This is a genomic window from Polaromonas sp. (assembly GCF_010365105.1).
Classification (GTDB): domain Bacteria; phylum Pseudomonadota; class Gammaproteobacteria; order Burkholderiales; family Burkholderiaceae_C; genus Polaromonas.
The window spans coordinates 1-48276 of sequence record NZ_JAAFGZ010000024.1 but is presented as its reverse complement, the minus strand read 5'-3'; the positions used below and the strand labels follow the sequence as shown (position 1 = coordinate 48276).

Genomic DNA, 48276 nt, shown 5'->3' with positions numbered 1-48276 from the left:
CCCGCCGCAAACAGCGCCGGCACCGAAGCGCCGGGCACCAGCACCGAATAAATGATGAAGGCCACCGACGGCGGAATTAAAATGTCTGTTGCCGCCGCCGCACCCACCACGCTGGCCGAGAACGCTGCCGGGTAGCCGGCGCGGTTCATCGCCGCAATCATCACGCCGCCCACAGCCGCCGCACAGGCCGGGCCGGAGCCCGAAATACCGCCCAAAAACATCGCCACGGCAATCGCCACCAGCGGCAGCATGCCGGGGCCACGCCCGACGATGGCGACGGCGAAATTCACCAGCCGCAATGCCACGCCCGAGCGGTCAAAAATCGAGCCGACCAGCACGAACATCGGAATCGCCAGCAGCGGGTATTTGCCCAGGCCGGCGTAGAAGTTTTGCGGCACGGCCAGCAGGCCGAACCATTGCGAGTCGCCATTGGCCAGCGCAATCGCCGTGGCACCGGCCAGGCCGAGCGCGGCGCCAATCGGCACGCCGACCAGCATCATGGCGATGAACGCCAGAAACAGCAGCGTGACGATCATGCGCGTCGCCCCCGGCGGATGAACAGGCCGACAGCGCGCAGCGCGATGCCCAGCGAAATGATGGGCAGCCAGATCGAATACCACCACTGCGGAATCCCGATGCCCGGCGAGGTTTCGCCAAAGCGGTAGTCGTCCCACACCAGACGAATGCTGAGCACGCCGATGAGCGCAAACAGCAGCGCGACCAGCACCGCGCCCAGACGTGAAAGCTTCTTGCGCCGCGCCATCGAGCCGTTTTCCGAGAAGTATTCGATGCGGATATGCCGGTCCCGCGCGACAGCGGCCGAACTGCCGACCAGCGCCAGCACGATCATCAGGAACACCGAGAACTCCTCGGTCCAGGCAAACGACTGGTTGGTGAAATAGCGGGTGATGACATTGGCAAAGGTGATCAGCGCCAGCGCGCCCATGACGAGGACGGTCAGCCAGTCCTCGATCTTGAGTGGCACCCGGGTCGGCTCGTCGATGTCATCAAGGGGTGGAATGGCTTCAGGCGCAGGGCCAGCGTGGGGAGGGGAAGACATGAAAGGGAGGCCTGGATTGCAAGAGTTGAAACAGCCGGGATTATCCTGCAGCCGGTCTGCATCGTAACGGTGCGGCGGCGCTTGGCGCATCGGGAGTTTCCTTGAGCCGGTGCGACAATTCGGCGCATGACTTCAGCCACCCTCACTCCTGCCACCCAGCTCACGATTACCCGGCCCGACGACTGGCACCTGCATGTGCGCGACGGCGAAGCCCTGCACACCGTGGTGCCGCACACGGCCGCGCAGTTCGGCCGCGCCATCATCATGCCCAACCTGCGCCCGCCGGTGACCACCGCCGTGCAGGCGCTGGCCTACAAGGCGCGCATCCAGGCCGCCGTGCCGCCAGGCGTGGCTTTCGAGCCGCTGATGACGCTGTACCTGACCGACAACCTGCCGCCCGACGAGATCAAGCGCGCCAAGGAGGCCGGCGTGGTCGCCGCCAAGCTTTATCCCGCCGGCGCCACGACCAACAGCGACGCCGGCGTGACCGACCTGCGCAAGACCTACCAGACGCTCGAAGCGATGCAGCGCGAAGGCCTGCTGCTGCTGGTGCATGGCGAAGTGACCTCGCCCGACATCGACCTGTTCGACCGCGAGGCGGTGTTCATCGACACGCAATTGATCCCGCTGCGGCGCGATTTCCCCGAACTGAAGATCGTGTTCGAGCACATCACGACGAAGGAAGCTGCGCAGTATGTGGCGCAGGCCGACCGTTTTCTGGGCGCCACGCTGACAGCGCACCACCTGCTGTACAACCGCAACGCGATCTTCACCGGCGGCATCCGCCCGCATTACTACTGCCTGCCGGTGCTGAAGCGCGAAACGCACCGCGTTGCGCTGGTCGAGGCGGCCACGTCGGGCAATGCGCGCTTTTTCCTCGGCACCGACAGCGCGCCGCATCCGGCGCACCTGAAAGAGCATGCAACGGGTTGTGCCGGCTGCTACACCGCGCATGCCGCGATGGAGTTGTACGCCGAGGCGTTTGATGCCGCCGGTGCGCTGGACCAGCTTGAAGCCTTCGCCAGCTTCAACGGCGCCGACTTTTACGGACTGCCGCGCAACGTGGGCACCATCACCTTGACCAGGGAAAGCTGGACGCCGCCCGAGAGCTTTGCCTTTGGCGAAGCGGAACTCAAGCCGCTGCGCTCAGGGGAAAGCCTGCCCTGGAAACTGCTTGCGGCATGAGCGACTCGTCCGGAGCGAACAGTGTCCGGCAAGCGGCGCTGCTGATTGACGCGGACAATTTTTCCGACCCTCAAGCCATCGACGCGGCCTGGGCTGAGTTCAAGGCCTATGCGGGCCGGGTCAGCGTGTGCCGCGCTTATGGTGCCGGGCCGCGTCTGGAGTGGCTGCGGTCGGTGTGGCGTTATCTGGGTACGCGCACCTTTCCCAATTTGCCACTGGAGAAAAACACCACCGATACCGCACTGATTGCCGATGCTGTCGCGCTGCATTTTCAGCAAGGCGTGCGGCTCTTTGCCATTGCCTCGGGCGACGCCGACTTTGCCCCACTGGCCGTGCGCCTGCGCGAATGGGGCTGCGAGGTATGGTGCTTTTCGATGGAAGGCATCGTGTTTCGGGATGCCGAAACTTATTACGACCGCGTGAGGTGCTTTCCGGCCCCGGTGTTTGCCCCAGCGCACATTACGCCGGCGCCACTGCAGCCCATGATGCCTTCGGCGTTGGATAGCAACGCTGATGCCGCCGTCGGTGCGAGCATTCCTATCGCAGCACCGACAGAGTACCGGGCCGCTACCGCGTCCTTGAGCACGCCCCCGATGTTCGATGCCGAGCTGCCTGATGAGGTGCAGCGCATCCTGAAGGTGTTGCCCGGCCTGCGCGAGGGCCCGCAGCACTTGTGCCATGTCGTGCCGGTGCTGCAGCAGCACGGTTTTTTCGACAAAAGAATCACCAGGTCGACGGTGTTTCTTGCCCGGCATGCGGCTTATTTCGAGCTGCGCCCTGCGCACAAGCCGACGCTGCTGATCTTTCAGCAACCATCCGCTTCGCCAGCGCCAGCGCCAGCGCCAGCGCCAACGCCAACGCCAACGCCAAAATGCGTTCCGCTGCCAGCACAACACCTGCTGTCGGTGTCCTTGCCGGTCTACCAGCCGCGTGTTATTCAGACCGTCATCACGCGACGCGAGGTGCATGCATTGCGCGCTGTGCTGGCTGCCGTGGCGCAACTAAAGGTATCGGTGGCCGACATCCTGCTGGCTGTTCCAGAACTGCTTCAGCGCCAGTCCTGCGCTGTCTCCATCGTGTCTGCGCGCCTGCGGCAAACCGGGCTGATCCGGCCTAGCGCTTCCGGCTTGTGGCTGCTGCAGCGCTATCCGCAATCGTTCCGAATCCGCAAAGGCTCGCCGGCCGATGCGGTGCAATATCTTGGCTGAGTCCGGTGGGTTTGCGCTGGCGCCCAAGTCAGTAGCGGAACTGGCTGCCATTGACTGGCAGCCCGCCTGGCTCGACGGCTGGCGCGACAGCGGGCTGTTTGTCCAGCAACAAGTGCTGTCGGGCGTATCCGTGGCGCTGGCCCTTAATACGGAGGGTCAGGCGCCGGTTCGCTTTGTCTGTCAATCCGACTTGCCGCCCGGCATGGCTTACGAGCAGTTTATTTTTGAGCGCGGCATGGTGCCCACCCGCGATAACCTGCACGATTTTTTCAACGGCTTGTGCTGGATGCGCTTTCCCGAAACCAAGAAACGGCTGAACCAGTTGCAGGCCGCTGAAATTGCCGTTGCCGGCGTGAATCCATTACGCGGCCCGGTACGCGATGCGCTGACCGTGTTCGATGAAAACGCCGCCTTCCTGCTGGCGCCGCCGCTGCTCTGGCAGGCGCTGGAGGCGCGCGACTGGCAGCGGCTGTTCGTCACGCTGCGCCCGCTCTGGAAAGAGGCGCAACTGGTGCTGTTCGGCCATGCGCTGCTGGAAAAGCTGGTTTATGCACGAAAACCGATCACTGCGCACGTCTACCAAGCACAACCAGCTATTGATTCGATAGCGAAACTCGATGCCTGGGTTGCCGGGGATTTGAGCGCCGCCAGGCTTGCCGTCAAGCCGTTCACGCCTTTGCCGGTGCTCGGCGTGCCCGGCTGGTGGCCCGGCAACGAGGATTTTTCCTTTTATGATGACGCGTCGGTTTTTCGCCCGCCCAGCCAGCAAAAAGAATCAGAAAAAGCCGGGTCTCTGGCCCGCCATATTCCATACGAAAAAGCTTGATTTGGGCTGAAGCTCCCCCATTTCCTGCCGAGATATGCACAATCCGGGCGTGTGCCCGTGGTGCTTTTTTACCCCTGTTTTTATTCAACGCCTCCCGGAGAATCCATGAAACGCATCCTTCTGTTTATCCTGACCAATGTCGCCGTCGTGGCGGTGCTGGGCATCGTGGCGAGCCTGCTGGGCGTGAACCGCTTCCTGACGCCCAATGGCCTGAACCTGCCGATGCTGCTCGGCTTTGCGCTGGTCATCGGCTTTGGCGGCGCGATCATCTCGCTTTTGATCAGCAAGCCCGTCGCCAAGTGGAGCGCCGGTGTGCGCGTGATCAACGGCGCCGAAGGCCCCCAGAATGCTGATGAAGCCTGGATTGTCGAGACGGTGCGCAAGCTGGCTGAAAAAGCCCAGATCGGCATGCCCGAGGTCGGCATTTTTGAAGGCGCGCCCAATGCCTTTGCCACCGGCGCGTTCAAGAACTCGTCGCTGGTGGCCGTGACCACCGGGCTGCTGCAGGGCATGACGAAGGAAGAAATCGAGGCAGTGATCGCCCACGAAGTCGCCCACATCGCCAATGGCGACATGGTCACCATGACCTTGATCCAGGGCGTGATGAACACCTTCGTGGTGTTTTTGTCGCGCGTGATCGGCTACGCGGTGGACAGCTTTTTGCGCAAGGGCAGTGACAGCAACTCCGGCCCCGGCATTGGTTACTACGTCAGCACCATCGTGCTCGACATCGTGCTGGGCTTTGCCGCCGCCATCGTCGTGGCCTGGTTCTCGCGCCACCGCGAGTTCCGCGCCGATGCGGGCGCTGCGCAATTGATGGGCAGCAAGCAGCCGATGATGAATGCGCTGGCCCGCCTGGGCGGCATGCAGCCGGGCGAGTTGCCCAAGGCGGTCGAAGCCATGGGCATCACCGGCGGCATGGGCCAATTGTTTGCCACCCACCCACCGATTGAAGAGCGCATTGCCGCGCTGCAGAACGCGCAGGGCTGAGCGGGGTTTGTTCTGTCTTGAAGGCCGGCTGGATGCCGGCCTTTTTCATGGTGCCGTGCCGGCCTTCGCTGTCGATTCCCCGGGGGATGCTTCCGGCATGGTTTCGGCCTTGGCTTCGCCCTCAGTCTCAGTCTCAGTGTCAGTGTCAGTGTCAGCTTCTGCTTCTGCTTCTGCTGCCACAGGGACTTCCTGTGCCTTGGCAAGCGCCGCTGCCTGCGCCGCCTGATCGGCACGTGCCCATTCCACCGTGCGGCTCACCTCGTCCGGGTTCATGCCGTACATGTCTGAAAACTCGGCCACCGTCTTGCCGCTGGCTTCAAACATCCTGAGCAGCGCATCGCGCCTGGCGGCGTGTTCGGCCAGTTCGGCAAAGACATCGTCGAGCAATGACGTGGACACCTCGTCCTGCTGGCGAATGCACAGCAGGTACTCTTCCCGGCTCAGGCCGGACGCGTCAATCGCCTCGATCAGCTGCGCGCGCGCATAAGGCCGCAAGTCCTGGTTCGAGCGCGCCTGGCGCCTGCGGAATACTTCCATGATGGCGTGATGGACATGCTCGGGCGCCACGGGCTCGACCGGCTCGCCGTTCAGGTCATGGCGCGGCAAGCCGGAAGCCACGCTTTCCAGGTAGCGGGTGGAGCGCGCATGCAGGCCGAGCGCGACCTTCAGCTCGTCGCGCTTGAACTCGTCAGGGTGCAGCGCCAGCAGGTCCTGGAACACGCCGAGCTTGAGCGGCAGGAACTGCGCGCCAAACATCTTCGGGTACAGCGTGAACAGCTGCCGCAGCGCCGGATGCACTTCGCGCGGTGCGCGTGCCTGGGCTTGCGGCGGCTTGGCCTGCGGCCGGCCACGGCCGCCTTGACGGCCTTGGCCCTGGCCCTGGCCTTGGCCCTGGCGTGGTGGGGTGGCGGTTGTCGTTTCAGCGGGTGCAGGCGCTGAATCGGTTGCGACGGGTGTGAGTGGGGTTTCGGTCATGGATCGCTTGTGTCAGGTTGAGGTTTGAACGGCGCCTTGGCGTCGCTTTGGAAAAAGGTGCGCCGGGTATTTTTGGGCGTTGCGGTGTGAAACCGTGAGGGCGAAGTATCCCCTATCCGGTCCCTCAGGGGGTTCAGGCGAGGGCCAGCCGCGCACTTTCGGCGCTTTCCAGCATGCTGCGCGCCACGGCTTCGGCCACCTTGATGCCATCGACGCCGGCCGACAAAATGCCGCCGGCGTAGCTGGCGCCTTCCCCGGCCGGGTACAGGCCGCGAACGTTCAGGCTCTGCATGTCGTCGCCCCGGCTCATCTTGATGGGCGACGAGGTGCGCGTTTCCACGCCGGTCAGCACCGCGTCATGCAGGTCGAAGCCCTTGATCTTGCGGCCAAAGGCGGGGAAAGCCTCGCGCATGGCATCAATCGCATAGCCGGGCAGGGCAGACGACAGGTCGCCAATGGCCACGCCAGGCGTGTACGACGGCATGACGCTGCCCAGGCCGGTGGACGGCCGCCCGGCCACGAAGTCGCCGACCAGCTGGCCGGGCGCCTCGTAGTTGCTGCCACCCAGCACGTAGGCATGGGATTCGAGCTGGCGCTGCAGTTCGATGCCGGCCAGCGGGTTGCCGGGATAGTCGCGCGGGTCAATGCCCACGACGATGCCGGCGTTGGCATTGCGCTCGTTGCGCGAATACTGGCTCATGCCGTTGGTCACGACGCGTCCGGCTTCCGACGTGGCGGCCACCACGGTCCCGCCCGGGCACATGCAAAAGCTGTACACCGAGCGGCCGTTGCTGGCGTGGTGTACCAGTTTGTATTCGGCCGCGCCCAGCGAGGGGTCACCCGCATGGCGGCCCCAGCGGGCGCGGTCGATCAGGCCCTGCGGGTGCTCGACGCGAAAACCGATAGAAAAAGGCTTGGCCTCGACATACACGCCGCGCGCATGCAGCATCGCAAAGGTGTCGCGCGAACTGTGGCCCAGCGCCAGCACGACCTGGTCGGCGCGCAATTCGTGCGTCTTGCCGGTTGCCTGGTCGAGCACCGTGAGGCCGCGAATGTGCTGGTTGTCAGGGCCGCCCTCGATCAGCACGTCGGTCACGCGCTGCTGGAAGCGAATCTCGCCGCCCAGCGCAATGATCTGCTCACGCATGTTTTCCACCACCTTGACCAGCTTGAAGGTGCCGATGTGCGGATGCGCTTCGTAAAGAATGTCGGCGGGCGCGCCAGCCTTGACGAACTCGTTCATCACCTTGCGGCCCAGGTGGCGCGGGTCCTTGATCTGGCTGTAGAGCTTGCCGTCCGAGAAGGTGCCGGCGCCGCCTTCGCCGAACTGCACGTTGGATTCGGGGTTGAGCACATTCTTGCGCCACAGCCCCCAGGTGTCCTTGGTGCGCTCGCGCACGGTCTTGCCGCGCTCCAGCACGATGGGTTTGAAACCCATTTGCGCCAGCACCAGACCAGCGAACATGCCGCAGGGGCCGAAACCGACGACGACCGGGCGCAGTGGCAGGCTGGCGGGTGCGCTGCCCACCGGGTGGTAGGCCATGTCGGGCGTGGCAAAGATGTGCGGATTACCGGCATGTCGTGCCAGCAGCTCGGCTTCCAGCGCGGCATCGGCGAGTTCCACATCGACGATATAGACCTGCATGATCACGGCCTTGCGGGCGTCGAAGCTGCGCTTGAACACCGTGAAGCTCGCCAGGTTGGCGGGCGTGATCTGCAGGGTCTGGAGGAGGGCCTCTTGCAGCGCGTTGTCGGCGTGCGTGAGCGGGAGTTTGATTTCAGTCAGTCGCAGCATGGTTCGTCCGGTTCGTGGCTTGTGGTTATCAAGCAGAAGGGCGTGATGATAAAACGCTCCGGGTTCACCCCCTGATGCGGGACGCACCCGGCGCCAGGCGTTGGATCGTCTTCAGAAGGGGCGGTTTACCTATTTTTTAAAAAAAAGGCTGCTAGCGCACTATGCATGGGCACTAGCAGCTATGCTATTTATAGCAAATAGAGGATAGGTGTTGCCCGCAGCGGCTGCGCTTCAGACCGGGAAAAATCCTTCGACCGACAAATAGCGCTCGCCGGTGTCATAGTTGAAGCCCAGCACGCGCGAGCCGGCCGGCATTTCTGCCAGTTTCTGCGCAATCGCCGCCAGCGTCGCACCCGATGAAATGCCGACCAGCATGCCTTCCTCGCTGGCCGAGCGGCGCGCCATTTCGCGGGCCGGTTCGGCATCGACCTGGATCACGCCGTCAAGCAGGCTGACATCGAGGTTTTTCGGAATGAAGCCGGCGCCTATGCCCTGGATCGGATGCGGGGCGGGTGCGCCGCCCGAGATGACCGGCGAGGCGCTGGGCTCGACCGCAAACACTTTCAACTGCGGCCAGGCGGCTTTCAGCACCTGGGCGCAGCCGGTCAGGTGGCCGCCGGTGCCGACGCCGGTGATCAGCGCGTCGAGCCCGTCGGGAAAGTCGGCCAGGATTTCCTGCGCCGTGGTGCGCGCGTGAACCTCGATGTTGGCCGGATTTTCAAACTGCTGGGGCATCCAGCTGTTCGGCGTGGCCGCGATCAGCTCCTGGGCGCGGGCAATCGCCGCTTTCATGCCGCCAGCGCGTGGCGTCAGGTCAAAGCTGGCGCCATAGGCCAGCATCAGCCGGCGGCGCTCGACGCTCATGCTGTCGGGCATCACCAAAACCAGCTTGTAGCCCTTGACCGCTGCGACCATCGCCAGGCCAATGCCGGTGTTGCCCGAGGTCGGCTCGATGATCGTGCCGCCCGGCTGCAGGGCGCCGGACTTTTCAGCGGCCTCGACCATGGACAGCGCGATGCGGTCCTTGATGGAGCCGCCGGGGTTTGAGCGTTCGGACTTGATCCATACATTCGCATCCGGGCCAAACAGGCGGTTGATGCGGACGTGGGGTGTGTTGCCAATGGTGGCGAGGATGCTGTCGGCTTTCATGGAGGCTCCCTTTCGTTTTCGATGAACAAAAGCACATTGTGGCGCACTGCCATAATGCAGGGGTGAAGCCTGCCAGACCGCCGCTGGTGCAATTTCCGAAAGGAAGCACTGGAGGAACGTCCGGACTGCACAGGACAGCGTAGGAGGTAATACCTCTCCACCGTGAGGTGAGGATCAGAGCAACAGAGACGAGCCGATTCAGTTCGGGTGAAACGGGCAATCTCTACGCGCAGCAACACCAAATAGGCCAGCGTTGACGTGGTTCCGCGGAGCTGGCGGGTAGGTGGCACCGAGCCGGGCAGGTGACTCCCGGCCCAGATTAATGGCGGTCACACCGGGCAACCGAAAGGAAGCCCGGCGCACAGAATCCGGCTTATCGGCGGGCTTCACACTTTATTTTCAGCAGCAAAGCGCCGCCTTGCGCTCAGCGGCTGCCCAGCAGCGAGCGGCCCAGCGCGAACACCGAGTTGGGCGCCGTGGTGTAAACCGGCTTGGGCTTGGGCGCGCTAAACACGCCGCGCTTGGCCGGACGGGCTTCGATTTTTACACCCTTCGCGCGCTGCTCGCTGGCCAGGTGGCGCAGGCTGATCGACTGCATGTGCTCGACCATCTTGGCATTCAGTGCCGCCCACAATGCCTGCGTCATTCCCTCGCCCGAGCCTTGCTGCATTGCCAGGTCTGCATCTGCCTTGCCCGGCTTGTCGGCATGCGTTTCGACGGCGCCAATGATGTCGGCCACCGAAATGCTCTCGCTCGCGCGGCTCAGCGAGTAGCCGCCGCCCGGGCCACGGGTGCTTTCGACCAGTCCGCTGTGGCGCAGTTTGCTGAACAACTGCTCCAGATAAGACACTGAAATTCTGTGCCGCATGCCGATGTCGGCCAGCGAAACCGGACCGGCGTTGCCCTGAAGGGCAATGTCAATCATGGCGGTAACCGCGAAACGGCTTTTGGTGCTCAGGCGCATGGAAGTCTCCTTTAAACATCAAAAAAATGACGTGATGGCTTGCACTATAAAAAGCTTTTCACTTCGTGTAAATTCGTATTTAAAACGATTTCATTTCGAAAAATACGATCTATTCAATAGATTCGGCAACCAGCATTCCATTTTTCAGGGAAACCAGCGCATGAACTTCAAGCACCTTCATTACTTTTGGGTCACTGCCAAGGCCGGCGGCATCGTTCGTGCCGGCGAGCAGTTGCACACCACGCCGCAGACGCTGTCCGGGCAAATCAAGCTGCTGGAGGCCTGGCTGGGGCGCCAGCTGTTCCGCAAGAGCGGGCGCCAGCTGGAGTTGACCGACGAGGGACGGCTGGCGCTGGGCTATGCCGACCAGATATTTGCCCTGGGCGCTGAAATGGAAACCGCCCTGCGACAGGCCAGCGGCGGCCAGAAAACGCTGGACTTCCGGGTTGGCGTGGCCGACTCGGTGGCCAAGTCGGTGGTTTATCATTTGCTGGAGCCCGCGCTGGCCATGAAGCAGCCGGTGCGGCTGATCTGCAGTGAAGGCAAGTTTCCGGATTTGCTGGCCCAGCTGGCGCTGCATCGGCTGGACCTGGTGATGGCCGACGAGCCCATGTCGGGCCGCGTCAGCATCAAGGCCTTCAACCACCCGCTGGGCAGCACGCCCATGAGTTTTTTCTGCACGCCGGCGCTTAAAGGCACGCTCAAGGGTGATTTTCCGCAGTGCCTTAACAATGCGCCGATGCTGATCCTTGGCGTGTCTTCATCGGTCCGCAAGCAGTTCGACAGCTGGTGTACCAAGCACCAGATTCACCCCCGCATCATTGGCGAGTTTGACGACGGTGCGCTGATGAAGGCCTTTGGACGCGAGGGGCGCGGCATCTTCTTGTCGGCCAGCGTGCTCGAAGCCGAAACGCTGACGGAATATGGCGTGGAAGTGATCGGCCGCACCGACGAGATGGTGGAAGACTTTTTTGCCGTCACGGTTGACCGGCGCATCACCCATCCGTGCGTGGCCGCCATCACCGAGGCGGCACGCGGGCAGTTGCTGCGTGGCCTGGGGCGGCGTGACGCTTGAAGTCGTCACGTCGCGCGCCCTTGCTGAAAACCTGAAAGCGCCTCCGACCACAAGGGGCAAAGGCGCTTTCAGGCCAACCGGTGAAGGGCTATTTCGATGCGGCTGCAGCCGGTGCGGGCGAAGCGCCTGCAGGGGCGGCGCCGAAGTACTGGGCATAAATCTTGTTGTAGGTGCCGTCTTCCCGGATACCGGCCAGGCCCTTGTTGATTTTTTCCAGCAATTCGGCATTGCCTTTCTTGACCGCGATGCCGTACTGCTCGGAGGCAAAGCTGCTGTCGGCGATGGTCTTGAATTTTGAATCGGGATTGTTGTTCACATAGTGGACCACCACGCCGTTGTCGGCCACCACGGCATCGACGCCGCCGCTTTCCATTTCCTTCAGCGCCAGCGGCGTGGACTCGAAGCGCTTGATGTTCGCGCTGTCCTTGCCTTGCAGCTTGGTGATGACCTCGTCGCCGGTGGTGCCGTTCTGCACGCCGACCTTCAGTTTTTTCAGGTCATCGAACTTGGCGATTTTTGAATCGCTTTTGACGGCAATCAGTTGCTGCGCGTCGAAATAAGGCTCGGAAAAATCCAGCGTCTGTTTGCGCTCGGGCGTGATGGTGATGGCCGACACCAGAAAGTCGCGGTCGCCCTGGGCCACCGAATTGAAAATGCCCTCCCACGGCGTGTTCAGGAATTTGACTTCGATGCCGGCTTTTTGCGCAGCGGCTTTCACCACGTCGATGTCAAAACCGACGATCTCGCCCTTGTCGTTCTGCGACTCGAAAGGCGCGTAGGCGGCATCGGTGCCGACGACATAGACCTTGGCGGCAGCGGCCGGGGGCATTGCCGCAGGCGCGCTCGCAGACGGTGCTGCCGGTTCCTGCTTGCTGCAGGCTGCCAGTACCAGCCCGGCCAGCAGGACGCTGGAGGTTTTGAGAAAGTGTCGCGTCGTGATCGTTGGCATGGAGCATTCCGTAAAAGTTAATTGGCAGTCGCCCGGTCAGCCCGAACCCTCAAGCGGCAGAACGACTAAAGAAAAGTATAAGGCTCTGGCAGTAAGTAATTGTTGCGCCTGCGCTGGCTTCATGCCTTAAGCAACACGCTGCAGCGCCTCGATCCGCTCCACGTGCGCCTGCAGCGAGCGCAGCGCGATGGGCCACAGACGCGGGTTGGTGTCGTCGTAAGCCAGCGCCACCCAGTCATGCATGGTGCCTTCAGGCATGGCTTTCATGGCCGCCTCTACCTTGGCTTCGCGCTTCAGTCGATGCGCCCTGAGCTGGGCAATCGCCTGCGGTGCCTCGCCCAGCACATGACCGTGCGCTGGCAGGATGAAGTCGATCTCGTGCGCGTTGCAGGCGCGGGTGAGCTGGTCCAGCGAGTCGAGGTAGGCACTCATTTCGCCATCGGGCGGGTTGATGATGGTGGTGCTGCCGTTGAGGATGTGGTCGCCTGAGAACAGCAGGCCGTCTTCCACCAGCACCAGGCACACATGGTTGGCCGCATGGCCGGGGGTAAAAATGACCTTGAAAGTGTGGCTTTCCGCTTGATGAGTAAGCCTTAGCAGCTCCTGATTTAATAGCGGTCGGTCGGGTGCGAAATGGGAGTCAGCGCGTGCCGTGTCGGCTGAAGGCAGCCCCAGCACCGGCGGGCGATGGGCGCACAGCGCCTGCAGTGGCCGGGCGCCCGGTGAATGGTCGGGGTGCGAGTGCGTGCAGACGATGGCCTCGATGCGCCCGCCCGTCGCCGCGTACAGGCGGGCGATGTGCGCCGCATCGTCCGGCCCCGGATCGATCACCATGTAGCCGGTGTCGGCCGTGCCGACGATGTAGCTGTTGGTGCCCGGGCCGGTCATCATGCCGGGGTTGGGCGCGGTCAGGCGCATGACGTTTTTCAGCAGCGGCACCGGGCGCTCGCATTGCCAGTCGAGCGAATGCACGATCTGGCCGTCGGGCGATGTCAGCGCCAGCTCGCCATAGGGCGAGTCGTGCTCCATGTAGCGCGCATCCTGGCCGCCCAGCAGGCCGGCGCGCGGACACGAAATCCACAGCGGCTTTTCATGCGCGCAGGCGCTCAGCACCGACTCGACGCTGGCGTACTTCGCCAGGCGCTCCAGCGTGCGCAAGGTCGGAAAAATCATGAAGAAGGTGCCGGCCTCGTGCCGCGCAAGTGCATCGGCCGGGCGCACCCAGCTGGGCTCGAACTGCTCGGCCTCGTCGGCCACGGGCGTCTGGCCTGGCGGCATGCGGGCGACCAGGAAGGGCACGTCGAAGCGGCGCGGCAAATCGCGGTCGGTGACCCAGTGCGCCAGGGTAAAGACATCCTTGCCCGCCAGCATGAGGCTCAGCTTCCGGCACTGCGCGGCGAACGGCGCCTTGCGGTCCATGGCGGCAATGTCTTCGGTGGTGGCATGGCTGCCGTCGGCATGGCGCGCCAGCAGCACGCCGAGTTCCTCGAAACTTTCGCGGATGGCGGCGATGGCCTGGGTCAGCTGCAGGTCGGACTGGCCGGCCCGGCGCGTGGACTGTGCATGCGCTGCCGCGTCGGCCGCATCGATGCCGCCGCCGGGAAAAACGTAGGCCCCGGGCGCAAAGCTGGCCGTCATGGAGCGCCGCGTCATCAGCACTTCAATGCCTTGCGGCGTGTCGCGCAGCAGCAGCACGGTCGCGGCCGGGCGGGTGGGCGCTGGATCGCGCTGGGGGTAAAGGAGTTGTGTGGGTCGGACCATGGCGGATTATGGCTTTGGGGGCGCATTCCTGCTGCACGCCGATAGCCCCTTGCTGTCCTGGTCCGGCAATGAATCGGTTCATTGCCGGCTTGATCCGGGCAATCGCCTGCAAAAACCAGGCGTCTAGAGAGTTCTTGACGTCACGCAAACGTTGCAGGCGATTGCCTCATTTCTTCAGGGCGATGAACGACTTGGGTAAACCGAAAAATCTTTCCGTCACGATACGGGCGTCCTTGAACAGACATTGGAACATGTCACTGGTCACCAGATCGGCATGTTCCACCAGCATCACCGCATCTCCAACGGATTGCGCTGTTTCAAAATGCCCCAGCTTGAAATGTCTTACCAGCCATACCCGAAAGGGTGCTGGAAACCAGTGAAAAAACGGCGTCATGAAATGCGGCTCGATAGGGAACCAGTAGTTCGGGGTTTGCACAAAGTAAGCCTGCGAGACGCGCTCGAGTTCCTTGGTAAATTGAACCTTTCGTCGCCAGTCGCCGACATGTTCCAAAACGGAATTTGAATGGGCGATGTGAAATGCCCGGTCACCGAAACGTGCCAGATCACAGCCATCCGATTCCACAAACACAAAAGGCCCATGGTCCGGCGGTAACCGGCTTCCCGGAAGATTGACCACGGTAATCTTGACATTGTGTTCCGTCAGATAGCGCAATGGCACGATGCCCCAATACTGTTCCGATCCCCCGATATCTATGACGGATACCGCGCCATGCGCATTGAAAAATTCTTCAATCATCTCCAGCAAGGGGGCAATGCGTTTGGTCCTTAACTTTGATCCTACGGACTCCTGGCTGTCGTAGTTTGAAATCCGCTTGGCTAAAACGCTTGTAATGGACACGATGGATCCTTCGCGATTGCTTTTCCGACAGGAAGATAAAGGTTTTTATCTGGCCTGTGGAGCACTACTTCAGCGGCTGGATGCTAATAGGGTTTCATGGATGAATTGTTATAAATTTTGAATATTCCTGTAATCCACGTGTCAAAGAAAAAACCCGTGCCAGATACAGGTGACGTTGGTTAATAAGATGTAACTTTTTCAATTGCCTGCATGGACAGTGCGTTTATATAAATATTTATTTATTACATTTTTCAAGGCACTTCAAATAAAGGTACTCGGTAAAAATCCCGTCATTGATTTACCGAGTATTTGCCAGTTGTATAGCGTCGAAACCTGGGCTGGTTTCCTGGTTCATGTGCAAAAAAGCGTGTCAATGGCGCCTTCAACCATGAGAATAAAACTGAATTTTTCATGTCGTCTGGACCCGATGACCACGGCGGCTGCAAGTCCTGTTCCTCAACCCGACCTTTCGTCTTGATGCTGTCGGGGTGTTGCCAACCTGTTGGCGCGATGCCACGAAGCGCGTCTTGACGCTGCTGCCATGGACAGGGCGCACGGATAATCGCCTCCATGCGAATCCGATTTACCAAAATGCAGGGCGCGGGCAACGATTTCGTGATGCTCGACGAAACCCGTGGCCCACTGGGCTTGACCGCCGCCCACTACCGCTTCCTGGCCGACCGCCACTTTGGTGTCGGCGCCGACCAGATCCTGACGGTGCGGCCTTCGCCAGGCGAAGGCATCGACTTTGAATACGTGATCCACAACGCCGACGGCGGTGAGGTCGAGCAGTGTGGCAACGGCGCGCGCTGCTTCGTGCGCTTCGTTCGCGAGCAGGGCCTTACCACCCAGGACGCGGTGAAGGTCAAGACGCTGGGCGGCATCATCGAGCCGCGCATGCAGCCCGACGGCCGCGTCACGGTCAACATGGGGGCGCCGGTGTTTGAACTCGACCGCATCCCGTTCAACCCCGCCGGTTTGACGCCCGAAGCCGCCGGTTCATGGCAAAAATGGCCGCTTGCGCTTGATGGGCGAGCGCAGGCAGCTCCTGTTTTAGTAGCGGTTGTGTCAATGGGCAATCCGCACGCGGTGCAACTGGTGGACGACGTGGACAGCGCCCCGGTCGCGCAAACCGGCCCACTGGTCGAGCACCACGCGGCTTTCCCCAAGCGCGTGAACGCCGGCTTCATGCAGGTCGTACATCGCGCCCAGATTCGCCTGCGCGTTTACGAGCGCGGCGCCGGCGAGACGCTGGCTTGCGGCACCGGCGCCTGCGCGGCGGTGGTGGCCGGCATCCGGCTGGGGCTGCTCGACAGGCGCGTCGATGTGCTGACGCGCGGCGGCGCGCTGACGATTGAATGGACGGGCGCGCTTGATGCGCCTGTGATGATGACCGGTCCGGCGACGACCGTGTTTGAAGCCGAGATTGAGGTTCCCGATATGCTGTGACCTGCCGGCATCCTGCGTAAGGGTGACACTGCTTTTAAAAAAATGGAGACAACGCCGCCATGAATCCTGCCCTGAACACTGCCCTGCAGCCGCTTACCGAAGACGACATTGCCGACTTCCTGGCCAACCGGCCCGACTTTTTTGAGCGCCATGCCGAACTGCTGGCATCGGTGCAACTGTCCAGCGGCTACGGCAGCCGCGCCATCAGCCTGCCAGAACGCCAGGCCAGCTTGTTGCGGGAAAAGATCAAGGCGCTGGAAATGCGCGCGGCCGAGATGATCCGCCACAGCCAGGACAACCTGGTGATTGCCGGCAAGATGCAGTCCTGGACGCGCCTGCTGCTGCAGACTGCACAGGCGCGCGACCTGCCGGATGCCATCGTCGAGGGGCTGGTCGGCGAGTTCCAGATTCCGCAGGCTGCCATCAGGCTATGGGGCGTGGACGATGTCCATGCCGGCGAAGGCTTTGCGCTGCTTGTCAGCGACGATGTGAAATGTTTCGCGGCTTCGCTGAGCGCGCCGTATTGCGGCGTCAGCGCAGGTTTTGAGGCTGCCCGCTGGCTGCCGCACCCCGCACAGGCGCAGTCGCTGGCGCTGATTGCGCTGCGGTCCAGCCTTGAAGCCCCGGTGTCCGGTTTGCTGGTGCTGGCCTCGCCCGATGCCCAGCGTTTTCACAGCGGCATGGGTACCGAATTCCTCGAACGTCTCGGCGAACTGGCGGGCGCCGCGCTATCGCGCCTGCAGGCGCCGGTCGCCTTGCCATTCCCTGAACCCGCCGAAAACCTCGGGTGACGCGCTTGCCGCCCGCGCCGTGCGCCGTGCCTGAAGCGCCGGACCCGCTGGTCAGCCGCTACCTTGCTTACGTCCGGGTGGAAAAGCGGCTCGCCAGCCGCACCGTGGAGTTGTACACCGCCGACCTGCAAAAGTTGCAGGCCCAGGCGCACAAGGCCGGTGTGGCGCTGCTGGACGTGAAGCACACGCATTTGCGGCGCTGGGTGGCGCAAATGCATTCCGCCGGACGCAGCGGGCGCGGCATTGCGCTGATCCTGTCGGGCTGGCGCGGCTTTTACGCCTGGCTGGGCCGTGAAGGCCTGGTGCCCGGCAACCCGGTGCAGGACGTGCGCTCGCCCAAGGTCGCCAAGCCGCTGCCCAAGGCGCTGAGCGTCGATGAAGCGGTGCAGCTGGCCCGTTTTGAAGCCGACGCTGCTGGCGTTGACGCCTTCATGGAAGCGCGCGACCGCTGCATCACCGAACTGCTCTACGGCTGCGGCCTGCGCATTGGCGAGCTGGTGGGGCTCGATGCCCAGGCCAGCGGCCAGGCGCGCGGCTGGATCGACCGCGATGCCGGCGAGGCGCATGTGCTGGGCAAGGGCGAAAAGCGGCGCAGCGTGCCGGTGGGCAGCGCGGCGCTTGCGGCGCTGGCGGCCTGGCTGGCCATTCGTCAAGCCTCGGCAGTTTCTGGGGGGGAAGGCCGCGAGGCGCTGTTCATCAGCCAGCGCGGCACCCGCCTGACGCCCCAGCACATCCGCGTGCGCCTGAAGCAGCGCTCGCATCAGGCCGGTCTGGCCACACCGGTGCATCCGCACATGCTGCGCCATTCCTTTGCCAGTCATGTGCTGCAGTCCAGCGGCGATTTGCGCGCGGTGCAGGAACTGCTGGGGCACGCCAACATCACCACCACCCAGGTTTACACGCGGCTTGACTTCCAGCATCTGGCGAAAATCTACGACGCGGCGCACCCAAGGGCGATGTCGAACGGCGCGGGCGCAAAAGCAGACGCGCCGCCGGGTGAGGGCGCACACCGCAAAGCGCCCGGGCCGCCGCCCGAAAACGGCTGAAAACTCCCGCGCTCACGCTGCCGTCACCGGTTGCCCCGGCACAGCGGGCGGCGGGCGTTTTTCAGACGCGACAATACCGCCATGAACATTATTCGATTGAAAGACGGCAAGGAACGCTCCCTGCTGCGCCGCCATCCCTGGGTTTTTTCGGGTGCAATCGCCAGCGGCGACGGCGATTCCGGTGAAACCGTGCGCATTGAAAGCCACGCCGGCCAGTTCCTCGGCTGGGCTGCGTTCAGCCCGACGTCGAAGATTCGCGCCCGGGTCTGGAGCTTCAACGAAGCGCAGTCCATCGATGCTTCGTTTTTCATAGCGCGTATTGCCCAGGCCATCAGCGCAAGAGGCCTTTTTGACATCAAAAGCGACGGCCTGAGGCTGATTCATGGCGAATCCGACGGCCTGCCTGGGCTGGTGGTGGACCGTTACGGTGACACGCTGGTCGCGCAATTTTCCAGTTGCGGCACCGAGAAGTGGAAAAACGTGATCGTTGATGCGCTGCTGGCGCAAACCGGATTGACGCGACTGTATGAACGTTCGGATGCCAGCGTGCGCACGCTTGAAGGCCTGCCCGAAGCCACTGGTTGGCTCACCGGTTCCGGCGACACCGGTATCACCATCACCGAACACGACTGGAAACTGAGCCTGGACGTCGCCGAAGGCCACAAGACCGGTTTTTACCTCGACCAGCGCGACAGCCGCCAGAAGTTTGCCGCCTACGCGCGCCGGCTCGGGTTCAAGGATGTGCTGAACTGCTACTGCTACACCGGCGGCTTCACCGTGGCGGCGCTGGCCGGCGGTGCGCAGCATGTCACGTCGATCGACTCGTCCGGCCCGGCCATCGAGCGCGCCAAGGCCAATGTCGCGCTGAACGGCTTTGACGACAGCCGCACCACGATGCTGGATGCCGACGTGAACGCCATGCTGCGTCAGTACCTGAAAGACGGCCGGACCTTTGACGCCATCGTTCTTGACCCGCCCAAGTTCGCGCCAACCATCACGCATGCCGAGCGTGCCGCACGCGCTTACAAGGACATCAACCGGCTGGCGCTGTCGATCCTGGCGCCCGGCGGCGTGCTGTTCACCTACTCGTGTTCGGGCGGCATCAGCGCCGACCTGTTCCACAAGATCGTCGCGTCGGCTGGAACCGACGCGGGCGTCGACGCCTTCATCTGCGAGCGCATGGGCGGCGCGCCCGATCACCCGATGACGGTGGCCTTTCCGGAAGGCGAATACCTCAAGGGGCTGGTGCTGGTCAAACGGCCTTCAAACTAGCTTTTTGAGAGATAAATCAGCCTCTTGCGCATGATGGACGGGCATAGATAGCTATATAAATCATAGTGATTGCTCTTGCCTTTCCCTGCTTGCACTACCAGCCTGGCATACACCAGGGCCCTTCGGGGTCTTGAAGGCGGGGCTAAAGTCCTCACCTTGCTTGTTTCGCCTGACTTCCCTGGCTTTCAGGCCCTTGCGTATTTCTCACGTTCCCCGTTTTTTAGGTCACCACCATGAGCTTGATTCCCGTCACCATCCTCACCGGCTTTCTCGGCTCGGGCAAAACCACGCTCCTCAAGCGCATCCTGACCGAAGCCCACGGCCAGAAGATCGCCGTCATCGAGAACGAATTTGGCGAGGAAAACATCGACAACGAAATTCTGGTCAATGACACGCAGGAAAACATCATCCAGATGAACAACGGCTGCATCTGCTGCTCGATCCGCGAAGATTTGCGCGAAACGCTGCAACTGCTGGCCGCCAAGAAACGCAAGGGCCAGCTGGACTTTGACCGCGTGGTGATCGAGACCACCGGCCTGGCCGACCCCGGCCCGGTGGCGCAGACCTTTTTCATGGACGAGGAAATCGCCGAGCAGTATTTGCTCGACTCCATCCTGACGCTGGTCGATGCCAAGCACGCGCAAACCCAGCTCGACGACCGCCAGGAAGCGCGCCGCCAGATTGGTTTTGCCGACCAGATTTTCATCAGCAAGACCGACCTGGTGGCCGAGGATGAAGTCCAGGCGCTGATGCACCGCCTGACGCACATGAACCCGCGCGCGCCGCAAAAAGCCGTGCATTTTGGCGAGGTGGCGATTGCCGATGTGTTCGACCTGCGCGGCTTCAACCTCAACGCCAAGCTCGACATCGACCCGGATTTCCTCAAGGCCGAAGAGCCGCATGACCACGCCCATCACGACCATGAGCACGGCGAACATTGCGACCATCCGTCCCATGCGGCAGAGCAGGGCAGCCACCATCGCCATGACGACGACGTGAAAAGCTTCGTGTTCCGCTCCGACAAGCCTTTCAGCCCGGCCAAGCTGGAAGACTTTTTGGGCGCAGTGGTCAACATCTACGGACCGCGCATGCTGCGCTACAAGGGCGTGCTGAACATGGAAGGCACCGAGCGCAAGGTGATTTTCCAGGGCGTACACCAGCTCATGGGCAGCGACCTGGGGCCAGCCTGGCTTGAAGGCGAGAAGAAAACCAGCAAGATGGTGTTTATCGGCATCGACCTGCCGAAAGATATTTTCGTTCAGGGCCTGGAGCAGTGCCTGGTTTGAGGCAGACTGGCGGTTTGCAGACTCAACCTTGTCTTCAACCATGAAAACGCCCATGCCGCCCGTATTTTCCAGCCGTTTGCTGTCGAGTTTTCGGCGTCGTGCCGGCAAGCCGCTACAATCGCGCGCCGACCAAAATACCCCGGAATTCGAATCGGGAAGCCAGCCCCGGGAGAACCCGCTTACTTCAAGGGCTGAACGCCGCCTCAAGGCGGTTTCAGGGGGTGGATTGGCGCAGACACACCAGATTATCTGGCACAAGGTAGGGCTTGGCGGCCCCAGGGCGGCCAGGCAAAGAATCGTTCCGGGACATCACCCCGGACCGCTTCCCAGAGGAGAGACTCAGTGAATATCCCAGAAAAGAAAATCAAGACGCCTGCGCAGACCCCTGTCAAGCCGGTAGCCAAGGATGGCAAGACGAGCAAGACATCGCCTGTCGCGCCCGTGCGCATGGACTCCGCGCCGCTCAAGCCCGGGCGCAGAAGCTCGGCCCGCACCGCGATACAGACCCCCGCGCCGTCGCCGATGCTGCCCACACATGCGCCCGACGCCGCCAAGGCCAGCTATTCCACGATGACCGAACGCGTCATCGCGCCGCCGGTTCATGCGGCCGCTCCCAAGGATCCGCAATTGGCCAACAACTGGAAGACCAAGCCTGCCAACCAGCTGACGGACCCGGAAATCAAGGCCATGCCTGATTCCGAATACATGAACGAAACCCAGCTGGCCTTTTTCCGCCACCGGTTGTCGGTGCTCAAGCAGGAAATCCACAACAGCGCCGGCCAGACAACCGAACACCTGCGTGAAGATGCCGCCATCGTTCCCGACCCGGCAGACCGCGCGACGATTGAAGAAGAGCATGCGCTCGAACTGCGCACCCGAGACCGGGAGCGCAAGCTGCTCAAGAAAATCGAGCAATCGATTGCCCGCATCGATTCGGGCGACTATGGCTACTGCGACGAAACCGGCGAAGCCATCGGTGTTGGACGGCTGATTGCCCGCCCGACGGCCAACCTGTCGCTTGAGGCCCAACAGCGACGCGAGCTCAAGCAAAAAATGTTCGGCGACTGAACCTTCATTCCAACGCAACGCCCTGACTGAACAGCATGTCCAAAGACGATACCGCTTCCGGCTTGTTGTCCAAGCTGGTCAAGTTTGTCCGCAACCCTGGTACCAACTGGACCGAGCTGGACTCCATTGACGGCGACAAGGATGACGCAGTCACCAAGCAGCTGCTCAATGAAATGATCGAACGCAAGCGGCGTAACGACTTTGTGCGCAAGCGTGAGTTCGACATGCTGCGCAAATTGCAAAAGCTTGAGGTACTGGCGGGAAGTGCAGCCGATGCGGGCAGCCGGCCCTCATTTTTTCAGAGCAGCATCACGTCCAATGTTGATGACCGCGCCACAACCCTGAAAAAGATCGACGAAATCGAAGCGCAGATGTCCATGCAATGGTGGAAAACCAAGAACCAGACCGCTTCCGGCGCAGCTACCCAACCCGCATCCCTGTCGCTTCGGCATGACGAACCGGAGTCGCCCCCGGTACAGGACCCGCTGCCTGCTGCCTACCAGCCGACGATGCCTGCAATGGACTCGGTCCATCACGCCGATGAGCCCGTCCCAGGCTTCCTGCTCGACGATCTTCTGGGCGGGCTCCCCAAAACCCCCGCCGGGGTCGGGTTTCCAGACATTGACAAGTCCAATAACAGCAGCGCGTTGGGACTGCTGCCGTCGATAGGTTCGGCGTTGGCTTCAGACCTGGAGCGCGAATCCATCGTGCATGATGCCGAACTGGAAGAAGCCGCCATTTTGTTTGCCAATGGCGATGATGCGGGCGCTGAAGCCGGCCTGCTCGAGATTCTGCGGCCAGGCGCTTCGCACGCCGACCATGTCCATGCTTGGCTGGCATTGTTCGATTTGTACCGCGCCACCGGGGAACAGCGCAAGTTCGAAGCGGCCGCCCTTGAGTTTGCCGGGCATTTCAACCGCTCTGCGCCACAGTGGTTTTCGCTGCCGGAGATGGTCAAGGCGTTGGCCCAGCCCGGGGAAACGCCAAGCCACGAGCGCATGGTTGCAGACTGGATCTGTCCTTCGGTCTTGAGCGCGCAGTCCATGAGCGTACTCAACACCGCGCTTGCCCGGTCCCCGATGCCGTGGCGCCTTGACTGGAGCTACCTCAAGACCATCGAAGCTGCCGCGCTTGAGCCTTTGTACAAGGTTTTCAGCAACTGGGCGGGCCAACCTGTTCAGTTGCGCTTCCTTGGCGATGCGCAACTGCAAAAAGTGCTGCATGACGCCACACCTTCGGGTGAACGGGCTACCGAGTCCAAATGGTGGCTGCTGCGAATGGAAATGCTGAGGGTCATTCACCGTCCCGATGATTTCGAACTCACAGCGCTTGATTTTTGCGTGACTTACGAGGTGTCACCACCTTCATGGGAAGTCGCCCGGTGTGATTACAAGTCGCTCGACGACGAGGGCGATGCCATGGGTCGGGCAACGATCATCGGCGAGCCAACCACCGAAACCGTCTATTCAACCCTGATGGAATTTGACGCTGATTCCGAAGCCGATTTATTGTCCAGCATGTCCATTCGCTTCCTGACGGTAGATCTGTCAGGCCAGATTCAGGGCGATGCCGTGGGGGTTCTGGAAAGGCTGGACGCCAGTCTCACCGGGGCCAACAGAATGCAGATTTCCTGTGCAAAACTCATTCGGGTCGACTTTTCAGCAGCAGGCATGCTGCTCAACTGGGTGTCTGCCATGCGCGCTGAAAATCGCTTTGTCGAGTTTTCCGAGGTCAACCGGCTGATTGCAGCTTTTTTCAACGTCATCGGGATCGTAGAGTATGCCAAGGTCAGCCCCCGTAACGACTGATTCGATGGTGAATGCCCAGTCCGGACAACACGGCCCGCCAAGCTGTTCCGGTAGCAGGCTACCCCTGCAAATGCGGCCTTGATTTGACGGCAAGCTAAAATCAGCGTTTGACTGCTGGCCGGCTTTATTCCATTCAATAAAACTGTCCGGTCTCGACGCGCAATAGTCCTTCATGGGACTTGCCGAATTTTTATTTCATTTTCTGATCAATCCGGTAGGCCCTTGCCTGGGTTTGCTGTACTCAAGCAGTGTTTGCGGTTTCGTGCCTCATCCTGGACTGTTTGAGAAACGAGATTAACGCTTCGCACCCAAACCTGAATCCCGCCGGTTTTGCAGTTTTGTTGAAAACAAGATGCGTAAATTGTTTTTTATTTATTGCAAAATAAACATTTTGTGGTGATTTCAGGCGGTTTAAAAGTCTTTCTTTGAACCTGAATTCGGTCTTTTGCAGGCTGAAAGAAATCTGCCTGATTTTGCATCCCTGGATTAGCCTGCAAGCCTGTGCAGACTGGAAAAGAAATTTGTATGCTACGTTTTTGCTAGCTTTCTAACTTGAAGGCTCAAGGCTGACAGCCAGTTTTTACCAAAAAGCTGGTGATGCAGTCATCACTTCCTTGGCGTTGGACGGCCTGAAAAGGGCGAGTACGCAAACCATTCCCCTTTTGACGCTTCGTGAGCAGTTTCCTTACCTGCCCGCGGCTCTTAATGTTTAACCTTCAGTATCTGCTCCAAGTGGTTAATACAAAACATATTTAAATCGTTTGGAAACTTTCATTTAACCCTCTAAGTTATTGATTTCATTGAAATAATTTGTGTCAAATTCGGGGTTGGCGAGGTGATCCCTGATACAGTGGGAAAATGTGCAATTTGGTGGTGATAAGTGTCCTTAGAGGGTTTTAAAGGTGTTACAAGGTGCGTCATTTCTAGCTCTCGATGCCAAAGGACGGTTATCCGTGCCTGCGCGCCATCGGGAGTCGCTGGGCGCAGATTATTCCGGCCGCTTCACCCTTACCAAGCACCCTCATGGATGCCTCATGATTTTTCCCTTGAATGAGTGGGAAAATTTTCGCGAGCGCATCGCTTCGCTGCCCATGCAGGCGCAATGGTGGAAACGTATTTTTCTGGGCAATGCGATGGACGTCGACATGGATTCAACTGGCCGCATCCTGGTTTCGCCTGAACTGCGCAAGGCCGCTGGAATCAGCAAGGACACGGTACTGCTGGGCATGGGCAACTATTTCGAACTCTGGGACGCTACGACATATGCAGCCCAGGAAGCCGAGCAGATGAAGGGCGAGATGCCCGATGTATTTAAAGATTTTTCTTTCTGAAAGTAGATGGTGAAGGGCACATGGACACACCGCACCGTCCTGTTGAACGAAGCCATCACGGCGCTTCAGGTCAACCCGGACGGTCATTACATCGACGCGACGTTTGGTCGCGGCGGACATTCGCGCCTGCTGCTGTCGCAACTGTCACCACTCGGCCGCCTGACGGCGTTTGACAAGGACCTTGACGCGGTTGCCGAAGCGCAGTCCATCAATGACCCGCGTTTTTCCATCCGCCACCAGGGTTTCATGCACCTGGATCAGATGCCCGAGGCCAGCATCGCGGGCGTGTTGATGGACCTGGGCGTGAGCTCCCCCCAGATCGACAATCCGGAACGCGGTTTTTCCTTTCGCAATGAAGGTCCGCTGGACATGCGCATGGACACCACACGCGGTCAGAGCGTGGCCGAGTGGCTGCAGGACGCTTCGATTGAGTCCATGACCGAGGTCATCCGCGACTACGGCGAAGAGCGTTTTGCCGGACTGGTTGCCAGAGCAATTGATCGCTACAGGCAGGCATCCGGCCCGCTTTCCACAACTGCCGAACTGGCGGATGTGGTGGCCAGTGCTGTCAAGACCCGCGAACCGGGCAAGGATCCGGCAACGCGGACTTTCCAGGCGCTGCGGATTTTCATCAATGCCGAACTGGAAGAACTGGAGCAGGCGCTGAAGGCGTCGCTCAAGGTGCTGCAGCCCGGCGGGCGCCTGGTGGTGATCAGTTTTCATTCGCTTGAGGATCGCATCGTCAAGCAATTCATGGCGGCACACTCGCGCGAGGTCTATGACCGGCGCGCGCCGTTTGCTGCACCCAAGGTTATGCAACTCAAGGCGCTGGGGCGTACCAAACCCAGCGACGAGGAAGTCGCCGGCAATCCGCGCTCGCGCAGCGCCGTGATGCGCGTCGCCGAGCGCACCGGAGAAGCCGCATGACCCTTGTGTTCGCCGTCGGCATGGGGGACAGGTCATGGGCCGTCTGAATTTCCTGCTGTTGCTGGCTGTACTGGCCAGCGCGCTCTACCTGGTGCAAACCCAGTATGAATCGCGGCGTCTTTATGTGGAACTTGAGAAAGCGGCCGCACAGAGCCGCAAGATTGAAACCGAAAGCGAGCGGCTGCAGGTGGAAAAACGCGCGGAAGCCACACCGCTGAAAATCGAAAAGCTGGCCAGGGATCGGCTGCAGATGCGCACCACCACGCCGGCGATTACCGAGTACGTCAAGTACAAGTCTGCAGCCGATGTGGCGGCCGCTGCCAGCCAGAGGGCGCAGCATGAGTAGGAAAAGCGTTCTTTACACTTCCAGCCCCCTGCTGGCCAGCAAGACCCCGGTCTGGCGCAGCAAGCTCATCGTGGCGCTGATTGCGCTGTCGTTTGCCGGCCTTGCGGTCAGGGCAGCCTATATCCAGGTGTACGCCAACGCATTTTTTCAGCGCCAGGGCCAGGTGCGGTTTGCACGCACGCTGGAACTGCCCGCCAACCGCGGCCGCATCCTGGACCGCAACGGCCTGATCCTGGCGTCCAGTGTGCCGGCCTCCAGCATCTGGGCCATTCCTGAGGACGTCAAGGCCAGTCCCGCCCAGCTGGCCGAGCTGGCCCGGTTGCTGGAAATGCCGCTGGCCGAGCTGAACAAGAAGTTCAGCGACGAGGACAAGACCTTTGTCTGGGTCAAGCGCCAGCTCGATGAGCCGGTCGCGCAGAAGGTCCATTCGCTGGGCATTCCCGGTATTTACCAGCGCAAGGAATACAAGCGAAAATACCCCGAAGGCGAAACCATCGCCCACATCGTCGGTTTTACCAACGTGGAAGACAAGGGGCAGGAAGGCATCGAGCTGACCTTCAACCAGGCGCTGTCGGGCAAGGCGGGTTCGCGGCGCGTCATCAAGGACCGGCTGGGCCGGGTGGTCGAAGGTGTTGGCGAGCAGGTTCCGCCCGTGGACGGCAAGGACATTCAGCTCAGCGTTGACAGCAAGGTCCAGTTCTTCGCTTATCAGAAGCTGCGCGATGCGGTGATTGCGCGCAAGGCGAAGGCCGGCAGTGTGGTGGTGATCGATTCAATCACCGGCGAGGTGCTGGCGCTGGCAAATTACCCCAGCTATGTTCCCGACAAGCGCCAGAACCTGACCGGTGAGCAACTGCGCAACCGGGCCGTGACCGACACCTTCGAGCCCGGTTCGACAATGAAGCCTATCACTGTGGCCATGGCTCTGGAGGCCGGGCGCGTCAAGCCGCAGACGCTGATTGAAACTGGTCCCGGCCGCTTCAGTATTGGCGGCTTCACCATCAGTGATACCCACAACTACGGCACATTGACCGTCGAGGGCGTGATCCAGAAGTCCAGCAACGTGGGCGCACTGAAAATCGCCCAGAAAATGACACCCCACGAAATGTGGGACACCTATGTCGCCCTGGGCTACGGACAAAAGCCGCAGATCGAGTTTCCCGGTGCCGTGTCGGGCCGCCTGCGTCCCTGGAAAACCTGGCGGCCGGTCGAGCAGGCCACCATGGCTTATGGCTACGGGCTGTCGGCATCGCTGTTCCAGATGGCGCATTCCTATACCGCTTTTGCCCACGACGGCCAGATCATTCCAGTCACCATGCTCAAGAAAAATGAGCCAGCGGTCGGCGTCCGGGTGTTTTCTCCCGAGAATGCGCACGCCGTTCGCCGCATGCTCCAGATGGCTGCGGCACCGGGTGGCACCGGCCAGCTGGCGCAGACCGTGGGCTATTCGGTGGGCGGCAAGTCGGGCACGGCGCACAAGCAGGTCGGCAAAGGCTATGCCAGCAACAAATACCGCGCCTGGTTTACCGGCATGGCGCCCATCGAATCGCCACGCATCATCGTCGCGGTCATGATCGACGAGCCCAGTGACGGCAAATACTTTGGCGGCATTGCCGCTGCTCCGGTGTTCAGTGAAGTGGTTCAGCAAACGCTCCGCATGATGGGCGTGCAGCCCGACATGAGCGTGAAGCCGCAAATCATCATGCAAACCGTGGAGGAGTCGTTTTGACCACCGTCCAGCTTCACACCCCTGAACAGGCTGCGCGCTGGCTGCACGAGCGCGTGGCCGGCACGCTGTGGGCCGACAGCCGCAAGGCGGGCAAGGGTGACGGCTTCATCGCATGGCCGGGGGCTGCCACTGACGCACGCCTGTATGTCAAGGCCGCTTTGGCAGCCGGCTCGGCCGCCTGCCTGGTCGAGCACGCGGGCGCTCAGGCTTATGGGTTCAATGATGACCGGGTGGCGACCTATGAAGGTCTGAAGGCCGCCACCGGACTGATCGCTGCCGCTTATTTTGGCGCCCCCAGCAAGCAGCTTGAAATCGTGGCCATCACCGGAACCAATGGCAAAACCTCCACCGCCTGGTGGCTGGCACAGGCACTTGGCCGGCTGGAGCGTCCCTGCGGCCTGGTTGGTACGCTGGGGATCGGCACGCCCGGTGCAATGGTTTCCACTGGAATGACGACGCCAGACCCGGTGCTGCTTCAGCAGCAGTTGCGCCTTTTTGCGGACCACGGTTTTTCAGCCTGCGTGCTGGAAGCGTCTTCGATAGGCATTGAGGAACGGCGGCTGGACGGAACGAAAATTCAGGTTGCGGTGTTCACCAATTTCACCCAGGACCATCTTGATTACCACGCGTCGATGGACGCCTACTGGACCTCCAAGAAAGCGTTGTTCAACTGGCCGGGACTGCGGGCAGCGGTCATCAATATCGACGACCACAAGGGTCTGGAGTTGGCTGATGTGCTGGCATCAACGCCGCTCGACTGCTGGACCGTGTCATGCGTTGGTCCTGCGCGGCTTGAGGCGCAGGCGATCCGGCAGGGCGCGCAGGGTCTGCGCTTCGACGTGGTGGAAGGCGCCGAGCGTCACACAATTTCAACCGTCATGGTGGGCCTGTACAACGTGTCGAATCTGCTGGGTGTCGTGGCCAGCCTGCGGGCGATGGCAATTCCGCTGGCCGATGCGGTCGCTGCCTGCGTGGACCTGCTGCCGGTGCCCGGCCGAACTGAAACCTTGGCGGTGGCCGGCCTGCCGCTGGTTGTCATTGACTATGCGCACACGCCCGATGCGCTGGAAAAAGTGCTGCTGGCGCTCAGGCCGGTGGCGCAGGGCCGAGGCGGCAGACTGTGGTGCGTTTTTGGCTGCGGCGGCGACCGTGACGTCAGCAAGCGGTCCCTGATGGCGACGGCGGCAGAAAAAAATGCAGATCAGCTGGTGTTGACCAGCGACAACCCCAGAAGCGAAAACCCGCTGGTCATCATTGAACAGATGCAACAGGGCCTGGGCCAGCCGCAGGCTGTGCATGCAGAGCCGGACCGGCGTGCCGCCATCGCCCATGCGCTGGCGCTGGCACAAGCACAGGACGTTGTGCTGCTGGCGGGCAAAGGGCATGAAAACTACCAGGAGATCAAGGGTGTAAAGATGGAATTTTCCGACCGCGACCAGGCGCAGGCTGCCCTGAATGCGATAGCGGCAGTGCGCCGGGCAAAGGAGGCCGCATGATGCGCCTGGATCAGATCGCGGCCTGGCTGCCATCGTCCCGGCTGGTGGGCGACGGCCGCGTGGTCCCCTTGCGGATTCATACCGATACGCGGAGCCTGCGGCCGGGCGACCTGTTTGTCGCGCTCAAGGGCGAGCACTTCGATGCGCACGACTTTTTGCCGAAAGCCAGGGCCGAAGGCGCTGTGGCCGCCATTGCACAGCACGGTCTGGCGCAGGCTGGCCTGCCCGGCATCGAAGTCGCCGATACCCGCCAGGCGCTGGGCCAGATCGGCGCCGCCTGGCGTTCGCAGTTCAGCCTGCCGCTGATTGCCGTGACCGGCAGCAATGGGAAAACCACGGTCACGCAGATGATCGCGGCGATTCTGCGGGCCTGGAAACCCGAAGCGGCGTTCGCGACTGAAGGCAACCTCAACAACGACATCGGTGTGCCCCTTACACTGCTGCGCCTGCGGGCTGTGCATGAGGCCGGCGTGGTCGAACTCGGGATGAACCACCCCGGCGAAATTGCCTACCTGGCCGATTTGGTGCGGCCCACGGTGGCGCTGGTCAACAACGCCCAGCGTGAACATCTTGAATTCATGGCTACGGTAGAAGCCGTGGCATTGGAAAACGGCTCGGTGCTGGCGTCGCTGGACGCGTCCGGCACGGCGGTTTTTCCGGCGGACGATGCCTATGTCAATGTCTGGCGGCGTCTGGCGGGCGCACGCCCGGTCATGACGTTTGCGCTGGAGGGGCCGGCAGATGTGACGGGCAGCGCGAAATGGAATGGCGATGGTTGGCAAGTTGATGCCCGCACGCCGTCGGGTCCGCTGGCGTTTGCGCTGCATGTTGCAGGCCGGCACAACGTCAAGAACGCACTGGCGGCCACGGCGTGTGCATTGGCCGCCCGCGTTCCTCCGGTTTTCATCAGTGCCGGCCTTTCAGCGTTCAGGCCGGTCAAGGGGCGTTCGCGCGCCCTGTCGGTCCCGCTGCCAGGACGCACGGTGACGCTGGTGGACGACACCTACAACGCCAATCCCGACTCGATGCAGGCAGCCCTCCAGGTGCTGGCCGAACTGCCCGCCCCGCGCCTGTTGGTCATGGGTGATATGGGCGAAGTTGGCAGTCAGGGGCCGCAGTTCCATGGCGAAGCCGGCCGAAATGCCCGTGCGCTGGGAATCGAAACGCTTTTCACGCTGGGCGAACAATCGCAGGGTGCAGGCGCCGCTTTTGGCGACAGCCGTCATTTCAGCTGCATGGCTGAACTGAGCGCCGCCGTGGTGGAGGAACTGCCGCACGTCGCCAGCGTGCTGGTGAAGGGTTCGCGGTTCATGAAGATGGAGCGCGTGGTCCAGGCGGTCATGGCCGCTGGGAACGATGTTCAAAAAGAAGACAAGAAAGCGCCTCATGCTGCTTAGCCTGGCCCAGTGGCTCCAGACCCTCTCGCCTGACCTGGGATTCCTGCGGGTGTTCCAGTACCTGACCCTGCGCGCCGTGATGGCCGCGCTCACGGCGCTCCTGATTGGCCTGCTGGCCGGCCCGTTCGTGATTCGCCGGCTGATCGCGCTCAAGATCGGACAGCCGATCCGTGAGTACGCGATGCAGACGCACCTGAGCAAAAGCGGCACGCCCACCATGGGCGGTGTGTTGATCCTGATGTCGATCGGCATTTCCACGCTGCTGTGGTTCGACCTGGCCAACCGCTTTGTCTGGATCGTGATGCTCGTCACTCTGGGCTTTGGTGCCATCGGCTGGGTTGATGACTGGCGCAAGGTGGTGCTCAAGGACCCGGAAGGCATGCGGTCGCGCGAAAAATACTTCTGGCAATCCGTCGTCGGCCTGGTGGCCGCGCTCTACCTTGTGTTCAGCATTTCCGAAAGTTCCAACATGCGCGTGCTGGAGCTTTTTGTCAGCTGGGTGCAGTCGGGCTTCGATGTCAACCTGCCACCCAAGGCCGGCCTGCTGGTGCCTTTTGTGAAGGAAGTCAGCTATCCGCTGGGCGTTTTCGGTTTTGTGATCCTGACCTACCTGGTGATTGTCGGCTCCAGCAATGCCGTGAACCTGACCGACGGGCTCGATGGGCTGGCCATCATGCCGGTCGTGATGGTCGGCTCGTCACTGGGCGTGTTCGCGTACGTGACGGGCAGCTCGGTCTATTCCAAATACCTGCTTTTTCCCCACATCCCCGGATCGGGCGAATTACTGATCTTTTGTGCCGCCATGGCGGGCGCGGGGCTGGCCTTCCTGTGGTTCAACACCCATCCGGCGCAGGTCTTCATGGGCGATGTCGGCGCACTGGCGCTGGGCGCGGCGCTGGGCACCATCGCCGTCATCGTGCGCCAGGAAATCGTGCTGGCGATCATGGGCGGGATCTTCGTGGTCGAGGCCCTGTCGGTGATGCTCCAGGTCACCTGGTTCAAGTACACCAAGCGGCGTTACGGCCAGGGGCGGCGACTGCTGCAAATGGCGCCGCTGCACCATCATTTTGAAAAATGCGGCTGGAAGGAAACCCAGGTCGTCGTGCGCTTCTGGATCATCACCATGCTGCTGTGTCTGGTCGGGCTGTCAACGCTGAAACTGAGATGAAAAACCTGGCGCATCAAAACATTTTGATTCTGGGGCTGGGCGCTTCCGGCCTGGCGCTGGCGCGCTGGTGCGCCCGCTGCGGTGCCCGCGTCACCGTGGCCGATACACGTCCTGCACCGCCGCAACTCGCTGCCCTGCAGGCCAGCGTGCCCAACGCCAGGTTCGTCAATGCCGCCATGGACGGCGAACTGCTGGGCGGTGAAAACTTCAACCTGCTGCTGAAAAGCCCGGGCCTGTCGCCCGTCTCCATCAGCGGGGTCGTGGCGGCAGCCCGTGCCCAAGGCATTCCTTGTGGCAACGAACTGAGCCTGTTCGCGCAGGCGCTGGCCGACCTGCAAGAGGACCGGGGCTATACGCCCAGACTCATCGGCATTACCGGCACCAACGGCAAGACCACCGTGACCGCCATGACCGGGCAACTCGTCGAGCGCGCCGGTAAATCGGTAGCGGTCGCAGGCAATATCGGGCCGACGCTGCTCGACACCCTGGCCGAAAAGCTGGATGCCCAGGCAAACGACGAAGCCCTTGCGCTGCCTGAGGTCTGGGTGCTCGAATTGTCCAGTTTCCAGCTCGACGGCGTCACGAATTTCCAGCCTGATGTGGCAACCGTCCTGAACATTTCTCAGGACCACCTCGACTGGCATGAAACCCTGCCCGCCTATATCGCCGCCAAGGCGAATATTTATGGCAGCGCCGGCCTCATGCTGCTGAACCGAGATGACCCGCAGGTGATGGCGGCATTGCCCGCACCCGTCAAGGGCAGGCAAACCCGCAATTACCTGACATTCGGCGGCGACGAGCCGCGGAGGCCGGGCGATTACGGCATCCAGACGGTCAATGGCATGGCGTGGCTGGTACGCGCCGCCGAGGCCGACGAGACCATCAAGCGCCGCAAGGCCGAGGAGCTGGTGCTGCACATCCAGCGCCTGATGCCGCTCGAAGCGCTGCGGATTCGCGGCCGCCACAACGCCACCAATGCACTGGCCGCGCTCGGCCTGGCCGTCGCCGTGGGTTGCCCGCTGGCGCCGATGCTGCATGGCCTGCGCGAATACCGGGGCGAGCCGCACCGCGTGGAGTCGGTGGCTGTGCTGGAGGGCGTGGAATACTTTGACGACAGCAAGGGCACCAATGTCGGCGCCACAGTGGCGGCGCTGGCCGGCCTGGGCGCTGATCGCAAGCTGGTGCTGATCCTGGGCGGCGAAGGCAAGGGCCAGGATTTCTCGCCACTGGCCGACCCGGTGGCGCGTTATGTCCGGGCCGTGGTGCTGATCGGCCGTGATGCGCCGGTGATCCGCGCCGCATTGGCAGGCCGGCAAATCGCACTGCTGGAGGCCGAGTCCATGACGCAAGCGGTCAGCCTGGCCGCCGCGCAGGCGCATGCGGGTGACGCGGTGCTGATGTCGCCCGCCTGCGCCAGTTTTGACATGTTCGACAACTACGAGCACCGCGCACGGGTCTTTTGCGAGGCGGTGCAGGAACTCGCCGTGGAACAGGGAGCCGTGCTGTGACTTCCAAACTGCGTCGTACCGGGTGGTTTTCAGGGTTCGGCAAGGCCGCTTCGGATGCCTTGCCGGTGCGTCTGGGTGGCCGCAGCCTTCCGGTCAATCTTGCAACGCCGGTTCGGCTGGCAGGGCTTGACTGGGCGCTGGTCTGGGTCACCGTGGCCTTGCTGCTGTCCGGCCTGATCATGGTGTATTCGGCCTCGGTGGCTATGCCCGACAACCCCAAGTTTGCGCGTTATGCGCACACTTTTTTCCTGACGCGGCATCTGTTTTCATTGTTGATGGCGTCGATTGCGGCTTATCTGGCATTCCAGATTCCCATGACGACCTGGGAAAAATACGCGCCCTGGCTCTTCATGGGGTCGCTGGTGCTGCTGGTGCTGGTACTGGTTCCCTTCATTGGAAAAGGGGTCAATGGCGCGCGGCGCTGGATTCCGCTGGGCGTCATGAACTTCCAGCCTTCTGAACTGGCGAAATTTGCCGTCCTGCTGTATGCCGCCAACTACATGGTGCGCAAGATGGAAGTGAAGGAACGCTTCTTTCGCGCCGTGCTGCCGATGGCTTTTGCCGTGGGCATCGTCGGCGTGCTGCTGCTGGCCGAGCCCGACATGGGCGCCTTCATGGTGATTTCGGTCATTGCCATGGGCATTCTGTTTCTGGGCGGCGTCAATGCGCGCATGTTCTTCGTGATTTCAGCGGTGGTGGTGGTGGCCTTCGGCATGATGGTGATGTTCAGCGAATGGCGGCGCGAGCGGATCTTTGCCTACATGGACCCGTGGAATGAAAAGTACTCGATGGGCAAGGGCTACCAGCTGTCGCATTCGCTGATTGCCTTTGGCCGGGGGGAAATCTTTGGCGTCGGGCTGGGCGGCAGCATCGAAAAACTGCACTGGCTGCCCGAAGCGCACACCGACTTCCTGATGGCCGTGATTGGCGAGGAATTCGGCCTGATCGGCGTGCTGGTCATCATCGGTTTGTTTCTGTGGATGATCCGCCGCATCATGCACATCGGCCGCCAGTCCATCGCGCTGGACCGGCTGTTTTCCGGACTGGTGGCGCAGGGTGTCGGTATCTGGATGGGGTTTCAGACCTTCATCAACATCGGCGTGAACCTGGGCGCCTTGCCGACCAAGGGCCTGACCTTGCCGCTGATGAGTTATGGCGGCTCTGCCATCGTGATGAACCTGATTGCGCTGGCGGTCGTGCTGCGCATCGACTACGAAAACCGCGTGCTGATGCGCGGAGGCCGCGTATGAAGCCCCAGCGCTGCGCCTTGGTGATGGCTGGTGGCACCGGCGGCCATATCTTCCCGGGTCTCGCCGTGGCCGAGGCCTTGCGCGCGGATGGCTGGCGCGTGCACTGGCTCGGTGGCAAGGGCAGCGCAGATCGCCCCAGCATGGAAAGCCAGCTGGTGCCGCCGCGCGGCTTTGCCTTCGAGTCGATTGATTTTTCGGGCGTCCGCGGCAAGGGGCCGGTGACCCTGGCCTTGCTGCCGCTGCGCCTGCTCAAGGCCTTCTGGCAAAGCGTGCAGGTCATCCGCCGCGTCAAGCCCGATGTGGTGGTCGGCCTGGGTGGCTACATCGCCTTTCCGGCCGGCATGATGAGCGTGCTGCTGGGCAAGCCACTGATCCTGCACGAACAAAATTCCGTGGCCGGCCTGGTCAACAAGCTGCTGGCCCGCGTGGCCGACCGCGTCTTCACCGCTTTTCCCCGGGTGCTGAAAAATGCCGAATGGGTCGGTAATCCGCTGCGCCCGGCCTTTACCCGGCAACCCGATCCGGCCGTGCGCTTTGCGCAGCGGCGCGGGCCCCTCAAGGTGCTGGTGGTGGGAGGCAGTTTGGGCGCGACGGCGCTGAACGAACTGGTTCCCAAGGCGCTGGCACTGATTCCGGCGGCACTGCGCCCCTGCGTCACGCACCAGAGCGGCGCCCGCCAGCTCGAAGCGCTGCGCGCCAATTACCAGGCCGCCGGCGTGGACGCTGAACTCACGCCTTTCATCGAGGACACTGCCCAGGCCTTTGCCGATGCCGACCTGATCATCTGCCGTGCTGGCGCCAGCACGGTGACCGAAATTGCCGCTGTCGGCGCTGCGGCGCTGTTTGTACCCTTTCCGTCTGCGGTGGATGACCACCAGACCGCCAATGCGAAATTTTTGGTTACCAATGGCGGTGGCTGGCTGGTGCAACAACATGACCTGACCCCTTCAATTCTTGCGATAATGCTACAAAAAACAGAGCGACTTGCGCTTGTCCAGTCTGCGCTACAAGCCAAAAACATGCAAAAAATAGATGCCACGACCCATCTTGTCGCCGCCTGCGAGGAGCTTGCGCGATGAAGCACGCCATCAAGCACATCCATTTCATCGGCATCGGCGGCGCGGGCATGTCCGGAATTGCCGAAGTCCTGCACAACCTGGGGTATGTGATTTCCGGCTCCGACCTGTCCGACAGCAGCACGCTTCAGCGTCTGGGCGGACTCGGCATCCAGACCTTTGTCGGCCATGCCGCCGACAATTTGGTCAATGTCGATGCGGTGGTGACCTCCACGGCGGTGCATGCCGACAACCCCGAGGTGCTGGCCGCGCGCGAAAAACACATTCCGGTCGTGCCGCGCGCGCTGATGCTGGCCGAACTGATGCGCCTCAAGCAGGGCATCGCCATTGCCGGCACCCACGGCAAGACCACCACCACCAGCCTGGTGGCCTGCGTGCTGGCCGAAGGCGGACTCGACCCGACCTTCGTGATTGGCGGCAAGCTCAACAGCGCCGGCGCCAATGCCAAGCTGGGCTCGGGCGACTACATCGTGGTCGAAGCCGACGAATCGGACGCGTCCTTCCTGAACCTGCTGCCGGTGATGGCGGTGGTCACGAACATCGACGCCGACCACATGGAAACCTACGGGCACGATTTTGGCAACCTGAAAAAGGCCTTTGTCGATTTCCTGCACCGCATGCCGTTCTACGGCACGGCGGTCCTGTGCACCGACGACCCGGTGGTCCGTGACATCGTGCCGCAGATGTCCTGCCCCATCACCAGCTATGGCTTGAACGAGAACGCCCAGGTGCGCGCCGTGAACGTGCGCGCTGTCGGTGCGCAAATGCATTTCACAGCGCAGCGCCGCAACGGCGTGCAACTGCCCGATCTGGAGGTGGTGTTGAACCTGGCCGGCCAGCACAACGTGCTCAATGCCCTGGCTGCCATTGCGATTGCGGTGGAACTCAATGTGCCCGACGCCGCCGTGCAAAAGGCGCTTGCGGGTTTCACCGGCGTGGGCCGGCGCTTCCAGCGCTACGGCGACCTGCCCGCCAGGGACGGTGGCCAGTTCACGCTGATCGAGGACTACGGTCACCATCCGGTTGAAGTGGCGGCCACCCTGTCGGCGGCGCGCGGCGCTTTTCCGGGGCGGCGGCTGGTGCTGGCGTTCCAGCCGCACCGCTACACCCGCACCCGCGACTGTTTCGAGGATTTCGTCAGGATCATCAGCAGCCATGCCGACGCGGTCCTGCTGGCCGAGGTCTATGCCGCGGGCGAATCGCCCATCGTCGCGGCCGACGGCCGCTCGCTGGCGCGCGCGCTGCGCGTGGCCGGCAAGGTTGAGCCGGTCTTCGTGGACGCCATCGCGGCCATGCCCCAGGCCATACTGGATGTGGCGCGGGGCGGCGATGTGGTCATGTGCATGGGCGCCGGCTCCATCGGGCAGGTGCCTGCCGGGGTCGTCGCCATGCTTGAGCGCCAGGAACTCAAGGTGCTGGAAGGGCAATGCGCATGAACGCCCGTCCTTCGAGCTTCGGCAAGGTCGCCGTCCTGATGGGCGGGCGCTCCGCCGAGCGTGAAATCTCGCTGATGTCGGGGCAGGGCGTGCTGCAGGCGCTGCGCTCGCAGGGTGTCGATGCCCATGCCTTCGACCCGGCCGAACGTGATCTGGGCGACTTGAAGAAAGAGGGCTTTGCCCGTTGCTTCATCGCGCTGCATGGCCGCTTCGGCGAAGACGGCACGGTGCAGGGCGCGCTGGAACTGCTCGGCATTCCCTATACCGGTTCGGGCGTCATGGCGTCGAGCATGGCCATCGACAAGGTCATGACCAAGCGCGTGCTGCTGTCCGAAAACCTGCCTACGCCACGCTATGTCCTGCTGCGCCGGGGCGGGTACGGTCCGGCAGAGGTCGATGCGGTGGCCGACATGCTCGGCCTGCCGCTGATCGTCAAGCCGGCGCGCGAAGGCTCGTCGCTGGGGCTGACCAAGGTCACGGAGCGCGACGGCATGGCAGCGGCCGTGGCGCTGGCCGAAAAGATGGATGCCGACATCCTGTGCGAGCAGTTCGTCAGCGGCGACGAGGTGACCTGTCCGGTGCTTGGCACCGGCGCGCAGGCGCGGGCGCTGCCGGTCATCCGCATCGTTGCCCCCGAGGGCAATTACGACTACCAGAACAAGTATTTCACCGACACCACGCAGTACCTGGTGCCCTGCGGCTTGCCGGCCGGCGAAGAGCAGGCCATCCAGCAACTCGTGCTGCAGGCTTTTCGCACGCTGAACTGCCGCGGCTGGGCGCGCGCCGACGTGATGATCGACCAGGCGACGCGCAAGCCCTACCTGCTGGAAATCAACACCTCGCCCGGCATGACCGGGCATTCGCTGGTGCCCATGTCCGCGCGCGCAGCCGGTATTTCCTACGAAGCCTTGTGCGTCCAGGTGCTTGAAACCGCCGCGCTTGATTGCCAGCCCCAGGACGGAACACAGCCGTGAGCCGCACCACCATGCCACTGCCAGCCACCCTGCCGCCGGACGTCAGGCTCATGAACACCGTGTCGGTGCTCCTGGGCCTGGTGTTTGGCGCCATGGTGCTGGCGCTGGGCATGGCCTGGCTGGTACGCCAGCCCGCCTTCAACCTCAGCGCCATACGCGTCGGTGGCGACCTGACGCACAACAATGCCGTCACCCTGCGCGCCAATGTGGCGCCCAAGGTGGCCGGCAACTTCCTGACGGTGGACCTCGAATCCACGCGCGCCGCCTTTGAGTCCGTTCCCTGGGTTCGTCGGGCGGTGGTGCAACGCGAATTTCCCAACAGGCTCAGGGTGGTGCTGCTCGAACACAAGGCCGTCGCCTACTGGGGCACCGAGGCCGAGGCCCGGCTGGTCAACACCCAGGGCGAGGTGTTCGATGCCAATCCGGGCGATGTCGAAAACGAGGAACTGCCGCTGCTGAGCGGCCCCAAGGGCCAGGCGCCGCAGGTACTGCAGGCCTACCACGAGATGCTTCCGCTGTTTGAAGAGATGGATGCGGTACTGGAGCAATTGCAGCTGAACGAGGTTGGAAACTGGCGCGTGCAGCTTGACAGCGGCGCGGTGATCGAACTTGGCCACGGCTCGCGGGCGGAAGTCCAGGCGCGTGCCCGGCGTTTCGTCGACACCGTGACGCAGATGTCGTCCCGCTTCGGCCGCGATGTTGAGTCTGCCGACCTGCGCTATGCCACCGGCTATGCGCTCAAACTCAGGGGCGTCACCACCGGCGAGATCGCTGACAAAGACGACAAGAAAAAGAAAAGGTGAATGAATGGCCAAGGAATATAAAGATCTGGTGGTGGGGCTGGACATCGGAACGAGCAAGATCATGGTCGTGGTGGCCGAGGTCATGCCCGGCGGCGAGCTCAAGCTGGCCGGCCTCGGAATTGCCGCCAGCCAGGGGCTCAAGCGCGGCGTGGTGGTCAACATCGACGCCACGGTCCACAGCATCCAGCAGGCGCTGAAAGAGGCCGAACTCATGGCCGACTGCAAGATCGGCCGTGTCTTTACCGGCATCACCGGCAGCCATATCCGCGGCATCAATTCCAGTGGCATGGTGGCCGTCAAGGACAAGGAAGTCACCCAGGCCGATGTCACCCGCGTGATTGAAACTGCCAAGGCCATCAACATTTCCACCGACCAGCGCCTGCTGCTGGTCGAGCCGCAGGAGTTCGTGATCGACGGCCAGGATGTGCGCGAGCCCATCGGCATGAGCGGCCTGCGCCTCGAAGCCAAGGTACACATCGTGACCGGCGCGCAAAGCGCGGCCGAGAACATCATCAAGTGCGTGCGCCGCTGCGGTCTCGATGTGGACCAGCTGATGCTCAATCCGCTGGCGTCCAGCCTGTCGGTGCTGACGCCGGACGAGCAGGAGCTTGGCGTGGCGATGGTCGACATCGGCGCCGGCACCACCGACGTGGCCATCTTCACCGGCGGCGCCATCCGGCACACTGCCGTGATCCCTATTGCCGGAGACCTGATCACCAGCGACATCGCCATGGCGCTGCGCACGCCGACCAAGGACGCTGAAGACATCAAGGTGGAAAACGGCTGCGCCAAGCAGTTGCTCGCCGACCCCGACACCCAGGTCGAGGTGCCAGGCCTGGGCGACCGCGTCCCCCGCATGCTCAGCAAGCAGGCGCTGGCCGGCGTGATCGAGCCGCGCGTCGAGGAAATCTATTTGCTGGTCCAGCAGGCGATCCGCGAGTCGGGCTACGAGGAAGTGCTGTCCTCGGGCATCGTCATCACCGGCGGCAGCGCCATGATGCCCGGCATGATCGAACTGGGCGAAGACATTTTTCTCAAGCCGGTGCGGCGCGGCCTGCCACGCTATTCCGGCGCCCTGTCGGACATGGTCGCCCAGACCCGGGCCGCAACCGTCATGGGACTGCTCGAAGAAGCGCGGCTGGCGCGCATGCGCGGCTTCAAGGTGGCGCAGAAGGCCGGCAGCGTGCACAGCGCCTTTGGCCGCGTCAAAGACTGGTTCGTGGGGAATTTTTGATGACACGTCTGTCCAGATTTTTCGGTCGCCCCTGGCGCCGAACCCATTCGGGAGGCGCTGATCCACCGGCCTGACCCGCCATGTTTCGCAAAAAAATTGATATGTATTCACCCACCCGATTTACCCCAACAGGAGGCTCCCCATGAGTATCGAAATGATTGAAATCCAGGAATTCAACCAAGGCACGCAGATCAAGGTGATTGGCGTCGGCGGCGGCGGCGGCAATGCCGTCGGTCACATGATCCAGTGCGGCGTGCAGGGCGTTGAATTCATCTGCGCCAACACCGACGCGCAGGCTCTCAACCGTGGCACCGCGCACAAGAACATCCAGCTGGGCGCCAGCGGCCTGGGTGCCGGCAGCAAGCCTGAAAAAGGCCGCGAAGCGGCCGAACTGGCGGTGGACGACATCCGCAGTGCCATCAGCGGCGCGCACATGCTGTTCATCACTGCCGGCATGGGCGGCGGCACCGGCACCGGTGCAGCGCCGGTGATTGCCCGCGTGGCCAAGGAAATGGGCATCCTGACGGTCGGGGTGGTGACCAAGCCCTTCGACTTCGAGGGCGGACGCCGCATGACCAATGCCGACCAGGGCCTGGCCGAACTCGAAGCCAATGTCGATTCGCTGATCGTCGTGCTGAACGAAAAGCTGCTCGAAGTGCTGGGCGATGACGTGACACAGGACGAGGCGTTCGCGCATGCCAACGACGTGCTGAAAAACGCTGTCGGCGGCATTGCCGAGATCATCAATGTTCCCGGCCATGTCAACGTCGACTTCGAGGACGTGCGCACCGTCATGGGCGAGCCCGGCAAGGCCATGATGGGAACGGCCCGTGCCAACGGCCCCGACCGCGCCCGCATCGCCGCCGAGCAGGCCGTGGCCTGCCCGCTGCTCGAAGGCATCGACCTGTCCGGCGCCAAGGGCGTGCTGGTGCTGATTTCGGCCGCCAAGGGTTCGCTCAAGCTGAACGAGTCCAAGCTGGCGATGAACACCGTGCGCGCCTACGCATCGCCCGATGCGCATGTGATCTACGGCACCGCCTACGACGACGAACTGGGTGACGACATCCGCGTCACCGTGGTGGCCACCGGCCTGAGCCGCCAGGAAGTGCGCAGCAATGTCGCGCCGCTGCAGGTGCTGCGCGGTGCCGGCCAGAATGCCGCTGGCGTGCAGGGCCTGAAGCAACCCGACTACGGCAACATGGCCCGGCCCAACGTGTGGGGTAACAACCGCATCCAGGCGGCTGCGAAGGTCGATGCGCTGGCATCGGGCGGCATGGACGACTTCGAGATTCCTGCCTTTTTGCGCCGTCAGGCGGACTGATCCTGCCTGCGCCTGTACCTGCCAGCCATGGCGGGCCGGGGCGCATGGCCTGCGGCCTGACAGGCTGCGGCTGTTGCACGCCAGCCTGCTGCATGGGCTTGGCGGGCCGGGCAGCGATGCTGCGCGCCTGACAATTTAAAATACGACATGCTCGCTCAAAGAACCCTCAAATCCCTGACACGGGCGGTCGGTGTCGGGCTGCACAGCGGCCAGCGGGTCGAGTTGACCCTGCGGCCGGCGCCGCCCGACAGCGGCATCGTGTTCCGGCGCGTCGATCTTCCACAGCCGGTGGACATCGTCATCTCGCCCGAAGCCGTCACCGACACCCGGCTGGCATCGACGATTTCCAGCGGCAGTACCAAGGTGCTGACGGTCGAGCACCTGATGTCGGCCTGCGCGGGACTGGGCATTGACAACCTGGTCATCGACATCACAGCTGAAGAGGTGCCCATCCTGGACGGCTCGGCATCATCGTTTGTGTTCCTGCTGCAATCCGCCGGCATTGCATTGCAGCCGGCGCCCAAGCGCTTCGTGCGCATCCTCAAGCCGGTCGAGGTGCGCGAAGGCGAGGGTGCGAATGTCAAATGGGCGCGCCTGAGCCCCTACGAAGGCTACAAGCTGAGCTTCGAGATCGATTTTGACCACCCGGCTGTCGATTCGACCGGCCAGCGCGTCGACTTCGATATGGGCAGCGGCGCCTACAGCCGTGACATTGCCCGCGCGCGCACCTTCGGCTTCACCAAGGATGTCGAGATGATGCGGGCCAACGGCCTGGCGCTCGGCGGCGGGCTGGACAATGCCATCGTCATGGATGACTACAAGGTGCTCAATGCCGAAGGGTTGCGCTACAACGACGAATTCGTCAAGCACAAGATCCTCGACGCCATGGGCGACCTGTATTTGCTGGGCAAGCCGCTGCTGGCCGCCTACAGCGCTTTTCGCTCGGGCCATGCCATGAACAACAAGTTGTTGCGCGAGTTGCTGGCGCATCCCGATGCCTACGAGATCGCCACGTTCGACGACGAAAAAAGCGCGCCCAAGGGGTTCGCCACCCTGGCGCGCGCCTGGTAGCGCATTTCTTCACCATCCGGAGTCCAGGCCATGCTGCTTTTTCGAGGGATGCTCTTGCTGGCGCTGCTGACATCGCTGGTGTGCTTCATGCTCTACGCCGGCACCGGGCAACTGCGCTTCAGGCACTATGGCTGGGTGGTGCTGAAGTGGGCATTGATAGCCGCTTTCGGATTTTTCGCCGTGCTCATCATGGAGCGGGTGGGGTAGGGGTCATCGGCTGCGTCCGGCGCGGTAAAGTCCGCCCATCTTGCCGCTGGCTTCGCTGGCCTTCGCCAGCCGCGCCATCGCCGCGCCCACATGCGCATGCGTGATGGCCAGCCCCAGGGCATCGGCGGCATCCTTTCCGGGCAGCGACGGCAGCTTCAAGAGGCGCATGACCATTTCCTGCACCTCCGCCTTGCCGGCCTTGCCGTAGCCGGCGACTGCCTTTTTCATCTGCAGCGCGGTGTATTCGGCCACCGGCAGGTCGGTGGACACCAGCGCCGTGATGCACGCGCCGCGCGCCTGGCCGAGCAGCAGCGTAGCCTGCGGGTTGACGTTGACAAACACGATCTCGACCGACGCGGATTCGGGCTGGTAGCGCTGCACCACCTCGCGAACGCCGTCGAACAGCACCTTCAGCCGGCCCGGCAAGTCCTTTTTGTCCAGGTGCGCGGTCTTGATGGTGCCGCTGGCGACATAGCGCAGGTGCGGGCCGTCCATGTCCACCACGCCAAAGCCGGTGATCAGCAAGCCCGGATCGATTCCCAATATATGCATTGCTATGATTAAAGGAGCTGCCTATGCCCGCAGGTATTGCGAAAGGGCACGAAATGACTCGTAAAAAAGAAAAATTCAGTGCTCATGGCAGTTCCACCCCGCCCATGCGCGCCGCGATGGTCCGGGCGCGCGACGCCAGGTAGCCCGAGCCGGTGTGGGTTTCAAAATACTTGGGCCGGGGCAGCATCACCGCCAGCCGGGCCGACTCGATGGCGCTCAGGCGCGCGGCTGGCTTGCGGTAATAGTGCTGGGCGGCGGCCTCGGCGCCAAAAACGCCTTCGCCCCATTCGACATTGTTGAGGTAAATCTCCAGGATGCGCTGCTTGCTCAGCAGCGCTTCGAGCATCAGCGTCAGCAGCAGTTCCTGGCCCTTGCGCAGCAGCGTGCGTTCGCCCGACAAAAACAGGTTCTTGGCGAGCTGCTGGGTGATGGTCGAGCCGCCGATGATTTTGGGTGGCTTGACCAGGGGCACTTTCGACTTGCCCTCGGCCTGCCGGCTGAGGGATTGCGCGGCACGTTCCTCGGCCTGGGCATTTTTCTCCCAGGCCTTTTCCAGCGCGTCCATGTCAAGCCCTTCGTGCAGCAAGAAACTGGCGTCTTCCGAGGCGATGATGGCGCGCTTGAGGTGGCTTGAGATTTCCGCGTAAGGCACCCACTGCTGGCGCCATTTGAGTGTGCCGGTGCTGCGGGCTATTCCCCAGGCTTCCGAGCGCTGGAAGGCGGTCGATTCCGGGTTGACGAAGCGCATCAGCGCAATGCGCCCCGCAAAATACAGCTGCAGGGCCAGGCCGGCCAGCAAGGCCAGGAGCAGCAGGCGCCCAAAGGCTTTCATGCCAGCCGCACCGGCTCACCGGCATGGACCAGCGCGAATCTGCTGCCGGCCATCGGGTTGCCAGGCGCGGAGAAATGCGATACGGCAGCGTGATCGCTGATCATGAAAGCATCTTTTCCATTTGGACTGTTGTTCAATGCAGGCGCCGCGCCGAGGCTCAGCGATCAGTCAGCTTCGTTTCCAGGCTGTCATCGCGCCCGAAATTGAAGCTCGACACCACCACGATCTGGTCGGCCTGGCTGCGCATGGCTTCGCTGAACGGCTCGAAAGGCCCGCTGCCCTGCACCAGGCTTTGCGCCCAGCGGTCAAGCGTCGGGTTGCCCGAGCCTTGCACCACTTCGGTCGTCAACACCTGACCGTCGGCATTGACCGTCATCGTCATGGTCAGCTCGCCATACAGTTTTTTCCCGGCCCGTTGCGGAAAGTTCAGCGTCCCCTTTTTCTCGATCCTGCGGCGCATCGCATCGTAATACACCGCATAGACTGCTTCGCGGGTCGAGGGGCTGATGTAGCGCCTGGACGGCTGGGCGCTGTCTTCGTTGATGCTTTTTTCAATTTCCGCGAGCAGCTTGACCAGTTGGCGGCGCTTTTCTTCCTGCTCGGTTTGCGCGCGCAGGCTGGACGGCATGCTCAGGTCGGGCGGCGGCAGCGCGGCCAGTTCCTTGCGGGTCTGCAGCAGCAGTTGGGCCTGCTGCTCCTTGAGCGACCGGACCTGGCGGCGTTCGTTTTCATCTTCCTGCGCGTCGCCGGTTTTCGCCGTCAGCGAAGGCGGCAACGGGGAGGTCGGCCGGCCGCTGTCAAGCGCGCCGCCGCCGGCCAGCGAAGCCTGCGCAATGGCTTTGGCGTTTGCATCGGGTGCGTCGCTGGACTTGGCATTCACCAGGATCACCTCCAGCGGCGTGTCCTGGAAGACGCGGTTGAAGCGCTCCGGATCGACAATCCGCACCGCCAGCAACGCGGCGTGCGCGGCCAGCGAAATGCCCAGCGCCACCTGAAGCGTGCTGGGCGACCGGGATTTCCCCGGCGGCCGGCCAGGTTTCAGCATGAAGGCACGATGCCGGGGGCCGGCCATCGGTGGCGCGCTGGACATCGGGGCGGCTTCAGGCGGCCGCAGCGGGAGCCGGTTCGGCATCCGCCTGCGCCTCGTTCATGTCAACGGCAATCGAAATCGGACCGGCGGCGATTTCGTCTTCGCCGTCTTCGCTGGCGTCGCTGTCCTGCGCCTCGGCTGAAGTTTCCGCAACCGTGTCGAGCCGCTCGATGACGGTGCCGGCGATGTCCAGCGTGATCTCGTCAATCGCGCCGAGCCTGATGCGCACCCGGGCGCCGCGCGGCAGGCCTTGCGCGCCCAGGGCGGCCAGAACCAGCGGCAGATCGTCGGCGCGCACCAGGTTGTCCTTGAAACTGGTCGCCGTCAGTTCGGTGATGCCGTTTTGCTCCAGGTATTTCAGCGTCCAGTAGCGCTCGATGCCGGACTGGAAGCCGTTGTAGGCGCTGTAGGCCGCGTCAAAGCACGAAATCACCGAAAACAGATCGGCATCCTTGGGCTTGAAGGGCGCGACCAGCGCGGCGCTACGGCCGTGTTTGGTGACGGCAATGATCTGCCACTGGTTCACCAGATCGGTGTAGCGGCGCAACGGCGAGGTGCTCCAGGCATAGCTTTTCACGCCGAGGCCGGCATGCGGCAGCGCCTTGGTGCCCATGCGCACCTTCACGCCCGGCGCCATGCTGGCCTGGCTGCGGTAAATGCCCGGAACGCCATGCTCGGCCAGCCACTGGCCCCAGGTGCTGTTGGCCAGGATCATCGCCTCGGCGACGATCAGGTCGAGCGGCGCGCCGCGCTGGCGGGTGCTGATGCTGACGCGCTCGTCGCCCTGCGGCTCGCCGCCCATTGGATTGTCGAGCTTGAAGTTGTAGTCGGGCCGGTTGAAGTTCTCGGGCTTGCCGCGAACGATTTCGCGCTGGCCTTTCAGGTGCCGGGCCAGTCGGTGCAGGAAGGTCATCTCCACGCCCCAGGGCACATCGACCGGCGCGGTCACTTGTGCGGCTTCAAAGAAGGCTTCGTTGAACACGTTGTCGAGCGCGTCGTGGCGCAGGTTGCTGACGATGGGCACCTGTTCCAGCCGGGTCACGCTGGCGGTGATGTCCAGCGTGGCTTCGTCCATCGTGATGTAGAGCGACAGGGCAGGGCAGTTGCGGCCTTCCTGCAGCGTGTAGGCCTGCACCACGTCGTCGGGCAGCATGGTCAGTTTGTAGCCGGGCATGTACACGGTGGACATGCGCGCGCGGCCGATGGCGTCAATCGGGCCGCCTGGCAGCACCGCCAGGCCGGGCGCGGCGATGTGAACGCCCAGCGTGACCGTGCCGCTGCCCAGGCCTTGCACCGACAGCGCATCGTCGATCTCGGTGGTGCTGGAGTCGTCGATGGAAAAGGCGCGGACATCGGCCAGCGGCAGCTCGTCCTTGATCGGCGGCGCCTGCAACTCCGGAAAGCGCGTGCCCTTGGGGAAGTTCTCGAACAAAAAGCGCTTCCAGTGGAACTGGTAGGGCGAGGCGATGGCGCCGGCTTTTTGCAGCAAGTCGAGCGGCGCGGTATGCGTGGCGCGGGAAGCATCGACCACCGCCTTGTACTCGGCGCTGTTCTTGTCGGGCTTGAAGAGGATCTTGTAGAGCTGCTCGCGGATCGGCGCCGGGCACTGGCCCTGTCCCAGTTCGTCGGCCCAGCTGGCAATCTGCGCCGTGATCTGTTTTTTCTTTTCGATGGCAGCGAGCGCCTGCTGCAGGATTTCGGGCGGCGCTTTTTTGAAGCGGCCCTTGCCGGCGCGGCGGAAGTAATGCGGCGCGTCGTACAGGCGGAACAGCGCGGCGGCCTGTTGCTCGGCCGAGGCGGCTTTGGTGGCGTCGGCACTGAAGTAGTCGCGCGCCAGTTCGGCAAAACCGAATTCCTCGTCGCTGGCGAATTCCCAGGCCAGGTCCAGGTCGATTTCTTCAATCAATCGCTGGCCGGCGGCAATGAACTCGGCCGGCGCGGGTTTCTCGAACTTCAGTAGGGCGTTGGCCGCCTTGACCTTGACGCGCTTGCCCGAGTCAAGCTCCACCTGCAACGAACTGTCCGCTTCCGACAAAATCCGGCCGGCCAGGAACTTGCCGGTTTCTTCAAACAATACAAACACAACAAAATCCTTTGGCCTGGGTGGAGCGGGGTGATGGCCCTTGCGGGGCGTGCGGCTGGCAGCCGACGACCCCCAAGTCCGACAGGCTGCTAGTGTAATCAGGCAGCGCCTGGCCCGAGACAAGCCGGCACTGGTTTCAGGCCAGGCCCAGGAAGTCCAGGACGGCCGGCAGGTGCGCGTCGAAGTCGCTCAGCGCATGGTCGCCGCCTTCCAGCATCCGCAGGCGGGCGCCCGCATAGCGCGCCGCCATCTCGTGCCAGTCCAGCACTTCGTCGCCCTTGGCGATGATGGCCAGGTAGTGGTGCGGAATTGTCAAAGGCCCGGCCTGCAGTGCGCGCAGTTCATCGACAAAGCGCGCTTCAAAGAAAAAATGCTCGTCGGGGTTTTGCCAGGTGGTCTGCTCGCCGATGTAGCGGACCAGGTCGCGCGCAGGATCGACCGCCGGGTTCAGCAGCACCGCCTTGCAGCCCATGCGTTCGGCCACCGCCGTCGCATAGAACCCGCCCAGCGACGAGCCGATGACCGCCATCGATCCAGCCGGCCAGTCTGCAAGGCCTTTTTCCAGCATCGCCATGGCGCACTGCGGCGAAGGCGGCAACTGCGGACACCACCAGCGTACCGCCGGGTGGTGCGCAGCCATCAGGGCGGCCATTTTTTGGGCCTTTGCCGATTGGGGCGAGGAGCGAAAGCCGTGCAGGTAAAGCAGGTGGGTGATGGGCATGGACCCATGGTAAACGCCCGGCTGCAGGCGCAGGACGCTCTGGTGCCAATGTCTTTCATTTTTCGCATTAAAAACGTTGTTTGCGCAGGCGATACGGGCATATTTAGCTATTATTTAGAGCCAATTGCACAATTCTGCGTCATAGGTTCAGAAGACTGGTTTTTCGTAAAAGCCAAGCTGGATGCGATCGAACTGAAGAGTTTTTCGA

At 62.5% G+C, this 48276-nt stretch carries 44 protein-coding genes and 1 other RNA gene; 31 read left to right on the top strand and 14 right to left on the bottom strand.

Features of this window, described 5'->3' with window-relative positions; all coding sequences use genetic code 11:
- Both GZ092_RS15130 and GZ092_RS15125 read right to left on the bottom strand, forming a co-directional pair.
- The coding region (locus GZ092_RS15130) for a TRAP transporter large permease subunit (protein ID WP_293637594.1) at window positions 1-536 on the bottom strand (536 nt) is incomplete at its 3' end.
- Window positions 533-1060 (bottom strand): TRAP transporter small permease, encoded by a 528-nt coding sequence (locus GZ092_RS15125; RefSeq protein WP_293637593.1) that lies wholly within the window; start codon window positions 1058-1060, stop codon window positions 533-535. The genes GZ092_RS15125 and GZ092_RS15130, both read right to left, overlap by 4 nt.
- A gap of 126 nt (window positions 1061-1186) precedes the next feature.
- Here GZ092_RS15125 and pyrC point away from each other — a divergent pair, with 126 nt between their 5' ends.
- The 4 genes from pyrC (at window position 1187) to htpX (ending at window position 5269) form a co-directional block, all read left to right on the top strand.
- Window positions 1187-2245 carry a dihydroorotase gene (gene pyrC, locus GZ092_RS15120; protein ID WP_293637592.1) on the top strand — a complete coding sequence of 353 codons (1059 nt, stop codon included), beginning with the start codon at window positions 1187-1189 and terminating at the stop codon, window positions 2243-2245.
- Complete coding sequence (locus GZ092_RS15115; protein ID WP_293637590.1) at window positions 2242-3453, top strand: NYN domain-containing protein; 1212 nt, start codon at window positions 2242-2244, stop codon at window positions 3451-3453. The genes pyrC and GZ092_RS15115 overlap by 4 nt, the downstream gene beginning before the upstream one ends.
- 49 nt (window positions 3454-3502) lie before the next feature.
- Window positions 3503-4279 (top strand): DUF3025 domain-containing protein, encoded by a 777-nt coding sequence (locus GZ092_RS15110; protein WP_293637601.1) that lies wholly within the window; start codon window positions 3503-3505, stop codon window positions 4277-4279.
- A gap of 105 nt (window positions 4280-4384) precedes the next feature.
- Complete coding sequence (gene htpX / locus GZ092_RS15105) at window positions 4385-5269, top strand: protease HtpX (RefSeq protein ID WP_293637588.1); 885 nt, start codon at window positions 4385-4387, stop codon at window positions 5267-5269.
- A gap of 45 nt (window positions 5270-5314) precedes the next feature.
- On the opposite strand, the gene GZ092_RS15100 is transcribed toward htpX, so the two are convergent.
- From GZ092_RS15100 to cysK, 3 genes are all read right to left on the bottom strand, one after another.
- Window positions 5315-6244, bottom strand: a complete 930-nt coding sequence (locus tag GZ092_RS15100; RefSeq protein WP_293637586.1) for a ProQ/FINO family protein — start codon at window positions 6242-6244, stop codon at window positions 5315-5317.
- Window positions 6245-6377: 133 nt separating this feature from the next.
- Complete coding sequence (locus GZ092_RS15095; RefSeq protein ID WP_293637584.1) at window positions 6378-8039, bottom strand: NAD(P)/FAD-dependent oxidoreductase; 1662 nt, start codon at window positions 8037-8039, stop codon at window positions 6378-6380.
- A gap of 231 nt (window positions 8040-8270) precedes the next feature.
- Window positions 8271-9188, bottom strand: a complete 918-nt coding sequence (gene cysK, locus GZ092_RS15090; protein ID WP_293637583.1) for a cysteine synthase A — start codon at window positions 9186-9188, stop codon at window positions 8271-8273.
- 64 nt (window positions 9189-9252) lie between these two features.
- Between cysK and rnpB the strand changes: the two genes are divergently transcribed.
- An RNA gene (rnpB, locus tag GZ092_RS15085) (RNase P RNA component class A) lies at window positions 9253-9580 on the top strand.
- 32 nt (window positions 9581-9612) lie between these two features.
- Here rnpB and GZ092_RS15080 read toward each other — a convergent pair.
- A complete protein-coding gene (locus GZ092_RS15080; protein WP_293637582.1) occupies window positions 9613-10152 on the bottom strand; it encodes an Rrf2 family transcriptional regulator in 540 nt (179 codons plus the stop codon).
- A 160-nt stretch (window positions 10153-10312) separates the two neighbouring features.
- Here GZ092_RS15080 and nhaR point away from each other — a divergent pair, with 160 nt between their 5' ends.
- Window positions 10313-11227 carry a transcriptional activator NhaR gene (gene nhaR, locus GZ092_RS15075; RefSeq protein ID WP_293637581.1) on the top strand — a complete coding sequence of 305 codons (915 nt, stop codon included), beginning with the start codon at window positions 10313-10315 and terminating at the stop codon, window positions 11225-11227.
- 88 nt (window positions 11228-11315) lie between these two features.
- Here nhaR and GZ092_RS15070 read toward each other — a convergent pair whose 3' ends face one another.
- The 3 genes from GZ092_RS15070 to GZ092_RS15060 all read right to left on the bottom strand — a co-directional run bounded on the left by GZ092_RS15070 (window position 11316) and on the right by GZ092_RS15060 (window position 14796).
- Window positions 11316-12176, bottom strand: coding sequence for a basic amino acid ABC transporter substrate-binding protein (locus GZ092_RS15070; protein WP_293637580.1), 861 nt, complete (start codon window positions 12174-12176; stop codon window positions 11316-11318).
- Window positions 12177-12302: 126 nt separating this feature from the next.
- Window positions 12303-13937, bottom strand: coding sequence for an MBL fold metallo-hydrolase (locus GZ092_RS15065; RefSeq protein WP_293637579.1), 1635 nt, complete (start codon window positions 13935-13937; stop codon window positions 12303-12305).
- Between the two features lie 166 nt (window positions 13938-14103).
- Window positions 14104-14796, bottom strand: a complete 693-nt coding sequence (locus GZ092_RS15060) for a hypothetical protein (RefSeq protein ID WP_293637578.1) — start codon at window positions 14794-14796, stop codon at window positions 14104-14106.
- Between the two features lie 570 nt (window positions 14797-15366).
- Here GZ092_RS15060 and dapF point away from each other — a divergent pair.
- From dapF to GZ092_RS14940, 24 genes are all read left to right on the top strand, one after another.
- On the top strand, window positions 15367-16245 hold the full coding sequence (dapF, locus tag GZ092_RS15055; RefSeq protein ID WP_293637577.1) for a diaminopimelate epimerase: 879 nt from the start codon (window positions 15367-15369) through the stop codon (window positions 16243-16245).
- Between the two features lie 59 nt (window positions 16246-16304).
- Window positions 16305-17036 (top strand): DUF484 family protein, encoded by a 732-nt coding sequence (locus tag GZ092_RS15050; RefSeq protein ID WP_293637576.1) that lies wholly within the window; start codon window positions 16305-16307, stop codon window positions 17034-17036.
- Window positions 17033-18082, top strand: coding sequence for a tyrosine-type recombinase/integrase (locus tag GZ092_RS15045; protein WP_293637575.1), 1050 nt, complete (start codon window positions 17033-17035; stop codon window positions 18080-18082). The genes GZ092_RS15050 and GZ092_RS15045 overlap by 4 nt, the downstream gene beginning before the upstream one ends.
- Before the next feature lie 81 nt (window positions 18083-18163).
- Entirely contained in the window at window positions 18164-19354 is a 1191-nt protein-coding gene (locus GZ092_RS15040; protein ID WP_293637573.1) for a class I SAM-dependent methyltransferase, read from the top strand.
- Between the two features lie 233 nt (window positions 19355-19587).
- Window positions 19588-20640, top strand: a complete 1053-nt coding sequence (locus GZ092_RS15035; RefSeq protein WP_293637571.1) for a GTP-binding protein — start codon at window positions 19588-19590, stop codon at window positions 20638-20640.
- Between the two features lie 342 nt (window positions 20641-20982).
- The gene (gene dksA, locus GZ092_RS15030; RefSeq protein ID WP_363254546.1) at window positions 20983-21708 is read left to right on the top strand and encodes an RNA polymerase-binding protein DksA; all 726 of its coding nucleotides are present in this window, start codon (window positions 20983-20985) and stop codon (window positions 21706-21708) included.
- A gap of 35 nt (window positions 21709-21743) precedes the next feature.
- Window positions 21744-23516, top strand: a complete 1773-nt coding sequence (locus GZ092_RS15025; protein ID WP_293637569.1) for an STAS domain-containing protein — start codon at window positions 21744-21746, stop codon at window positions 23514-23516.
- 902 nt (window positions 23517-24418) lie between these two features.
- The gene (gene mraZ, locus GZ092_RS15020) at window positions 24419-24847 is read left to right on the top strand and encodes a division/cell wall cluster transcriptional repressor MraZ (protein ID WP_293637567.1); all 429 of its coding nucleotides are present in this window, start codon (window positions 24419-24421) and stop codon (window positions 24845-24847) included.
- A gap of 6 nt (window positions 24848-24853) precedes the next feature.
- Window positions 24854-25774, top strand: coding sequence for a 16S rRNA (cytosine(1402)-N(4))-methyltransferase RsmH (gene rsmH, locus GZ092_RS15015; RefSeq protein WP_293637565.1), 921 nt, complete (start codon window positions 24854-24856; stop codon window positions 25772-25774).
- 34 nt (window positions 25775-25808) lie between these two features.
- Window positions 25809-26120 (top strand): cell division protein FtsL, encoded by a 312-nt coding sequence (ftsL, locus tag GZ092_RS15010; RefSeq protein WP_293637563.1) that lies wholly within the window; start codon window positions 25809-25811, stop codon window positions 26118-26120.
- Window positions 26113-27849, top strand: coding sequence for a penicillin-binding protein 2 (locus tag GZ092_RS15005; protein ID WP_293637562.1), 1737 nt, complete (start codon window positions 26113-26115; stop codon window positions 27847-27849). The genes ftsL and GZ092_RS15005 overlap by 8 nt, the downstream gene beginning before the upstream one ends.
- The gene (locus GZ092_RS15000) at window positions 27846-29345 is read left to right on the top strand and encodes a UDP-N-acetylmuramoyl-L-alanyl-D-glutamate--2,6-diaminopimelate ligase (RefSeq protein WP_293637561.1); all 1500 of its coding nucleotides are present in this window, start codon (window positions 27846-27848) and stop codon (window positions 29343-29345) included. The genes GZ092_RS15005 and GZ092_RS15000 overlap by 4 nt, the downstream gene beginning before the upstream one ends.
- A complete protein-coding gene (gene murF, locus GZ092_RS14995) occupies window positions 29342-30742 on the top strand; it encodes a UDP-N-acetylmuramoyl-tripeptide--D-alanyl-D-alanine ligase (RefSeq protein ID WP_293637560.1) in 1401 nt (466 codons plus the stop codon). Before GZ092_RS15000 ends, murF begins: the two co-directional genes overlap by 4 nt.
- Complete coding sequence (mraY, locus tag GZ092_RS14990) at window positions 30732-31910, top strand: phospho-N-acetylmuramoyl-pentapeptide-transferase (protein ID WP_293637559.1); 1179 nt, start codon at window positions 30732-30734, stop codon at window positions 31908-31910. Before murF ends, mraY begins: the two co-directional genes overlap by 11 nt.
- Entirely contained in the window at window positions 31907-33418 is a 1512-nt protein-coding gene (murD, locus tag GZ092_RS14985) for a UDP-N-acetylmuramoyl-L-alanine--D-glutamate ligase (protein ID WP_293637558.1), read from the top strand. Before mraY ends, murD begins: the two co-directional genes overlap by 4 nt.
- Before the next feature lie 8 nt (window positions 33419-33426).
- The gene (gene ftsW, locus GZ092_RS14980; RefSeq protein ID WP_293637599.1) at window positions 33427-34668 is read left to right on the top strand and encodes a putative lipid II flippase FtsW; all 1242 of its coding nucleotides are present in this window, start codon (window positions 33427-33429) and stop codon (window positions 34666-34668) included.
- On the top strand, window positions 34665-35747 hold the full coding sequence (gene murG / locus GZ092_RS14975) for an undecaprenyldiphospho-muramoylpentapeptide beta-N-acetylglucosaminyltransferase (RefSeq protein ID WP_293637556.1): 1083 nt from the start codon (window positions 34665-34667) through the stop codon (window positions 35745-35747). Before ftsW ends, murG begins: the two co-directional genes overlap by 4 nt.
- Window positions 35744-37180, top strand: a complete 1437-nt coding sequence (gene murC / locus GZ092_RS14970) for a UDP-N-acetylmuramate--L-alanine ligase (RefSeq protein ID WP_293637554.1) — start codon at window positions 35744-35746, stop codon at window positions 37178-37180. Before murG ends, murC begins: the two co-directional genes overlap by 4 nt.
- On the top strand, window positions 37177-38154 hold the full coding sequence (locus tag GZ092_RS14965; protein WP_293637552.1) for a D-alanine--D-alanine ligase: 978 nt from the start codon (window positions 37177-37179) through the stop codon (window positions 38152-38154). Before murC ends, GZ092_RS14965 begins: the two co-directional genes overlap by 4 nt.
- An 11-nt stretch (window positions 38155-38165) precedes the next feature.
- On the top strand, window positions 38166-38957 hold the full coding sequence (locus GZ092_RS14960; protein WP_293637598.1) for a cell division protein FtsQ/DivIB: 792 nt from the start codon (window positions 38166-38168) through the stop codon (window positions 38955-38957).
- A 4-nt stretch (window positions 38958-38961) separates the two neighbouring features.
- Window positions 38962-40191 carry a cell division protein FtsA gene (ftsA, locus tag GZ092_RS14955; protein ID WP_293637550.1) on the top strand — a complete coding sequence of 410 codons (1230 nt, stop codon included), beginning with the start codon at window positions 38962-38964 and terminating at the stop codon, window positions 40189-40191.
- A 142-nt stretch (window positions 40192-40333) separates the two neighbouring features.
- Window positions 40334-41512: a cell division protein FtsZ gene (ftsZ, locus tag GZ092_RS14950; protein ID WP_293637549.1), complete on the top strand. Its 1179-nt coding sequence runs from the start codon at window positions 40334-40336 to the stop codon at window positions 41510-41512.
- A gap of 147 nt (window positions 41513-41659) precedes the next feature.
- Window positions 41660-42583 carry a UDP-3-O-acyl-N-acetylglucosamine deacetylase gene (gene lpxC / locus GZ092_RS14945; protein ID WP_293637547.1) on the top strand — a complete coding sequence of 308 codons (924 nt, stop codon included), beginning with the start codon at window positions 41660-41662 and terminating at the stop codon, window positions 42581-42583.
- Between the two features lie 30 nt (window positions 42584-42613).
- Complete coding sequence (locus GZ092_RS14940) at window positions 42614-42790, top strand: hypothetical protein (protein ID WP_293637545.1); 177 nt, start codon at window positions 42614-42616, stop codon at window positions 42788-42790.
- Window positions 42791-42793: 3 nt separating this feature from the next.
- Here the strand turns inward: GZ092_RS14940 and ruvC are convergent, their stop codons facing one another.
- The 5 genes from ruvC to GZ092_RS14915 all read right to left on the bottom strand — a co-directional run bounded on the left by ruvC (window position 42794) and on the right by GZ092_RS14915 (window position 48068).
- Complete coding sequence (gene ruvC, locus GZ092_RS14935) at window positions 42794-43342, bottom strand: crossover junction endodeoxyribonuclease RuvC (RefSeq protein WP_293637543.1); 549 nt, start codon at window positions 43340-43342, stop codon at window positions 42794-42796.
- Between the two features lie 82 nt (window positions 43343-43424).
- Window positions 43425-44174: a transglycosylase domain-containing protein gene (locus tag GZ092_RS14930; RefSeq protein ID WP_293637541.1), complete on the bottom strand. Its 750-nt coding sequence runs from the start codon at window positions 44172-44174 to the stop codon at window positions 43425-43427.
- Window positions 44175-44331: 157 nt separating this feature from the next.
- Window positions 44332-45219, bottom strand: coding sequence for a TonB family protein (locus GZ092_RS14925; protein WP_293637596.1), 888 nt, complete (start codon window positions 45217-45219; stop codon window positions 44332-44334).
- A 55-nt stretch (window positions 45220-45274) separates the two neighbouring features.
- Entirely contained in the window at window positions 45275-47347 is a 2073-nt protein-coding gene (locus GZ092_RS14920) for an RNB domain-containing ribonuclease (protein ID WP_293637539.1), read from the bottom strand.
- A gap of 136 nt (window positions 47348-47483) precedes the next feature.
- Entirely contained in the window at window positions 47484-48068 is a 585-nt protein-coding gene (locus GZ092_RS14915; RefSeq protein WP_293637537.1) for a YqiA/YcfP family alpha/beta fold hydrolase, read from the bottom strand.
- Window positions 48069-48074: 6 nt separating this feature from the next.
- Here GZ092_RS14915 and GZ092_RS14910 point away from each other — a divergent pair.
- Window positions 48075-48276, top strand: a 202-nt coding sequence (locus GZ092_RS14910; protein ID WP_293637535.1) for a hypothetical protein, incomplete at its 3' end; no start/stop codon positions are given.

Bases quoted from the DNA above. Each gene is read 5' to 3' on its own strand.
- nhaR (WP_293637581.1), top strand. From the start codon at position 10,313: ATGAACTTCAAGCACCTTCATTACTTTTGGGTCACTGCCAAGGCCGGC.
- murF (WP_293637560.1), top strand. From the start codon at position 29,342: ATGATGCGCCTGGATCAGATCGCGGCCTGGCTGCCATCGTCCCGGCTG.
- GZ092_RS14940 (WP_293637545.1), top strand. From the start codon at position 42,614: ATGCTGCTTTTTCGAGGGATGCTCTTGCTGGCGCTGCTGACATCGCTG.
- mraY (WP_293637559.1), top strand. From the start codon at position 30,732: ATGCTGCTTAGCCTGGCCCAGTGGCTCCAGACCCTCTCGCCTGACCTG.
- GZ092_RS15050 (WP_293637576.1), top strand. From the start codon at position 16,305: ATGAATCCTGCCCTGAACACTGCCCTGCAGCCGCTTACCGAAGACGAC.
- GZ092_RS14930 (WP_293637541.1), bottom strand. From the start codon at position 44,174: ATGAAAGCCTTTGGGCGCCTGCTGCTCCTGGCCTTGCTGGCCGGCCTG.
- ftsL (WP_293637563.1), top strand. From the start codon at position 25,809: ATGGGCCGTCTGAATTTCCTGCTGTTGCTGGCTGTACTGGCCAGCGCG.
- cysK (WP_293637583.1), bottom strand. From the start codon at position 9,188: ATGAAAGCCGACAGCATCCTCGCCACCATTGGCAACACACCCCACGTC.
- murC (WP_293637554.1), top strand. From the start codon at position 35,744: ATGAAGCACGCCATCAAGCACATCCATTTCATCGGCATCGGCGGCGCG.
- murD (WP_293637558.1), top strand. From the start codon at position 31,907: ATGAAAAACCTGGCGCATCAAAACATTTTGATTCTGGGGCTGGGCGCT.
- GZ092_RS15115 (WP_293637590.1), top strand. From the start codon at position 2,242: ATGAGCGACTCGTCCGGAGCGAACAGTGTCCGGCAAGCGGCGCTGCTG.
- htpX (WP_293637588.1), top strand. From the start codon at position 4,385: ATGAAACGCATCCTTCTGTTTATCCTGACCAATGTCGCCGTCGTGGCG.
- GZ092_RS15065 (WP_293637579.1), bottom strand. From the start codon at position 13,937: ATGGTCCGACCCACACAACTCCTTTACCCCCAGCGCGATCCAGCGCCC.
- dapF (WP_293637577.1), top strand. From the start codon at position 15,367: ATGCGAATCCGATTTACCAAAATGCAGGGCGCGGGCAACGATTTCGTG.
- GZ092_RS15125 (WP_293637593.1), bottom strand. From the start codon at position 1,060: ATGTCTTCCCCTCCCCACGCTGGCCCTGCGCCTGAAGCCATTCCACCC.
- GZ092_RS15095 (WP_293637584.1), bottom strand. From the start codon at position 8,039: ATGCTGCGACTGACTGAAATCAAACTCCCGCTCACGCACGCCGACAAC.
- lpxC (WP_293637547.1), top strand. From the start codon at position 41,660: ATGCTCGCTCAAAGAACCCTCAAATCCCTGACACGGGCGGTCGGTGTC.
- murG (WP_293637556.1), top strand. From the start codon at position 34,665: ATGAAGCCCCAGCGCTGCGCCTTGGTGATGGCTGGTGGCACCGGCGGC.
- GZ092_RS15100 (WP_293637586.1), bottom strand. From the start codon at position 6,244: ATGACCGAAACCCCACTCACACCCGTCGCAACCGATTCAGCGCCTGCA.
- ftsA (WP_293637550.1), top strand. From the start codon at position 38,962: ATGGCCAAGGAATATAAAGATCTGGTGGTGGGGCTGGACATCGGAACG.
- GZ092_RS15070 (WP_293637580.1), bottom strand. From the start codon at position 12,176: ATGCCAACGATCACGACGCGACACTTTCTCAAAACCTCCAGCGTCCTG.
- GZ092_RS14915 (WP_293637537.1), bottom strand. From the start codon at position 48,068: ATGCCCATCACCCACCTGCTTTACCTGCACGGCTTTCGCTCCTCGCCC.
- GZ092_RS15080 (WP_293637582.1), bottom strand. From the start codon at position 10,152: ATGCGCCTGAGCACCAAAAGCCGTTTCGCGGTTACCGCCATGATTGAC.
- GZ092_RS15040 (WP_293637573.1), top strand. From the start codon at position 18,164: ATGAACATTATTCGATTGAAAGACGGCAAGGAACGCTCCCTGCTGCGC.
- ruvC (WP_293637543.1), bottom strand. From the start codon at position 43,342: ATGCATATATTGGGAATCGATCCGGGCTTGCTGATCACCGGCTTTGGC.
- rsmH (WP_293637565.1), top strand. From the start codon at position 24,854: ATGGTGAAGGGCACATGGACACACCGCACCGTCCTGTTGAACGAAGCC.
- GZ092_RS14925 (WP_293637596.1), bottom strand. From the start codon at position 45,219: ATGCTGAAACCTGGCCGGCCGCCGGGGAAATCCCGGTCGCCCAGCACG.
- GZ092_RS15005 (WP_293637562.1), top strand. From the start codon at position 26,113: ATGAGTAGGAAAAGCGTTCTTTACACTTCCAGCCCCCTGCTGGCCAGC.
- GZ092_RS14960 (WP_293637598.1), top strand. From the start codon at position 38,166: ATGCCACTGCCAGCCACCCTGCCGCCGGACGTCAGGCTCATGAACACC.
- GZ092_RS15035 (WP_293637571.1), top strand. From the start codon at position 19,588: ATGAGCTTGATTCCCGTCACCATCCTCACCGGCTTTCTCGGCTCGGGC.
- GZ092_RS15025 (WP_293637569.1), top strand. From the start codon at position 21,744: ATGTCCAAAGACGATACCGCTTCCGGCTTGTTGTCCAAGCTGGTCAAG.
- GZ092_RS14965 (WP_293637552.1), top strand. From the start codon at position 37,177: ATGAACGCCCGTCCTTCGAGCTTCGGCAAGGTCGCCGTCCTGATGGGC.
- pyrC (WP_293637592.1), top strand. From the start codon at position 1,187: ATGACTTCAGCCACCCTCACTCCTGCCACCCAGCTCACGATTACCCGG.
- ftsZ (WP_293637549.1), top strand. From the start codon at position 40,334: ATGAGTATCGAAATGATTGAAATCCAGGAATTCAACCAAGGCACGCAG.